The sequence below is a fragment of the Pseudoalteromonas sp. L23 genome, assembly GCF_021728455.1.
GTDB lineage: Bacteria > Pseudomonadota > Gammaproteobacteria > Enterobacterales > Alteromonadaceae > Pseudoalteromonas.
Genome location: NZ_JAKKCW010000020.1, coordinates 1 through 57,671, shown reverse-complemented (window position 1 = coordinate 57,671; position 57,671 = coordinate 1). Strand labels below are relative to the sequence as shown.

Here is a 57,671-nt window from a genome sequence, read left to right as displayed (position 1 = left end):
ACATTGAGCAATGATTGCCACGCACCTTGAAGGCGGTACTCTGTCGGAGTTTCAGGTTCACTATAGTGACTTTCTAGTACCGAGAAATCAGCCTTAGGCAACGCATTTTTGTCTACTTTTCCGTTGATATTAAATGTAAATGAAGTGACTTCGATAAATAAGCTTGGACACATGTAGTAAGGTAGCTTGGAAAGCAAAAATTCATTTAGCTCAGTTTGTGAAGGTGTTCTTCCCTTTACAGTAAAGTAAGCAATTAGCTTGCTATCTCCGTTGAATTCATCACATTTTACGGATGCCATATCTACGTCTGGATGCAATGCTAAGGTAGTCTCCACTTCACTTAGTTCAACTCGGAAGCCTCTCAGTTTCACCTGTTGGTCGCTTCTACCTAAATACTCTAAGTTGCCATTTGACGTCCAACGAACCAAATCTCCCGTACGATAAAATCGCTCACCCAAATGAGGATAATGAGGTAGCTCAGTAAACTTTTCCTTCGTCAGCTCAGGCTCTCCGAGATACTGATCGGCCAAGCATGCACCTGTGATATACAACTCCCCCATAGCGCCTACAGGTACTTGATAGCCAAACTCGTCAAGTACCAAGCAGCTCACATTCGCTATTGGCGACCCAATATTAGGTATATCAGCCCAAGTCTCTGGTACTTTTGAGAGATTTAATGCAGTCACAACGTGTGTCTCTGTAGGACCATAATGATTAACAAGTTGTATTCGATTATTGCGTGAAAAGAACTTTCTGATCGCTGGAGTTATTTTTAGTTGCTCAGCCGTAGATATCACACAATTCAGTTGCGCTGGATTGACGTGACTTTCTACCCAATAACTCAATAAAATGTGCAGCATTGAGTGTGGCAAATTTAAAACGCTGACATCATGATCCACAATCGTTTTACTAAGATAGTCTAGGTCACTCATACACTCTCGACGAGTTAGTACCAACTTACCATGGTTACTAAGTGCCATAAAAATATCAGTAAAGCTCATATCAAAACCGATTGATGCGTATTGCAACCAAGTAGGCTGTTTCGTTAAAAGAGGTTGAGCAACCCCAATGGTCACAATCAAATTCAACAGCGCTTTATGTGACATCTGTACCGCTTTTGGCTTACCTGTAGAGCCTGAGGTGTGTAAAACATAGCAGGGCGACTCTAGTAGCCCCACTTCGAGCACCGGATTAGTAACTGGGTAATTACTCAAAATTAGCGATGACAGTTGCCTTTTATTATTGTGCTCACTGATGCACGCCTGAGAGCAGGCTCCATATATCAACAAGCTATTTGGGTAATTTTGTAATATCTGATCAATACGCTCTAAAGGTAATGCTTCGTCGATTGGAATATAGCCTGCACCCGCTTTCAATATGGCCATCAACGTTATGATTTGATCTATGCCCCTCGGAACTAAAAATGCCACTAAATCACCAGGTTTAACATTCTCAGTCTCAATTAAGTAATGGGCTAATTTATTCGCTTGCGCGTTTAAACTGCCATAGCTAATTGTCTCTTCTTTATCAACTAACGCGATACTCTCTGGGTAATCTCTAGCCGTGCTCTCAAATGCTTCTTGCACAGAGGCACCAGCAAGAGGAACCGCTTCTTTCGTCTGTAATTTCTCTAGCTGTATTTGTTGCTTCTTATTAACTATCGAGAAATCTGAACAATTTATTTCGGGATTATTTAAAAAGGTATCAATGAGCAGTATGAAGCTGTCATGCAAACTCTTAATCGTTTCTTCTTTAAAAAGTGCTGTTGCATACATCCAACTAATATCGAGCTCATCATTAAGCTCCGTGATGTGAAGCTCTATATCAAATCGCACAGTATGGGCATCAAAGTTTTTCAGCTCCATTTTTGTGTCAGCGAATTCAAGCATCATCTCAGGCGTGTTTTGCATCACAAATAGCACCTGAAATAGATTTGAACCGCTTACCAAGCGCTCTCCCGCCCTCTCAGAAATAAGCACATCGATTGGCACTTCTTGATGCGAAAAGTCATTCAATAGATTAGTTTTATTCTGTCGAAGAATATCAATTAAGCTTTGTTTAGCATCAATTTGTACTCTTGTTGGTAAGGTATTAACAAAAAAGCCTATTAATGACTCCAGCTGAGGATTCAGCCTATTTGCAATGGGTGCACCTATAGTGTTGTCGTATTGACCACTCACTTTAGCGATTAGCACACCAAGCAGGCCATGTAACAGCATGAACAAGGTTGTCTCTTCTCGTGCAGCAAGTTTTTTCAGTTTAGCCAGCCTCAGGGAATCAAGCTTAAACTGCTGTGTCCTACCGCTATAATCCAACTGACGTGGGCGTGGAAAATCATATGGAAGTTGATTTACTTTTGGCGCACCCTCTAGCCTTTCAAGCCAATATTCAATCCCTTCATTTTGCATTTCCATCCATTCAGGGGAACGCTGCCAAAATGCATAATCTGCATACTGAATATCTAATGGAGCCAAACTCTCATCTGATTTCTCAACCGCATGAAGATACAATTGACATAGCTCTTTACTACAAACACCACCGGAAAATCCATCTGTTGCGATGTGGTGTATAACAAACAACACTAAATATCTTTCTTTCGTTCTAAATAATTTAACTCTGATAGGAGCATCACGTTCCAAATCAAAATAGATATTTATACTTGTTCTAATCTGCGCTTCTATTTCTTCATCGTTTTTATGAACCACGGAAACAAGCTCGCAGATTTTTGTCATGTCGATACTTTCCATTGGCATTACAAACTGAAACGGCATTCCTAAATTTTCGCCATAACAAGTCCGCAATATTTCATGCCGCTCTATCAACTTGCGCACAGCAAGTTGAAAGCAAGAAAAATCAATCTCACCACTAATATCGAATAAGAAGTGACTGTTGTAATACTCGTTGCCTGACGCAAACTTTTGCGCTAAGTACAAGCTTTGCTGTGAAAATGACAGTGGTATTTCACAAGCTTTATCGACCTTTTGAATCGTGTGGCGTTTCTTATTATCTTTATAAAGCTTATTTAAAAACGACTTCAACGCTTCTTTATTACTTATCAGTGTCGTCTTCAGGCTATCAGGAATTCCCGTTTTTGGTAATTCACAAACCAGCTTGTCACCTTTGATATTTAATTTAACGTGATGAGCCCGAAGCTCTTGTAAAAGTGCCTCAACATTCATAGTTCAAGCACCTCAACAGGTTCAGTCGTATCGGCCTCACTATTTTCTTGCTCAAGTAACCACATCCGAGTTTCAATTAATTCGGAAAGTGCAGAAATAGTTGGTAATTGCAATAATTCCTGAAGTGGTATCTCAAATTCAAACTGCTTGCGCATTTTGGTTACTAAGGCAGCCGCCATTAAGCTATGCCCACCCATTTCAAAGAAATTATCTTCTATTCCAACTGGGCTATACCCCAAAACTTCTTGCCATTGCTGCGCTAGTAGTGATTCAAGCTCCGTTCTTGGTTCAACATAATCAGGCGCAAAACTTGGACGGCTATGATTGGAAGCCAATGCAAGGTCATCACTACTACCATCAATTTGAGACTCTATATTTGCAAACTTTAACTCTAAGCCTTCACCTTTGACATCCATACTACTACCAAGAATAGTCGCAAGCTGCTCTGTAACACCTTGTTGCATCGCCTTGATAGCTGCCAATTGTGCGTCTGACAACGTCGTATGTTGTTCAACCGCTTTTAACTCCCAACGTAATGCCCCCTCTACAAGCGGTTTTGTGGTGCTGGGCATATCAGAATCTTTCGTTAAAATTAAATCAGGTTTAAATAACTGCTTACCTGTTGCTGCAGGTTCAATCCAATATCTTTTTGGCTCAAATGCATAGGTAGGAAGACGAACTCTGTGGCGCTTTTGCGTAGAATAATACTCTTCAAAAGGTAGTGTGATCCCCGCTGCCCATATTTCAGCACGCGTAAATGCGATACTTTCCAGTGTAAACTCTTGCTCTGCAGGTTTAGGTAATGTACTTGCAACATGAGCTTGGTTATTGCTCAACGTCTTTATAAATGATCGTAAGGTAGTCCCTGGGCCAACTTCAACGTACACACGGCTAGTATCCTCAGACCATAATGTCTCTAATCCATCGTTAAATTTCACAGTTTGACGCAGGTGTTTAGCCCAATATTCTGGGCTGCAAACTTCTTCCTCAGCCCAATCACCCGATACATTTGAGATAAACGGGATAGTTGGTTTATTCATCGGTATTGTGCTTGCAAACTCTATGAATGGCTGAAGTGCAGCAGCCATCATCCCGCTGTGAAACGCATGAGATGTATGTAGCAGAGAAGCTTCAATTCCTGCTGCATTTAGTTCAGCTAATAAAGCGTCAACTGCTTCAGGCTGCCCTCCCAAAACCTGTGAATGTTCGCTATTTTGAACGCAATGCCAAACTCCCTCTCTTACCCAGTTAGACACTTCACTTGCAGCGATTGGAATCGACAACATTTTGCCATGTGGCATACCCGCCATGAGCTCACCACGCTTTGCAACGAGTCTTATTGCATTTTCCAGAGTAAATACACCGGACAAACACGCTGCCACATACTCACCGATACTGTGACCAATCATGCTTTGTGGTTTTACATCCCAACTTATTAGCAGTTTAGCTAGTGCATAACTAACACTAAATAAACTTAATTGAGCATTCTGAGTTTGTTTAAGTTGTGTACTGGCAGCAGTTGAATTCTCACAAAACAAAAGTTCTTTTAAGGACAAAGAGCAATGCGTGTGTATTAATTCAAAGCACTGATCTAAATGCTTTTTGAACTCAGCTTCATTTTCATATAAAGCTTTCGCCATACCGACATACTGACTACCTTGACCGGGGAACATAAAACAAATATCTCGCTCTGTTTTGTTCTGGGCACTATGGATCGTGAATCGCTTGTCGTCTCCTGTCAGCTTATTCTTTAATTCATCTATTGAACTGACAACAGTGACAAACTTGTGTTTAAAATTTCTCCTACCGACTTGTAACGTGTAAGCAACGTCAGCAATATTTAGCTCTGGGCAGCACTTCAAGTGCTCAAGCAGGTTTTCTTTCGTTTTTACTAATGAGGATGCTGTTTTTGCAGACAACACGATTAGATGAAGTCCACTAGCTGAATCAGACTTAGGTAACTCAGGCGCTTCTTCTACGATTAAATGTGCATTCGTTCCACCAATGCCAAATGAACTAATACCAGCTCTTAACTTGTCACCTGCACTTGGTTCCCACGGGATCGTTTTATCAACAACGAAAAATGGGCTATTAGCAAAATCAATTTTTGGATTAGGTTGTTCAAAGTTTAGACTTGCAGGTATCTTGTGATGCTCCATCCCCTTCAACGTCTTTATCATACTGGCAACTCCCCCCGCTGATACGAGGTGCCCAATATTTGTTTTCACAGAACCAATGCCACAGAATTGCTTTTTATCCGTATAGCGTTGAAATGCTCTAGTCAAACCAGATACTTCTATCGGATCCCCCAAGTTAGTACCTGTTCCATGTGCTTCTATATAGCTAATCGTCGCAGGATCTATCTCTGCGCTTTCAAGAGCTTCTGTAATACACCTCGATTGCCCTTCAGGGCTTGGCGCGGTATAACTTGCTTTGTCCCCGCCATCGTTATTAATTGCACTGCTCTTTAGTACGCCAAGGATCTGATCGCCATCTTCTAGTGCATCTTCCATGCGTTTCAAAGCAACAAGCGCAATACCATTCCCAGCAACTGTACCGGCAGCCCTCGCATCGAAGGCTCTACAGTGACCATCAAAGGACCCTATGCCGCCCTCTTGGTAAAATAAAGCATCTTCTCTTGAGTTTGATATTGTAACTCCTCCAGCTACCGCAATGTCACATTGATATGCAAGCAACGCTTCCCTCGCATAGTGAACAGCAACAGCTGAAGACGAACATAAAGTATTAATATTGATACTAGGTCCAGATAAGCCAAGCTTGTAGCTTGCTCTTGTCGAGACAAAGTCTTGTCCCGTTGAGAGAGAGACTTTAAAGGTCCCAACGTCCCTTACATAGTCTTGGTGTGATAATAAGTTTCTCGACAGATAGGAACTAGCACCGGCTCCACTATAAACACCAATGATGTTGTCGCCTTCTTCAGCACCATAACCCGCTCTTTCTAACAGCTCCCAAATTACCTCAAGGAAGATCCGATGCTGTGGGTCTAACAATTCAGCTTCTCTAGGCGAGAAACCAAAGAATTCAGCATCAAAATTCTCTACGCCTTCAAGTACCCCCTCAGCACCAACAAAGTTCGGGTTTTCTAAAAGTGCAGGATCAACCCCTAAGTTCAATAGCTCTTCTTGACTAAAAAACCTGACTGACTCGACACCATTTTCAAGGTTATGCCAAAACTCTTCGACACTGTTTGCACCGGGGAAGCGACCAGCCATTGAAATAACGGCAATGTCATCCTGATAATATTCTTTTAATTCTTCTGTTGATTTCATTTTCTGTTAGTCCTTTTGTTGTTTTTTTCTGCGGCGAAGGGCTGCTGCTTTTTTCTTCTCAACTCGAGAAGAAACCTGAGATAAAGTATCGTCATCTTCGTTAGATGAAGAGTCTATATATTCGGCGAGTTTTTGAATTGTCGGATAGTTATACAGTTCAACAACCGCTATTTTTTCATCAAATGTTTGTTGTACTTTTTTATGGATCTGCATCAAAACGAGAGAGTCCCCACCAAGCTCAAAGAAGTCGTCTTGAATCCCTACTTTTTCTAATCCAAGCATTTGCTCCCAAATTGACACTAATGATTTTTGAGTGGGAGTTTTTGCTGCAACAAAATCCACTTCCAAATCAGGTCTAGGTCGTGTTTGTTGTGGTAACGCGTCATTCAGGTCGAATAAACCAGTGTCACCATCTGCGGAGTTTTCATAGCGCTTTATAAAATCCGATGCTGCATACAAAGTTACTGGCTGACGGTGAGCTAATGTCTGTTCGATAACACTCATTGCAGTACTATTATCAATGCCTGCTGGCATCGCTTTATGTTTATATACAAATTCACTAAGAGGTATATTGCTTACCTTACTTGAAGAGCTAGCTAAGTCTGTTTCAATTTTCTTCATCGTGAAATTTGAAATAGTTACTAGCTGCTCTCCTGTTAAGCTGAGTAAACAAATATCAAAGCTCATGACTCCCGATTTGCTGTCCTGACTCTGCAACTCGACAAAACTATAAAACTGACCTTCAAGCTTCGAATATTGGGTAAGCTTTGCATAGCTAATTGGTATATAGACGCCACCATCAATAAAAGCTCTCAGATAAGAGGTTGCGCAATCCAGTAAGGCAGGATGTAAACTGTAGTCATTAATATCAGTATCGAACTGTGCAGGTAAGTGCATTTTAGCTAGGCCTGAGCGCTCGCCGATCCACACCTTTTCAAAACAGTTCCATCTCTCACCATACTTCATCAACTGATCGTGCTGCTCTGCATTTCGGCTCACACCAAGAGCTTGAGCCCCAAGGTCTGCAGCACCAGAAACATTGTCGAATACTCTTCCTTGAATTGAATTAATTAGCTCATTAATCGACATGCTTTCTGGCTGCGCGCTCGAAACTCCACTTACCTGCCCTTTCGCATGAATTTGGTACAACTCATTACTCGGCTGATAACTCGTAATTTCGAATTGAGTACCATTGCCATCGACTGTTAGGTTGGTATATAAATCAGACCAATCTCCTGCAGATAGGGCTGCACCAGATAGAAAGTATACGTCTTTTAAAGTGATGTGCTTTGAAGGGGTTGAATGCTGAAATGCAGCTGCAGCCATCTCCAAATAGGTTGCACCAGGAATCGTTGGTAAACCCATAACCCAATGCTCAGCAAGCGGCCAATCCCTCTCTGTATGAAATTGCTTACAGTAGACCGTCTGGCCTGACTCATTGATAATTTGATCGCCCAACAGTGGATGAGTTTGATGTGCTGTAATCCGTCTTCTGCCATTTAATGCCTCTACAGCCATTCCAGCTTCTTTCCAAGCATCCCAGCGAATACTGAAAACTCTATCTATACCTCTACTATGGGCTGCTTCTGCTATACAATCCAAACCAGCATTGGCTGAGCTATAGTCACTTTGACCCATGCCACCTAAAATCCCCGTAACCGAAGAAAATAGTACGACGAACTCCATCTCTTCACGCTCGCAAATATCAACCCAAGCGTTGGCGGTTCCCAGCTTTGCAGCTAGTACCTTATGCACAATTTCATTTGTTTGGTTCATCACCATCGTTTCACCTGGCAGTCCCGCTAGGTGAAATACACCGCTAACTTGGCCAAACTCAGTGACGGCTTTGTCCCAAATTATTTGAGCTGATCGCGGTGTACTTACATCCGCCTCAAGGCAAGTTACATTGGCACCATAGGAGTTCAATTCAGCAATAAGAGGAGAAGATGAACGGTCTGTTCGACTCACTAACACTAAGTTAGCTTTATATGTTGACGCTAAATAACGAGCAAGTTCTTGTCCTGCACCTCCGAATCCACCTGTAATTACATAAGTCGCATTATCACGAATAACTACAGGTGAACTGCTCTTTTCTAGCTCCTTGCCAATTTTTAGAAACTCTGGTTGCCAAAGATTTCTGCCTCGCACCGCACTTACAGTGGACAATTTTTTAGAACGTATTATTGGAAGTAACTGAGACTGACTAAAACTTGAACTATCAAAGTCAATTTGATGCGCTGAGATGTTCTGATGCTCTTGAGAAATTACTTTCAGTGTGCCGTACACCAGCCCTTGTTCGGGTTTAAGCAACTCTATACCTGTAACGTTACAAGCTTCTGTTGTTATCGCAAACCAACTCATCTCATCTTGGTAAGAGACATTTGAGAATGCTCTTGCTAAATGGAGATATGTGAGGATGCTATGATAGTTGTCAATAGTGCTTAAACTTGGCCAAAATGAGATAATTTTTGTCGGTAATGTCACTAACCGCGTTAATTCCGCAACTAGCTTTTCATAATCTTCAAATATTTCCGCTCTCATAATGTAGCGGTTTTCATCCTCTCGCTTAAATACTTCTCCAACCCTAACAGTCGTTATTGTGCTTGCTGTTTCCAACTCTAACTGCTTGATAATATTTTGGGAAAAATGACTGTTATCATCGAGAACGAGTATATTACCTTTATTGTCACTATCCTGTGATAGGAGTGATAGCGCTTGTTTACTCCACTGTTGCTTATAAAATCCTTCAACATCCTCTTCTGCCGTTTCTCTAAAACCTGAAAACTGAGTTTTATAAACTTTGCTATCAAATTGATAAGGAGGAAGGTCGGCGATCTTGTTAAAACCTTGAAGTACCCTGCTCCAATCAGGTTCAATATCAAGCGTATAAAGCTGCCCTAAACACTTATTGAATGCTGTATGTTCATTCTTTTCGTTTCTTTTTGCGCGGGTGGTATGCAGGACTAAACTCTGACTTTCTAATTGCCCATGGCGTGACACAATGTTGGCTAGCGTATTACCTGGACCAACTTCAACAAAAGCTCGACTTGGTCCTGACAACAGCGTGCTGATACCTTTGTGAAATTGAACCGTATGACGCAAGTGCTTAACCCAATAAGAGACATCACATAGTTCCTGCTCACCTGCCCAATCACCTGTCACATTTGAGATAATCGGCATATTGGGAGTATTCAGTTGAATCCCTTTGAACTCAGCTTCAAAGTCACTTAACAGTGGATCCATTAATGAAGAGTGAAATGCACTTGATGTATTGAGCTCTGTAGTTTCTAATCCATTGCTTCGTGCATCTGAAATAAATATCTCAATATCCTGGACTGCTCCAGCAACAACATAGTTCTTTTCAGAATTAATAGTCGCAATTGATACATTCGACCACTTTGACGTGTCAAACTGAGTCCAACTGCCATTCACTGCAATCATTTTCCCCGGCGTAGCACGAGACATAATTTGGGCTCTAGCGCTAATAACCTTTATCGCGTCTTGAAGGCTGAATACCCCAGCAACTGTCGCAGCAACATACTCACCAAGACTATGCCCAATTAACGCACTAGGCCGATACCCTTTATCAATTAGACTTTGAGCAATTGCAAACTCAACGGTGAACAGTGTAAGTTGCGCAAGTTTTGTTGCTCGTAACTGTTCGTCACTTGCTATCTGCTCAGTATTTCCCCAAAGTAATTCGCATACATTAACACCTGTGAGCTCATCTATGTGTGTAGAGCATAACTCTGCTACTTCTCTAAATTTTGTATCATTCTTATATAGCCATTGTGCCATCTTAGAGTATTGAGAGCCTTGACCACTAAACATGAATACCAGTGATTCAGGGTGCAGCTCCTTATTAAACGCTGTCGCTATGTATTGATTGTCGGCATCATGAACAAGTGCAGACTTAATACTCTGCTTTGAACGCTTAAATAACATAGTATAAGCAGCAGATAGTGAATCGTTAGTATTTGACCGCAACCAGCTCTGCATTGCGGCTAAGTTACGTTGTAGACTCTCTTTAGAATGACCAGTAACAGGAATAAAGGCAGCACTTTGTTGCACTGATTCCATTGCGGGTTTTCGATACTCTTCTAAAATAATATGCGCGTTTGTTCCACCAATCCCAAACGAGCTGACGCCGGCACGTTTTACCCCTGCTGATGGCCATTGCTGGAAGTGATCCGATACCATTAGCCCAGATTCAGAAAACTGGCACTTCTGATTTGCATCCTTGTAATGCAAGCTTGCTGGAATCCCGCCATGCTTTATAGCGAGTACCGCCTTAATAAACCCAGCGATACCTGCTGCGGTATCTAAATGGCCAAAGTTGCTTTTTACTGAGCCAATTAAACAAGGCGTTGATCTATTAACGCCATATACTTGGTTCAAAGCCTGCACCTCTATAGGGTCTCCCAGCTTTGTTCCTGTTCCATGAGTTTCAATGTAACCGATGCCTTGTGGCTCAACACCAGCAATCTGTAGTGCTGTACTTAACACATCTCGCTGGCCTGCAACACTTGGTGCGGTATATCCTACTTTATTATTACCATCGTTATTAATTGCTGAACCTTTAATAACAGCATGAATTTGATCACCATCGGTAATTGCATCATGTAGTCGCTTTAAAACGACAAACCCGACTCCATCACTCAAGACCGTCCCCTGAGCACTTTCATCGAATGGCCTACATTGACCATCAGGAGCGAGGATCATTCCCTCTTGATAAACATATCCTTGTATATCTGGTTCAACTAAAGCTGGGTTGGTAGATAATGAAACAGCTCCAGCTAACGCAATATCACTATCCCCACTTAACAGACTTTGACAAGCTTGGTGAATTGCAACTAAGCCTGTTGAACAAGCTGACTGTACAGTCACAGCTGGACCATTTAGATTGAACTTGTATGCCAAACGAGTATTAAAAAAGTCTCGACTAACGAGATTAATTATCTCGTAAGCTTGTGCACCACCTTCAGAAGCGGCTTGGCTAAATTGAGCTGTCCATAATGGGTTTGCTGAAGCTCCACCAAAAACGCCCAGCAACCTCTCATTTAACGTCTCTCTCCCACAACCAGCATCTTCAAGAGCTTGCCAAGCAGTCTCATGATAGAGCCTCAATTGAGGATCCATTAAAATAGCTTCACGCTCACTATATCCAAAAAACTCTGCGTCGAAGGCCATCGCATTTTCCACAACCCCCTTAACTGGAACATAAGAGTCTTGCGATATCAGCTCACTATCCACACCTGCACGCTCTAACTCTTCAGAAGAGAATGTTGACAATCCACACCGGCCTTCTCGCAACAATTGCCAAAACTCTTGTGTCGAGTTCACTTTGGGGAATCGCGAAGACATACCTATGACTGCGATTTCAGCACCATGATAATTTTGATTAGTACTCATTGACTTGTTTCCTTGTATTCAATCTTCTTTGAAGCCTTGATTTGCCTGATTGAAGTTGCTCTGTTCGGCTTTTTGCCTCGGAGTTGCGGGTCGCAGAGGCATCAATGACTTGAGCCAGCGCGTTAAGTGAGGGATAACTAAACATATCGACAACAGTTAGTGACAAACTCAATGCTTCATTCAACTTTGGCACAAGCTCAACCATTTCTTGGGATCTTGCTCCTGCATCAAAAAAGTTTGTCTCTGCATCAAGGTGAGGTATCTGAAGGTGATGGCAAATAACGGCTGCCAGCTCCTGTATCAAACGATCTTCATTTTCAGTTGTGCTTACTTGTGCAAAACTCGAAGGTAGTGAAAGTGACTTACTATCTAGTTTGCCACTTGGTGTTAAAGGAAACGCTTTAAGTGCTTGCCAATGGCTTGGAAGCATATGTAATGGAAGGTATTCAGAAGCGGCGGCTCTCAAATGTTCAGAGGATAACTCATCATTTTCAGAGATATAGTAAGCACATAAACACTGATGACCAGAGTCAGATGTCTTGATTAGAACAACTGCGTCAGAGATATTCGGTAACTTTTTCAGTATTGACTCTATTTCACCTAGTTCTATTCTGTACCCTTGGAATTTAACTTGAGTATCTATTCGTCCTACAAATTCAACACTACCATCTGCCTGTATTTTCGCTAAATCTCCCGTATTATACCAACGCTCTCCATTACAACTAATGAAGCGACTAGCAGTTAGCTCAGGTTGATTAAAGTAGCCTTTTGCCAACCCCTTACCACTGATGTATAACTCACCCGTCCAACCCACAGGCATGAAGCTATGCTGGCTATCTAGAATTGCCATCTGTGTATTAGCGATTGGATGGCCTATTGAATTTACACTCCAACTCTCTTCCACTCGGATACAGCTTGACCAAATTGTTGTTTCAGTTGGCCCATACATATTCCAAAGCGCATCAACCTTGCTTGTTAGCTCAGTTGCTAAATGCTGTGGCAGAGCTTCTCCTCCCACAAGCGCCTTTAAGCTAGGTTTACCTTGCCAGCTAGAAGCTAATACCAACTTCCATGCGCTAGGAGTCATCTGTACGATGCTGGTATCAGGTTTGTTAATTTCATCAACCAAACCTTGCAGATCATGGGTTATACGTGAAGGAAATACTTTGACCGTCGCTCCACTTATTAACGGAAGTAATAGTTCTAAAATAGATATATCAAAACTAAATGGAGTGACGGCTAATAATCTATCTCCATGGCTGATTCCTGGTTTTTTCCTCATTGAGAGCAAAAAGTTAGCTAAAGATAGATTCGAAATTTCAACGCCTTTTGGCGTACCTGTAGAGCCCGAGGTATATATAACATAAGCAGTGCTATCGTTTTTGGCTACGGTAGTCGAACCAATTTCAACAGCGGTATTTTCACAAAGTGACTCTACAATATAAATCTTATCTGTTAGCTCAAATGCTAACTCAGAGAAATCACTATCGATGACAAGCAATGAAATATTACTGTCATGTGCCATATGCTTTAGGCGGCTAACTGGATAGCTCGGATCCATCGGCACAAAACCAGCTCCAATTTTACTCAGCGCTACAATCGCTTCCACCATTCTTTCTGAGCGATGAAGCATTAGCCCTACGAGATCACCGGCTTTGACCCCGATTTCCTTGAATCTCAATGCAAGCCGCGTTGAAGAAAGATCTAAGGCTTCATAAGTAAGTTCTCTGTTTTGACACGACACAGCTACGGTATTCGGAGATTTCCGCACTTGCTCCAAAAATAAGGTAATAAATGGTTGTATTTCCTCATCAAGTCCAGTGTCGGACAGAGATAACGATTTATTTTTCTCAGATGTAAGCATTAATTCAGAGAGTTTTACCTCTGGATTATTTGAAACTTGTTCTAGAAGAGAAAAAAGTATTTCTAAAAGCTGTGCAATTTCCTCTTTTGAAAAGTACCCCATGTGATAATCCACCTGTAGTTCAACAGGCTGCACTTCTCCATTGTCCCAAATGGTTAAGTTAAAAGGAGTAGTTTGGAAAGGGTTTTCGATATAATGGTAAGATGCATGCGCTTTAGCAAAGCGACAACTATTATTTAATTTTAAGAAGTTCACACACACATCATAGAGACCACTTCTTGCTTCAGGGCCCATATCAGAAACAATATGACCAATTGGGTATTTCTGATGTCGATATATTTTTTTTTGCTCAGAAGCTACATAGCTAAGAAACTGATCAAATGAGGTGTCTGATGTATAAGCTAGCGATATAGGGCTAACACTTGTATATAGAGCTATATCATTCTTTTGTTTCGCTGATTTTCGATTGTGAGCTGGTAACCCTACATTAAAATTACGCTCTCTATATAGTCTAGAGAACATTATAAAAACAAGAGACAAAAATACAGTACCAGGGGACTTAGCTAGAAACCCTTTGTTTGAAAATAAGCTTTCATACTTATCTCGCGCTACTGAAAAAACAACTCTCTCACTTGAGCTTTTCGATTCCAATTTCCTATTTGGAACAAGTATATTCCTTTTAGAACAATGCAAGTAAGACTTCCAAAATTCCTTATCTTTCTGATACCGTTCTGACTCCAAGTATACTGAGTCTTGTTCAAAATAGTTTTGCTGCGCGTGCTCATTAACCTGATATTCTTTTGATTCATAAGCTTTTGAAAGTGCCTCAGCCCATAGCGCAAACCCCCAGCCATCAATCAGCAAATGATGCGCTACACCTACAAACCAGATCCTTTGATCTGTCAGTTGAATGATATAAGTTTTGTAGAGGCATCTTCCCTTAAGATCAAAGGGCTGAGAAAATATTTCTTTCACAAGCTCCTGCGCTGACTTAATCGGTTCAATAGCGTCTCTATAATCAACCACCGTAGACTTAATATGTAAAGCGTTATCAAATCTTGCTTTGGGACCATCATGCTCATGCTCAATAGTCAAACTAAACATAGGGTTACTTGCTATAACCTGATCACTTGCTTCTAATAAAGATGTGACATTTGCCGAGCTTATATCAACATATCCACCAATATTATATTTAGCATTACCAATACAATGTAGCTGATCGAAGTAAACATCCTTCTGCGCTAGAGAAAAATCAAACCTCATATGCGTTATCCTTATTATTTTCTGAGTTTTTAAAATTTGATTTTTCAGCCTTAGCCTCGCCATAATTTAACCTTGAAGCACTTAGCTGAACCTCTCCTTTATCTAAATGAACGAGCTGATCTGATAAGTTATAATATCTATCATCATGAGTTATAACTATAATCAACTTATTTCTTGACTTTAAAATAGGTAGGATTTCTTTGTAAAAAATCTCTCTGAATTGAGGATCTTGATCTGCAGCCCATTCATCAAATAAATAAAAATCTTTATCTTCTACAATACTAGCTATTAATGCTAACCTTCTTTTTTGACCATCTGAAAGTTCTAAAGTAGAGAATCCATCTCCTTCTAAAAACACCTTCTCATCGAGGTTAAGCTTCACTAACCAATAATTAATTTCATCTATAACATCACTATTTTCTAAATCAATTCCATGCAGCTTTTCAAATAAGTGATAATCACTATAGATAACACTTATTGACTGGCGATAACTATCAATATTGCTTTCATCAACTTTCACATCATCAAAGATAATATTTCCTGATGTTGCCCTATAATGAAGTGTAGCGACCTTACAGAAGGTTGATTTACCGGAGCCATTCCCTCCAACAATAAAAGTTATTTCTCCGCGTCTACAACTAAAAGAAATTGGGCCAACTTCAAAATTAGATTTTTTATAAGAAAAGCAAGTATTATCGAAAGTTACTTTTTCCCAGTTACTAACCGGGGTTAATTCACTCTCTACCTCCTTAGACAAAGATGCAAGAATCAGATCTACTTTATTATATGACGCATTAGCTCTATAAATTGGAGCTATTGATTGCAATATCCATCGAATTGGGCCGGATATATATAGCAGAACCATAACTATACCCAGTAATTCACCATGACCAATCGAGTAGTAATTAACAAAAGAGAAAACCAAAACGGCGATAATTAGATAGGTTAATAGCATCCCATAGTTTTCAGCAAAGATTGTATAGTTATACGTTTTAGTAAGTGTTTCACGCATTTCATTTTCAGCTTTAAGTAACTCATTTTTAATAAATGACTCTCGCTTAACATTATTAACTTTCAACTCTTTCGCTCCCATTAGTAAAGAGCGAAATGATTTTTGAAGTTCATCTGTTTCTTGTCTTGATTTATTAAAAAACCTCATGGAATAGATGATAGGAATTTGATAGGTAATAACTGAAACAACTAAACAAACCAATAAAAATAGAAATGCCCCCATACTTAAAAAGTAGATATATAAAAATACACCTAACAAAATAACTGAACTGACTAACAGACCAGGAACTGCTTGCGCCCCCATCATAATTCGACTGATATCTGTACTTAATACAACGAGTAATTTAGAAGTTCCAACTGACTCAAGGTTCTCGATTGGAGCCCCTAGAATCTTTTCAAACAATCTTTTTCGGATATTACTCGCAAGCATTAATGCTGACTTTTGTAATGCAATCATTGACACTGATTGCAAAATAAAAATCGCAGCGCAAATACCTAAAAATAACAGCGCTAAATTTGGATGTGCTATTTGCACGCCCAGCACCTCAACAAAATCTGCGGTGCCGTCTAATACATAGCTAAACTCTTCAATTGCGATTAGAATAACTGGAACTAGCGACGCGTAGATAAGGCCTGCGATCGCGCCGCTCAACAGTGAAATAAAGACAGAGTTAGGCGCCGTCTTTCCTAATTCGGAGAGTAACCTCATTACAATTCCTTTTTATTAATTATTATATTTATTGCGGTGTTTCAGTAACTAATTGATTACTTTCATATAAGTCGATCATGTCATCATAGTGTGGGCTCATGATATTGCCGGACTGACCCGTTGAATTGATGTACCAAGACTTAAACCCTTCCTGCTTACTCGACACCATAATTTGGCGAAACCCAGCACCAAATATCTGCTCATATCCATCAGCACTATCAAACCGATAACCGGCGGCATTCACTGTATCTAATGAACCAGCTCCAGTGATCTGCCGCTCAAAAATTCGTCTCGAAAAGTCCGCTTCACTAAAGGGTTGATGCGCGAAAGTTCTCGGCGCAAGCTCTCCCCATGACCACGGCCTAGCGCCAAACTTACGCTCAAGTTCAACTAAAGTCGCTTGATAGGAATCCCTAATTTCATCTGTACATTTTTCTGAAGTGTCAGAACACCATAATTCATGGTCTTGTAAGGCGAGCAATAACTGTTTGTCGGTTAGACTAGATGCGGTTAGCCCGCCACCAAATTGTGTAGCAAGACTTTGTGAATGGAATAATTTGACTTTTAAATTTCTGATCATGACTTGGTATATAGCACCAACGTCAGGGTCAGATTTATAATCTCCGTCCCAATGTAGTAGCTCACCAAGTAAAGGCTTCAGATTTGGATAGTCATTTCTAAGAAGGTTGAGTAGATCTATCGCTCCTAAGTCAAGTACATCACCTTGAATACTCCGGAAAGTATCGATGGAAAGTTTGTGTCCTCGCTTTAACTCACCTTCTATAAGAGATGCTATACGTTCCGCTCTATATGAAGGAGCCCAGTCCATAGAAATGAAGTAAGGATAATCCTCAGAGACATGTTTTTGGTTGGCATTAATGATATAGCCTTTTTTAGGGTTGAATTCCGTTGGCATACTTTCCCAAGGAATGTACCCAGTCCATTCAAACTCATACTGATTAACAGGTATGGCTCCAGAATGTTTTTTGCGAAGCGGAACTTTACCCGCGCTATTGAGGCCTATATTGCCTAGGCGATCTGCGTAAACAAAATTGATTGTCGGCGTGATAAGAAGCTGGAGCGCATTCCTGAACTCTTCCCAATTAGAAGCATAATTCAGGTCGATCAAGGCAGAAATAGAAGTATCACTGTCATTTAAAGCTGTCCATCTCAGTGCATACCCATGAGACGCGCCAGCACTATAATCTAGAATAGGCCCATATTTTGATTGTGCAACCGTATGTTTTATAGTCTCTGGGGCTTTTCTAAATTGAGCTGGGAAGTCAGCCTTAACCGCGATCTCCTCTACCCTTTGAACAATTTTCTCTCCTGCAGAATTCCCTCCTCGATTAAGGTCCACTATGACCAAATCTTGCGTATCCGCGGGCATGTTAGTACCGCCCCAAGCAATATGAGCATTATGTCCAAATACAATTACAGGCAATCCTGGAATGGTCATACCTGATGCGTTTACTTCGCCGCCTAACAAAGACGCTCGATACCATAATGAAGGCATTTGGAAAGAGAGATGAGGATCATTCGCCAACATCGCATCGCCCGAAGCACTTAACTCCCCAGAAATTGCCCAAGCGTTACTCCCGGCAAATTTGCCTCCAATCCCATGCTCTAGCAATAAAGCTTCTTCGATACTCGCTAACTGGCTTAACGTCTCATCCAATTTAGCGACACGTGATATATCCTCTGATAAAGATTGCTGATCATTAAGCTCTGGATAGATTGAGTGTAAATAGTCCACTGGTAATTTAGCGGCAGCTTGTACTCTGGCGCGTTCATAATTAGCAGCAAAACTCAGAGAGTAAGAAAGTAGCTTACCTACCATTAATGAATCTTCAGGAGACCAATTTGAAGCAACGACACCAAAAACCCTAAACTCAATTGGTAGGTTTTCAGAATCTCTGATATACGCATTCACTCCTTCAGAGAAGGCAACTAAGATGCCTTTTTCCCGCTTCCCTAAACTTTTTAGCGCCTCTTTTGCAGCATCAGCCAGCCCCAAAGTACGCATATATTTATCACGCTCAATTGTTGATGCTCCAAAGACCTCACTCAAAGTACCTTTAATTAGTCGGCGCTGTAACTCCATTTGCCAAAGCCGATCTTGAGCTTGAACATATCCCATAGCGAAAAAAGCATCATGATCACTTTTCGCGCTTATATTTGGAACTCCGTACTTATCTCTAGAGATACTCACTTTGTTACTCAAAGCGCTATCGCTTAATGTGATATTATCCAGAGGTAAAGTTTCTCTCTCGTCTAAGTAAAAATAAGAGATGATTATAAGGAGGGGAATAAATACTAAAATAACAAATCTTAATGCTAATGACTCTCGAGAAAACACCTTACTTCTTCCTTGCATATCAACAGTAACAAACGAAAATTTAGCCTATTAGAGTGCATCAAGTAGCCCCTTTAACATTAGACTCAACTTATTAATATCAGGTACATAGTACCCAAAAAATGAAACCGATCAACACAAAAAACAAAACAAAAATTAACTCGATTAACACAATTAACACGCAGGACACAATTGAGAAATACAAAATTGCATAATGTACATACAACTTCCTCACATGCAGTATCATTCACCTAAATACAGACAAATAAATGGTGAACAAAAAGTCGCCTATAAAATGCGGGCTCTTTGGTGTTAGCGTATATAAACAAAAGATGTAAAAATTAATCTAAGAAGCAGTTAATGAGCAAAGAAAAGTTTCGATTAAATACCTAAAGAAAGGTGCTTTATATGCAATATTTAGAATGTATTTTTTCTATAAATTTAGAAATTAATTTCAATTTTCTGCTCAATACCAGACCACCATTAGTGCAGACAACTGAATATACTCGAGCAATTTTTAGCTATTCGATATCTTGATACCTTGAGCATTTAATCAATATCAACTACAACAGAAATGGAAAGTGTCGTTGTCAGGAAAAATATTACGCACCACCATGGAACACTTACGCACCAATTTAGTGCAAAACATCCGTTCACAGATCAGTGAATTTAAATAAATTACTAAAAATCAAACAGTTAAACAATTGGCACGATTAACGCTTATCAAGGTGCAATTGCAGTACATTGCAGCAAAAAATAACCCAACGAGTCGGAGGACACATGTCACAATCGGTTTTAGATTTTATTAAAGAGCACGACGTAAAATTTGTTGACTTACGTTTCACAGATACAAAAGGTAAAGAACAACACGTATCGATCCCACATCATCAAGCCGATGAAGACTTCTTTGAAGACGGCAAAATGTTTGACGGCTCATCTATCGCTGGTTGGAAAGGCATCAACGAATCTGACATGGTACTTATGCCTGATGCAGAAAGTGCTAAGCTAGACCCATTCGCAGAAGAAACAACGCTTATCGTCCGTTGTGACGTGGTTGAACCAAACACACACCAGGGTTACGAGCGTGACCCACGTTCAGTAGCTAAACGCGCTGAAGAGTTCATGCGTTCAACGGGTATTGCAGACACCGTATTATTCGGTCCAGAGCCAGAGTTCTTCTTGTTTGACGATGTTAAATTTAAAACTGACATGTCTGGCTCAATGTACAAAATTGATGCTGAAGAAGCGGCTTGGAACTCAGACAAAGACTACGAAGGTGGTAACACAGGTCACCGTCCTGGCGTAAAAGGTGGTTACTTCCCAGTAGCACCGGTAGATTCGTCTAATGATTGGCGTGCAGCTACTTGTTTAGTACTTGAAGAGATGGGCCACGTTGTTGAAGCGCACCACCACGAAGTAGCAACTGCTGGTCAAAATGAGATTGCGACTCGCTTTAATACTATGGTAACTAAAGCAGACGAAATCCAAGAGATGAAGTACGTTATCCACAACATGGCTCACCTATACGGTAAGACAGCAACCTTTATGCCTAAGCCAATCGTTGGTGATAACGGTTCAGGCATGCATTGCCACCAATCACTTGCTAAAGACGGCAAGAACATCTTCGCAGGCGACAAGTACGGCGGTCTATCTGAAGAAGCGCTTTACTACATTGGTGGTATCATTAAGCATGCTAAAGCAATCAATGCATTCACTAACCCAGCAACAAACTCTTATAAGCGTCTAGTACCTGGGTTTGAAGCGCCAGTTATGCTTGCATACTCAGCACGTAACCGCTCAGCATCAATCCGTATCCCGGTGATCCCATCAGAAAAGGGTCGTCGTATCGAAGTACGCTTCCCAGATCCTGCGGCGAACCCATACCTAGCTTTCGCAGCGCAGTTGATGGCTGGTCTTGACGGTATCCGCAACAAGATCCACCCTGGCGATGCAATGGACAAAGATTTGTACGACCTACCAGCGGAAGAAGCAGCAGAAATCCCAACAGTTGCAGCATCACTTGACGAAGCGCTTGCTTCTCTAGATGCTGACCGTGAGTTCTTAACTCAAGGTGGCGTATTCACTGACGACCTAATCGATGCGTACATCACACTTAAGTCGAAAGAAGTTGAAAAATTAAACATGACAACTCACCCAGTTGAGTTCGAAATGTACTACAGCGTTTAATCGCTAACAGACTACTACGCTCAGTACCGCGGTATTGAGCTTGTAGAGCCAAAACTCATTATGCGTTTCTGGCACTCTTAATCATATGTGTTCTCAAGCCCGTAATTACGGGCTTTTTTAATTTAATTCAAAAGGTTAAATTAAATATCTCGAATAAATTTATTATCGGAGTTACTCATTTGTAACTCGCAATTCCAACAACACTATACTAAAGTATGAACAGTAGTTTACTGTGGAGAGTTGTGGTGCGTCAGTGGTTTCTTATAATGTCGGTTAGCATGACGCTAACCCTAACAAGCATTGATGCTGCAGCAGAGTCCAATCCAAAAATCTATCGCTGGAAAGACAAAAACGGCCATTGGGTCTATTCGGATGTACCGCAACCTGGTTCAAAAGAAGTCAAACTCAACGCCAGCGCTTTAACCATGCCAAGTGTTGATACTAAAATTCTCGAACAAACGGATACAACACCAACGATTCAATATACAGCTAAAATCACTTCTCCTGAGCATGAGCAAACAATCCGTGATAATAGTGGCAGTGTATACGTAACTGGCACCATAGAACCAAGATTTACCCAAGGTTTAAGCGTGCAACTCTTTCTCAACGGAACAGCCACAGGGCCAAAACAAAGTAATACTCAGTTTTCTTTGCGTGGTATCAATCGTGGCGAGCACTCTTTGGTTATGAAAGTGTTTAATCAAAAAGGTATGTTAGTCGCCCAAAGCGATGCTCATAAGTTCTTTTTGCACCGCAATACCGTGAATAATTAGAGCGATATTGCTTACCTACACTGACTTTTAACCAGTAGTTGCAAACACACCATACTCATCCCTCCTGCTATTGAGGAGGCCAAACTCGACATTTCATTGTGTTCAATCCACAACCTTTGCTCACCCACCTGGATTTGATAGTAGACTTCAGCCTTTGTTTGCAGTAGATATTTATCTCGCCAGTTAGGTTGAACGACCCGTATTACGCCTGTAAGGGTGGTTTTCTCGCCATTCGTAGCCCGATGTAAATTAGCGGTGTGAGGAGGAAAGCAACCCGTATACTCGGTAACATTCCTAGCGCCTTGAAAGTCACAACCACTCATGCAGAACGTGACAAAAAGGCTCCCCCCGCAAGCACAAGCTAGATGTATTTTTTGACACAAAGCATTAATAATGTGGGCACCTTAAAGTTGGCATGCTTTATTAATACCAAGTTTAGGATACGAGTTCGAAAACCCCTAGTTTCTGAGCTCAGGTAATAATTTAATCCAATGGATGCAAAGCTATGCTATTCTCATTGCACCACATTGGTGCACGGTGAACATATATGGATCAACATAACTCGATTGACTTGGATAAAGTTTGGCAATCTCTCTCAACCGCGATTTTAGTGCTCGATCAAAATTTAATGATCCACTATGCCAATTACAGCAGTAGTGAACTACTGGGACTCAGCACTAAACGGCTTGTTGGACTGGCGATTGATAGTGTGTTTAATCATCATCATATAGACTTGCCACGGCTCTCTAAATACGTGCTACAAGATGGTGTAGACTGCCAGCAACACAGGGTAGACGTGGTATTTGTAGATAATCGTGTTGCGACACTAAGTCTGCATGCCAGACGAGTTTACCTTGCAGAAGAGGCGTTCATTTTAGTGGAATGTCGCCGTGTTGATGATGCCCTGCGTTATGACCAAGCATCCAATCAAATGCACCAATTTCAAGCAGCTCGAAATCTCATTCGTGGTCTTGCTCATGAAATAAAAAATCCACTTGGTGGGATCCGCGGTGCGGCGCAATTATTGCAGTACGAAACTGATCAACAAGAACGGGAAGAATGTGCCACGCTCATTATTGAGCAAGCAGATAGATTGCGCGAGTTGGTAGATAGATTGCTTGGACCCAATCAGTTACCACAAAAAGAGCCGTGTAATATTCATCAGGCGTTAGAATCGGTGATAAAGTTAACCACCTTGGAGCGCGATGCCGATATCACCTTGGTAAAAGATTATGATCCCAGTATTCCGGCTATCGTGATAGATCAAGCCAAAATTCAGCAGGTTCTGCTGAATATGCTACGCAATGCTCAACAAGCGCTACAGCATGACGGTACGATCACCATAACAACGCGCATTAAACACCGTCTTCATCATGGTGAGCGACTATTGAAAAAAGCATTACTCATCCGTATCAGCGACAACGGTCCAGGGATCGCCGATGAGGTAAAAGAGACATTGTTCTTTCCGATGATCACGAATAAAGAAGGAGGTTCTGGACTTGGGCTCTCTATCGCGCAAACTTTGGTAGAGCAACACCAAGGATTTATCGAATGCGATAGTTGGCCAGGACACACTGAGTTCAGTATCTACCTTCCCTTTGACAACACCGAAACAGGAAACGTGCAATGAAATCAGTTTGGTTAGTCGATGATGACGCTTCAATCCGATTTGTTTTAGAAAAGGCATTAAAGCGAGCTGAGTTTGAAACCGAGAGCTTCGCCAGTGGTCAAGATGTATTGACCGCGCTTGAATATGAGCAACCCGCGGTGCTGATCTCAGATGTACGTATGCCAGGTATCGATGGCATGGCCTTGTTAGATAAAATTGCAGGGCTCTACCCAAACTTACCGGTGATCATTATGACCGCGCACTCGGACTTGGACTCTGCGGTCAACGCATTTAAAAAAGGGGCGTTTGAATATCTCGCCAAACCTTTCGACTTAAACGAGGCCGTTTCCCTGGTGCAACGTGCATTTCGTGCAGGCCAGCAAACTAAAAAGCAAAAGCGCCAAAGTGAAAAAGCCAATAGCCCCGACATTATTGGTGAAGCCCCAGCGATGCAGGAAGTGTTCCGCGCCATCGGTAAACTTTCCGCTTCAAGCATGAGTGTATTGATTAACGGCGAATCTGGTACGGGTAAAGAGCTTGTGGCAGGCGCACTGCACAATCACAGCCCGCGCAAAGAGGCTTCTTTTATCGCGCTCAATATGGCCGCCATCCCCAAAGATCTCGTCGAGTCTGAGTTGTTCGGCCATGAAAAAGGCGCTTTTACTGGCGCTGACAGCATGCGCCGTGGCCGCTTTGAGCAAGCCGATGGCGGCACCCTATTTTTAGATGAAATCGGTGATATGCCACTGGACGTGCAGACTCGGCTATTGCGCGTACTCGCCGATGGTGAGTTTTATCGGGTTGGTGGCCACAACAGTGTGAAAGTCGATGTCCGTATCGTCGCGGCTACCCATCAAGACTTAGAGACACTGGTCAAGCAAGGTAAATTCCGTGAAGACTTATTTCACCGCCTCAATGTCGTCAGGTTAAAACTACCAGCCTTACGTGAACGCCCTGAAGATATCGCCGCCCTGTGCGATCACTTTCTTGCAAAAAGCGCAAAGGAGCTAAAAGCCGAGCCAAAAATCATCTCCAAACATGCTCTGCAAAAAATGCAGGCGTATCATTGGCCTGGCAACGTTAGGCAATTGGAAAACACCTGCCGTTGGTTAACGGTAATGGCCCCGGGTGAACTTGTCACCCCTGCGGATCTGCCCGAAGAGCTAGAAAAGCCACAACAGATTGACGCCTTAGAGCATGGCAATTGGCTGGACGCATTCCAAACTTGGTTAGACTCAGAGTTACGTAAAGGAAAAGACCATATTTGGCCCGATGTACAGGCACAATTAGAAACACGACTGATCAAATCCGCACTCAATGCCTGTCATGGTCATAAGCAAGATGCGGCGTTAAAGATAGGCTGGGGACGCAATACATTGACCAGAAAACTAAAAGAGAGAAATATTCAGGACTGACTCGATTGCTTGAGTCACATAGTTCCGCTACGTGGGCAGCAATCAAGTCAGAAAAATAACTTAACCTAATGATATATAAGTGACTTTAAAAATCCATCAGAACAGTCTACACTCTCTAAGTTAGGTCCAGTTAAATAGTGCTAGTGTGTCATCTTTTATAGTCGCTTTAATAATAATCTCAAGTGCTTTAGGTGCAGGAGAAGCTAAGGTAGAGCATACCTATGAATATGATAGAGCCGAGTATTTTCTCAACAAAGACCCTGCTCGTGCTTTACAAATCATTCAGCAGGTTGAGCCAGACAGGCAAACGAATAAAGCTCAATATATCAAAAGACAGCTTTTAGAAGCTACAGCACTAATGCTGCTGCGAAACAATGATGTTGCGCAACAGCCTGTGGCACGGCTTTTTGAGCTTTCTCAGACTGCTGAGTTTCGAGGCGAGCTTTTCCAAATCACCTTTTTATCCGCAACTTTGCTTAGACGTGCAAATCGCCTGGAAGACGCCACACAAGCCTATACTTGCGCACTTAAATACACAACTAATTTGAAGCAACAGCTGAGGGTATTAAATGGACAAGCAAATACACTCAGAGAACAAGGACGATACCCAAAAGCAAGCGCCATTTACGCTCAAGCAATCAAGGTCGCAGAGCAACTCCCTGATAATATAGCCATGGCTTCTATCTACAACAACTTAGGGGTGCTGCATCTAGATGCCAATAGCTTAACAGATGCAAAATCAGCCCTTCAGCATGCTTTTGAACTTTTCCAGCTAGCCACAGTCAAGTCAGCCGTTTTAAATTCCGGTCTCAATCTTCTACTCGTCGCGGTGTTAAGCAAAGATGAAGCCCTTTATCAACGCCTCCAGCCTAGATTACAAGCACTAACAGAGGATTACTTAAATGAGTCTCGATCGGCTTATCTTGACTGGATAAAAGCAGGACAGGCGTTTTCCCAAGGAAGCCACCTCAACGGATCAGAAAAAGCCAAGTTAGCGGCATCTTTTTTGAAAATAGATGACTTAGGCTTGAAGCGATTATTAAAAACACACTTAGCTATACCAATGAATGTGCGTCTAGATGCATCAGCATTTAAGCAAAACGCGTTTTCACTGAGTAGTTCAAAAGCAGATCCTGTGTGGGTCAAAAAGTTACTCAACTGCAACTGGTGAGTTGATTTATTCACAGCAGCTTGTATTCATACCTCAGAATCAACCTGCAAATGGGGGGTAATCATTGACGAGAAAGTCAAAAGCACGCAATATTCATGAATAAATTTGATTACCGAATGGGTTGCATGAAGTTACTTGAAAATGTCCCACTGTTTAAACAACTAGAGATCATCAATCGCTTAGCTTTTTTTAAAGAGTTTACGCTTGCCGAGCGCCAGGTGTTGCTTGAGTCTTTTGGTCACTTATATCTGGTGCAACAAGAGCGTCATGCTTTCAAACGCTTTGAAAAAGACAATCGCCTGTATATTGTATTAAGCGGTGAGTTTTTGATTTTTAAACAAGATGCGGCCCATGATTTAGGTAAAGTTGGTCCTGGAGAGTTTTTAGGTGAAGGTGCATTTATCACTAACCGAGAACGCAGCACTAGCGCACAAGCGTTAAAAGACAGCATCATATTGGCGATAACCCCAGATGCATTAACACGCTTGCCCAATGTGATCCGGGAAAAAATCAAAGATAAACTCATTGAAGGTATGAGCCATCGCATTGCTAAGCTCAATGCATTTATTGAAGGGCAAGAAACCTAAATGAGCGGTGGGAGCCGTAGCTCCCACTTTGTATTATGCTAACAACTCACTGAATGCATCAAACAAGCTATCTAGTTCTTCTATGGTGTTGTAATGCATACAACCGATGCGAACAACCCCACCTTTATCCATCACCCCTAGCTGCTCGCAAAGCCCTTGGGCGTAGAAATTACCATCCCATACGCACATGTGCTTTTTACCTAAGAATTCCGACACGGTACGTGGCTCGATGCCATCAAATGTCAAAGCAAACGTTGGTGTACGCTCAGCGAGTCGCTCACGTGACTCGATACCAAAAAGTTTAATCTTTTTAAATTCGGCTAAACGCGTTAAGAAGTGCTGGCTAAGCTGCATCTCATGCGCTTTTGTGCGTGCAAACGCCTCAACCAGTTTCTCACGGCGTGGTGCATCTACACTCATCTCGCTAAGTGAAGCAATGTAGTCAATCGCCGCAACAACACCCGCTAGTCCTTCGAAACTCTGCGTACCAGTTTCCCAGCGGCCTGGGATAATGTCTTTTGCCGGCTCCACCTTATACGGAGTAAAACCTTCTAAATGCTCACGCTTACCATAAACAATGCCCACATGCGGACCAAAGAACTTATAAGCAGAGCACGCAAGGAAGTCGCAATCCAAACCTTGTACATCGATTAGCTCATGAGGTGCATAATGCACAGCATCAACATATACCAATGCACCAACTTGGTGCGCAATCTCCACAATGCGTTTGATATCGTTGATTGAGCCTGTTGTATTCGATGCATACGTCACCGCAACTAACTTAGTCTTGGCATTTAGTAGTGATTCAAAATGCGCAAGATCAAGCGTGCAATCGGTTTCATTAATACGCACCGCATGTACCGTCGCACCTTTATCTTCGGCAGCTTGACGCCATGAAGAAACGTTTGAATAGTGATCGGCATTGGTCACAATAACTTCATCACCTGCTTGCCATTCGCGAGATAGCGCACGGCTAAAGCTAAAGGTTAAGCTAGTCATGTTGGCACCAAATACAATTTGATCTGCACTTGGCGCATTGAGTAAGTCCGCAACCGCTTGGCGCGCTTCACTCATCAAACTGACGGTCTTATCGCTCGAGAAAAATGCACCACCTAAGTTAGAGTTAAAATAACCAAGGTAAGCAGACATCGCGCTCAATACGGATTGCGGTACTTGAGAGCCACCCGGACCATCAAGGAAAATTGGCGCGGCTCCACCAATACTTTGCATAAGCGCAGGGAACTGACGACGCACTTGATTTAAATCCATACTACCCTCTTAGGCTGTAAATACGAAGCAGTCTAGGTAACCGACTTGCTCGGCATCTAGCTTGTTCATCGGTGTTGCGTTATGCCACACTTCACGGTCATTCACCAGTGCAAATAAACCATCTTTGATTTCCATTTTGAAACAGGGCTCAGCTTCTTTGTGCTCATAAACCAATAGCTCGCCACCAGCAATATTTTCGTGAGAAACACCGCAGACACAGACATGGTCAAAGCCATCTTGGTGCACACCTTCTGGCGCAGGAGGGGTATCGCTTTCAATCGCTAACATGCGAAACTGATGCACTTCTATGCTGGTATCGTCTGCAATTCCCGTCATGGCTTTAAATTCAGCAAGCATATGCTTAAAGCCATCGGTGTTTAACATGTCCTGCTCAAGGTTTTCGTAAACACGCTCAATATTACCTTGGAAAGTATTAATTGAGTCGTCTTGCACGAAAGCTTTCGTCGGCTGCAATGTTACTTCACCGTCAGTGAATTTAACCACAGAGTAACGGCGCTTTCTGAATGCACCATCGGCATAAGGGTTATCTGGAAGTTGATTGAAAAAAGGCTTAACTGCGTCGATATGTGACTGCGGTAAAAAGCGTAGTTGTAATAAATTCTGGTTGTTTACTGTTGTCATGATCCTCTCGCCCATTGATGAGAATTTGCCGACAATTCTAATAAAACCAGAGAAAATTACTGTTTAAAAAAACGGGATTTTAACAACCAAAACGCAATAAAAACCCACTTATAGCCATTTTAATAGATTACTTATCTAGGTTTAAAATAATGTTTGATAACACCATTTAACTTGAGTGATTTATGTGCATAAAAAAAGCCAGCATGCGCTGGCTTTTTTCTTTCAATGTATTCTAGAGCGAGTAATTAAACCGCTTGTTGAATAATCACTGAGTCTGCCTTTTTAGTGTACTGAGGCATCTTATGGAAGTTCAAGTAACGGTATGTGTCCGCAGCCGTTGCATTGATCTTCTCTGCATACTCTTGATATTCAGCAGGTGTTGGTAGTTTACCAAGAATAGCAGCTACCGCTGCAAGCTCTGCTGATGCAAGGAATACGTTTGCACCTGTACCTAAACGGTTAGGGAAGTTACGAGTCGAGGTAGAAACAACCGTTGCTTTATCAGCAACACGTGCCTGGTTACCCATACATAGTGAACATCCAGGAGTTTCGATACGTGCACCTACACGACCGTAAATACCGTAGTAACCTTCGTCAGTTAACTGATCGCGGTCCATCTTCGTTGGTGGAGCAACCCATAGTTGCGTTGGTAGACGACCACCGAAATTATCCAGTAGTTTACCAGCTGCACGGAAGTGACCGATGTTAGTCATACAAGAGCCGATGAATACTTCGTCGATCTTCTCACCAGTTACCGCTGAAAGTAGACGAGCGTCATCAGGGTCATTTGGTGCACAAAGGATTGGCTCTTTGATATCAGCAAGATCAATCTCAATGGTGTGCGCGTATTCTGCATCCGCGTCAGCAGTCATTAGCTCAGGATTCGCTAGCCACTCTTCCATCTTAGTGATACGACGCTCAATGGTGCGTACATCACCATAGCCTTCAGAGATCATCCACTTAAGCATCACGATATTAGAGTTTAGGTACTCTTCGATAGACGCTTGTGAAAGCTTAACAGTACAACCTGCCGCACTACGCTCTGCAGATGCGTCAGATAGCTCGAACGCTTGCTCAACCGTTAAATGCTCAACACCTTCGATTTCAAGGATGCGACCAGAGAATTCGTTGATCTTACCTTTTTTCTCAACCGTCAATAGACCTTGCTGGATTGCATAGTAAGGGATAGCGTGTACTAGGTCACGTAATGTGATACCCGGCTGCATTTCACCTTTAAAACGAACAAGGATTGACTCAGGCATATCCAACGGCATTACGCCCGTTGCTGCTGCAAACGCTACTGCACCTGAACCGGCTGGGAATGAAATACCTAACGGGAAACGAGTATGTGAGTCACCACCTGTACCTACTGTATCTGGAAGTAGCATACGGTTTAGCCATGAGTGGATAACACCGTCACCAGGGCGTAGTGATACACCGCCACGGTTCATGATGAAATCAGGAAGTGTGTGGTGTGTGTTTACATCGATTGGCTTAGGATAAGCTGAGGTATGACAGAATGACTGCATTGTAAGGTCAGCAGAGAAGCCAAGACAAGCAAGATCTTTAAGCTCATCACGCGTCATTGGACCCGTAGTATCCTGAGAACCTACTGTTGTCATTGTTGGCTCACAGTATTGACCTGGGCGTACACCTGCCATGTTACATGCTTTACCAACCATCTTCTGTGCAAGCGTAAAGCCTTTACCAGAATCAGCCACTAACTTAGGCTTACGGAAGATATCTTCAGCTTCTAGGCCAAGTGAAGCACGAGCTTTATCAGTTAGACCACGACCGATGATCAGTGGAATACGGCCACCAGCACGTACTTCATCAAGAATTACGTCTGATTTCAGTGAAAACGTTGAGATAACTTCGTCAGTACCGTGACGCTTAACCACACCTTCGTATGGGAAGATGTCGATTTGGTCGCCCATGTTTAGTTCGTCAACTGGAAGCTCAATCGGTAGTGCACCTGAATCTTCCATGGTATTGAAGAAGATTGGCGCGATTTTACCACCTAGACACACACCGCCAACGCGCTTGTTTGGTACGAATGGAATGTCATCACCCATGAACCAAAGTACGGAGTTAGTTGCTGATTTACGAGATGAGCCTGTACCAACAACGTCACCTACGTACGCTAGCGGTAAACCTTTACCATTAAGCGCTTCCAGTTGTGCAATTGGACCTACTTCACCTGGCTTATCAGGGTTGATACCGTCACGCTCGTTTTTAAGCATAGCCAGTGCGTGTAATGGGATATCTGGACGAGACCAAGCATCTGGTGCTGGAGACAAGTCATCTGTATTTGTCTCACCCGTTACTTTGAATACAGTCACTGAAATCTTGTCTGCAACGGCTGGCTTCTCAAGAAACCATTCTGCATTTGCCCATGACTCAATCACTTGCTTAGCAAACTCATTGCCTGCTTTTGCTTTTTCTTCTACATCGTAGAATGCGTCAAACATCAGTAGTGTATGAGATAAACCCTTAGCAACGATAGGTGCAAGTGCTGCGTCGTCTAGTAGGTCGATCATAGGCGCGATGTTGTAACCACCAAGCATAGTGCCAAGTAGTTCAGCTGCATACTCTTTTGAAATGAGTGGTGATTCAGCTTCGCCTTTCGCTACTGCAGCCAAAAAGCCTGCTTTTACGTAAGCGGCATCATCTACACCTGGCGGTACACGGTTGATAAATAGATCAACGATGAACTCTTCTTCACCTGCAGGTGGAGTTTTTAGTAATTCGATAAGGTCAGCAGTTTGCTGCGCGTCTAACGGCTTAGGCACGATACCTTGCGCGGCACGCTCTTCTACGTGTTTACGATATTCTTGAAGCACAATATTGCCCTCTTGGTGACGTGGACAGACAAGTAAATGATCTGGCTGCGATTATTGATGCAATCGGCTGAACCATTCCCTTGACCATAAAATATAATGAACAATTATAAGGTCTTTGAGTATAGATGAAAATCTTGCATGCGATACCTCGCCTTATAGTCACTATAAATACAATGAATAAGCATACCGAAACAAGTATATTTTGATGAATATTAGTCAAACGAGAATCATTTTAATTTTGCGAAAAGGTATGCTTGGTGGGATCAAAAAAGGCTCCTGAAGGAGCCTTTTTGCATAAGTTAAGTAAAAATTAACGCTTAACTTTTACTTTCTCTTTAGAAGAAACGTGCGCTTCTACGCGACGGTTTTCAGCATGCGCTTCAAGCGTATTAGCTAGGTTTTTCAAACGCTCTTCACCGTAGCCTACTGTGGTAATACGCATTGAATCAATACCCATATCTACGAGTTTCTCAGCAACGTTTTTCGCGCGGCGCTCAGAAAGCTTTTGGTTATAATCTGCATCACCTACTGCTGATGCGTGACCTTCAATCACTACATCTGCATTTTTATGTTCTTTTAAGAACTTAGCAACCGCGTTGATATCATCAACATATTGCTGTGAGAAAGAAGCATCATCGTGCGGGAAACGAACAAGTAGATTTACTTTGTCTTCATTCGTTTCATATAGAGTACAACCTGACGCATCAACAGCATCGGTCATTGGTGTATTGGCACATTTATCTTCGCTGTCCACTACACCGTCTTTATCACTGTCTTGTGGTGCTTCTGCAACTACAGGTGCCGGAGCAGGTGCAACTTCTTCCGTTTTAGCCGTGCTACCGAATGAGTAGTTGATACCAATTTTACCGCCAACATCAGTAAAACCTGCTTCTAAGCCTTGGTAAACTGCCGCTTCTGCATTCACGAACAAGTGATCGGTGAAGTAGTGACGAACACCAGCACCAACGTTAGCAAAAGTGTTGTCTGAAATGACGTCCAGATTCATCTTTTTGATACCCACTAGACCATAGAATGGGCCACCATCAAAGTGATATAAACCATCGATACCATAACGCTCTGCGTCTAGTGAACCATTGCTGATCCCACCAAGATCAAAATCCATGTCTGCATACTCAAGACGACCACTCCAATATTTATCAAAACGGTAGCCGATTTCAGCACCCCAACCAGTAGACTCTTCTACGTCTAAGCCAGCCATATCACGGTGATTTTGCCAGTCAGCATCATAGTAATCACCGAATACACCAAGATATACACCTTCAGTAGGTTCAGTGGTGTTTGCATTTGCATTGGCTGTTACTGCCATCGCAACTAGTAAGCTCAAAGTTTTAATTTTCATCATTCCTTCCCATCTCTGTTAGTTAACGCATTGAGTATTGACTCGGATAGTCTACCAGAAAATGCGTCTACTGATTACGTTGCATAGATAATATTAGCTCGTCCATTAATGTTTACTTAACGTTACATAAGGAATTTTTGCTATTTATGAATTAATTTTGATGACCAAATAGGATTTGATACAGACCTTGTTCCTTTAACAAATCCTTATGTTCTCCATACTGGGACACTTCACCATCATCTAAAACATAAATTAAGTCGGCTTGTTTTATTGCGCTCAGTCGATGTGCAATAATCAAAGTCGTTCTATCAGCCAAAAACGCTTGCAAATTGCGATGAATTTTTGCCTCAGTCTCAATATCAAGTGCCGAGGTTGCTTCATCCAGCACCACCACTTTAGGATCGGCAACAACCATTCTAGCAATGGCTAACCTTTGCTTCTGTCCTCCGGACAATTTAATCCCATTGCGACCAACTTGCGCATCTAATTTGTCAGCCAGAGCAAGTACGGTATCAGCTAGCTCTGCAACTCGGAGTGCCTGCCACAGCACTTGGTCAGATACCTCTCGTCCCATTGCTAGATTTTCACGGATGCTGGTATTAAAGAGTATCGGCTGCTGCAATACGGTCACTATATTATCTCGCACTGCTTCGTAACCAATTTGCTCTACTGGCGTGTCATTTATATGAATCTCGCCACTTTGCTTTTCATACAATCCCAAAAGCAATTGCACCAAAGTAGATTTACCACCTCCAGACACCGCTACTAACGCTACTTTCTTCCCTGCAGGAATATGCAAAGATACCTGCTTGAGCACGGGTTGCTCTGCAACGTAAGCGAAGTCTATATTGGCAAATTTGATATCAACCTGAGATGAATCAAAGACGGTTTTTGTAGCGGGATATTGTGCTTCTGTCGCAAAATTAAAAACCTGATTTAACCTACTAAGTGCCGCCGAAGCACCATAGTACGCATATTGAATACCAAGAATTTCCTGTACAGGCCCCATCATGAACCAAAGGTAACCAAATACTGCAAATATCTGGCCGACTGTTAAGTCAGAAAACACCACCATAAACATAGCGACAGCACGGAAAAACTCAAACCCCACCAAAAACACAGTAAAACTTAAGCGGTTAACGGCATCCGTTTTCCATTGTGACTGCACCGCGTAATGTTTGAGATCTTTGGCGGCTACTTTAACTTGTGCAAAGTAGTTAATCTCTCGACGAACGGCTTTTAGTTGAGAAATAGCATCTAGCGTCTCGACTAATGAAGTTTGCAATGCTTCAAATGCAGCATTCTCTTCCTTTTTCAGCTCTTTAACATGTTTGCCAAACTGCCGAGAAAAATAGATGACCGCCGGATTGAGCAACAGGATCACCAGCCCCAACATCCAATCAATCCAAAGCAAAATCGCCGCAGTGCCAATGATTGTGAGTAAACCGATTAAAAAGCGTGACAAGGTTTGGCTGATAAATTTATCTAAGGTTTCTACATCGGTAATACAACGAGAGCTAATTGCTGCACCACCTTGACTTTCGTACTCCTTAAGTTGAACTTTAGGTAAATGCGTAAGTAAGCGCTCACGGATTTGATAACTAATGTCCTTGCCAATAATAGTAAACTGGCGTGACTGCATCACCCCTAGCACCAAGCTGGCCAAGCGCATGGTTATTACAGCCAACAAAATAACCACGATATAGCCACTGGGGCCATGCCATTGCTCGGGCAATACCGAGTTCATCCAAGCCACTGCTCTACCTGGTGTGTCTAGTAAGACTTCATCGACCAGCAACGGCATCATCAAAGGGATAGGGACACTCACCAACGCGGCAAACAAGGCGATGATATGTGCCTTAATAAGCGGCCGTTTGTGCTCAAGGACTTTACGTTTAATTTCTTGCCAAGAAAGCTGCTGTTCTGCCATTTAGGTTCCACAAAAAGTTTGATAGTGGGCCGGTGTAGACGCGCTGATCCACGATTCAGGATAGTCTTTGTAATCATAGGGCGACGTCAACGCAGTTAGCCAATCCTCTAGCGTTTGACTCATGCCTTGCTGATTAAACAGCGCAATCTCAGCCTCCACCAACGCATTACGGGGGATAAGTATCGGGTTAGCTTGACTCATCAAGTTAGTCGCAATGTCATCGTGAGCACGCCTTTGCGCCCATTGTCGCTGCCAGCTCTCCAACTCCGTTGGCACGGATAAAGCTTTGTTTGGATGACCAAGCAAGCTATTAGTTAGTGCCGCAAAGGTATTGGTAAAGTCTAGTTCGTGCTCCGTCATCAACTTGAGTAAGTCACTAAGCAGAATGTCGTCTGCGTCGCTCCATTCATCAATACCAAGCTTAGCCGCCCACATATCTTTGTATTTGCGATTAAACGATTCAGAAAACTCCGCCAAAATTTGACTAAACGCTTCAATTCCCACTTGCTCATCCTGCCATAACACCAATAAGGCCTCGGCAAGTCGCGCACAGTTCCAATTCATGATGTTTGGCTGATTACCAAACGCATAGCGGCCTTGGCGATCGATAGAGCTAAACACGGCGTTAAAATCAAACTTTTCCATCATTGCACAAGGGCCAAAGTCTATCGTTTCACCACTGAGTAAAATATTGTCGGTATTCATCACGCCATGAATAAAGCCAACCCGCATCCACTCGACAACTAAGTCAACCAACTGCTCACACACTTCACGGAACAATTCGAGTACATCCTGTTCGGTCTCAACTTTAAATCCCTCAAATAATTGCTCGCCCAGCAAGTTAAGTAGGCTCCATAGCTCATCTTTATCTTGCTGTGTAGCCAGATATTGCAAGGTACCGATGCGGATATGACTTTTTGCCACACGACATACAACTGCGCCAGGTACTTCACCTTGACGATAAACATGGTGCCCAGTGGTTACAACAGCTAGGCATTCCGTAGTTGGAACACCCAAGCCAACCATAGCTTGGCTCATTATAAACTCACGTACAGCAGGTCCTAGCGCACAAAAGCCATCACCACCTCGAGAAAATCGCGTCGCTCCAGAGCCTTTCAAGTGCAGGTCGTATTGACGTCCGTCATCGAGCTTCACCCCGCCAATTAAATGTGCTCGGCCATCACCAAGTAACGGGTTAAATTGCCCAAACTGATGACCACTGTAGGCTAAGCTCGTAGGTTCAATATTGCCTAAAGGGCGCTGACCACTTAACAGCTCAGCAAGCGCTGTGGTGTCGTATTCCTTTAGCTCAAGCTTAACTAGCAACGGCGTATTAGATAGTAGTAATGTGGGCTGATTAAATCTTGCTGGTTGCTCCTTAAAGAGCAGAGCAGAACCCTGATAGGGCTGAAAAAATACCATGCGATCATCTCTATTTTTAGCGCCTAGCGAATATTATCACCAACACTCATTGACACAATTTGGCTTAACTCTTGTAAGCTAAGCCCGCTATATTGACGCATTTCATTGAAAAACTGCTGCGCCGATTGCAGTGACTTCTGACTTTGTAAGCCTCCGCCTATGATCTCCTCGGCACGTAGCACCGTTTCGACGTCTTTACTCAGTAAAAACGTATCTTTACCTAACACACGAAGTGCGTAAGGCCCGGTATTCCCACCGAGTCTCGAACCATGCTTTTTCAAGTACATCCACAGACCTACGATATTGTCTTCAGGCCAGTGTGCGACGAAATCACTAAAGCGACCATACTGTTGTTGCACTTCAAAAATCATATGGCAATTGTCAGCGATACTTTTTACCTTTTTAGCATTACGAATGATCCGTTCATCCTGACTACGTTGCTCATACATTTCAGGTGACATCATAAGCAACTTCTCAATTGAGAATTGCCAAAATACTTCTCTAAAGCCATCCCACTTATTATCAACCACCGCCCAATAAAACCCGCTCTGGAAAATCTTGCGAGTAAATTCTTCTAGCCATTGATCATCACTTAATGCCAATAGTGATTCGGCACTCAATGGTTGGTTAAGCTTAGCTTTTAGCGCCGCCTCAGAGCCTTTGCGCTCGGCAGCTCTATGATAAATTTTTTCGAATACTTTCATGCTCATGACCGAGTTTGATTGTTATCAAATACAGGGTAACTTATCTGACTTTTCGGTGTGAGTTAATTTTAATAAAAGTAGATTGCTCAGGTTGCTCTTATACAAGACAGATATCCCTTTAACATCATACCAACACCATCAATATTAAGAGCAGCTCAAAGCCGACTCTTTTTTCCAAGCACCCAACAAAACACATTGTGATTACCGCCCCCCAACGAACAGTCACAGTTAGCTTTCATTTTGTTAACTTAACCATTTCCATTGTTAGAGAGCACCAAGCTCACCTTGCAGAGATAAAGCCCATGTTGACCGTAATCTGCTAGCAACTTTCTCAGTAATTGTAATGACAATAGAATGTTAATATATGGTGCAAAAAATTGCGTAAAAGTATTAATTTAACTTGACATGAACCCATAACAGAAAATAAGATCGCACAGTAAATGATAAGTGTTTTCATTTGCAATGGTAAAATATAATTAACATAGGAGTGTGATCTGTGTCCAAGTTTGCTATCAAGTGGGCTAACGTTATTTCAGACAACAAAGGGAAGGTACTCGCGTATCTCAACAGTATCTTAAAATGCCCCTATCTTGCCGAAGATGCGTTACAGGACACTTTTATCCGTCTTAGCAGCATGTCACATACACAAAATGCGCAAATCAATAACACAACGAGTTTCTGCTTCCAAGTGGCTAGGAATATTGCAATCGATATGCTTAGAAAGCAAAGTCGAGAAAGCTTAGTTGCCCTTGAGGCAACGCATGTAGAGTACATGTCAGACACAGATTCAGATATCGAAAACAAAGTCGAGTCGGCGCAACTGGATAGACGCATGGACTCAACAATCCAAAAACTGTCAACTCGCCATCAAAATATCATTAGCTTTTATCGTACTGGTCGATTCAAACAAAAAGAAATTGCGAAGCTTTATAAAATCTCACCAACCTTGGTTAACTTTATGATAAAAGAGGCTGTACACAGCTGCCAAAAGGAGTTTTTAGCTCACTAGAATAGAGGATTATACACTAGCTGATTGTTGTACTCGTAGCTTCGCAGCAATGAAATCAGGGTGGGCAACATAAAACAGCCCGGCTATTTTCCGAATGATATGGTCTTCATGGCTGTCGAGTTCACCATCTGCATAAGCAACGTGCCACAATAGTTCAATGACCTCGATGCGCTCAATGTCGCTGGTGTGGTTATTCACTTGCTTGGCAAAAGAATACATATCTACCGCCTGTTCCACCAATTGCTGTGCTTGCGTTATCAGTGCACTGACTTGTGGTTCAGGCAATTCACAACGTGTTTTGAGTAGCTCCGCAATTTTATCGAACTCCGACTGTTGTAGTTTGCCGTCCGCTCGCATCACTTCAACCAGTAATGCAGCAAGCGCGGTATTAAAGTCGATTTCTTGTTTCGGTGACGACTCCTGCAAGCTTTGAAATAGTTTTTTAAGTTGGTTAAGCAAGTGGCTAATCTCCCATGTGATATACTGTAAATGTAGCAGACTAAAAGGACGGTTATGCGTAAGTTATCATTGAGACTAAATTCATTAAAGCTAAGTTCCCTAGTCGTAGGTGCAACATTGCTCTCGGCATGCCAATATACACCGGTTCCACGAGGCGAACCTGAAAAGCTCTATGACTTTGACCACAAAGTACATTATGAGCAAACCACGTATAACGATGACCACTTTCGACTGGCAATTAAGCCAGATAGTTATGCGCATTTTAGGCAACAAAGCGTATTTTTGCTGCGCCATGCCAAACGCTTATGCCAAGGCAGTAACCCACAATTGACATTACTTGGTGGCGTCCAAGGCTTTGATAAGATGCCATTAGAGCCAAGACCTTACCAGAATGACTTAACAGTAGACGTAAAATGTGTGGCCAAATAGCCACACATTTTTGTTAGCGCTATAAATCTTTTTCAGTAACCCGCTCTGGGTTTAGTCTTTATACCAGTTGTATTAAGTAAATGATCTATTTTGAAGCGGGAAAATAGTTTTAGTAGCTAGGCAAAAATTTTGCTATTTAGTTGTTCTAAATGAGAAATTTTTAACGAAGCTAATATGATATTTCACCCTTCAAATTGATTAGAGAATTAATTCAATTGGTATTATATCCCCAAGGCGCTTTTGGTGCGGTTACCGGTTTTGTTAAATCAAAGTCCACTCGGAACTCTCGCCCTTCACGCACTAAACGATAGGTAAACTGCTCCGGATAGATATACATCTGCCATGTATTTCCGACTGACTGTGGGATCCCTTGCTGGACAAATAACTGTTTTGAGTATTCATCAGCAGGGAACGACTGCACGGTATTAAATCCCGCATCTAGGGTATGACCACCATACATAGTAGAAACATCGTCACTGCCATCTTCATGGCGGTGATCGTGCTTTAAGCTCAAACCACTCCCTGTTTTGGTGATGATCCAAGTTCTTGAAGCATCTTTTCCTACATGAAATGGGACTTGAAGCTCAGCGTCGCCACATTTACGAACGTGCATCACAAGACGCGCATCGCTAAAGCTGCTTGGGCCTTGATTATCCACCGTTACTTTGCCTTCGTAGGCTTTACCACAATGCGCTTTAATAGCGTCAAAAAATGCATCATGGCTTGGGATGGAAACCAGCGGGGCAGGACGCGCGAAGGCTGCACAGCTCAAGGTTACGAGTAGCGCTAAAGTTAATTTTTTCATTAGAGACACCTAAAACAAATAAAGCCAGAGCTTAATCAGCTTCTGGCTTTGTGGCAAAATTATTCGACTAAATTGAGTAAACAGCTATTATTGCCAAGGTCTTGTCGTAGCAAGCTGCTGCTCAAAGGCATCAATTTGGGCATTTAATAATTCGGTCTCACCGATAAAGTCAAGGCCACTCAAGAGGCGTGCTTTGATGTCTTCTCGCACCTCAAAGTCAATTGGTGCAATACCCGCTCCGCTTATCTGCTGCGCTTCTAGGTCAATACTCAAATGCACTTGTGATTGTTGCTCACATGCATCGAAGAGCGTATCTAACGTGCTGGCTGGTAACGCAATGCAAAGCATTTGGTTATTACCACAATTGTTAAAAAAGATATCGGCAAAACTCTCGGCTAGGATCACGGTAAAACCATATTGTTTTAGTGCCCAAGGAGCATGCTCACGAGACGAGCCACAACCAAAGTTGTCACGCGTTAACAAGATTGACGCGCCCCGATATTGTCGATAGTTAAGTACAAAATTCGGATCTGGCTGGCCATCGTCAAGATAGCGCCAATCATAAAACAGCGCTTTATCAAACCCATCGCGGCTGGTTGAAGTTAAAAACTGCTTGGGAATAATTTGGTCTGTATCAACATTGTTTTTGTCTAATGGCGCAACTAGGCCCTGATGAAACACGCTCATGACGCCTCTCCTCGAATATCAGTAAAGTGACCTGCAATTGCCGCTGCGGCAGCCATTGCTGGACTCACCAAATGCGTACGACCGCCTCGCCCTTGACGCCCTTCAAAGTTACGGTTTGAGGTCGATGCACAGCGTTTTTCTGCGCCAAGCCGATCATCGTTCATCGCCAAGCACATAGAGCAGCCCGGTTCTCGCCACTCAAACCCCGCAGCTTTAAAAATATCGGCTAAGCCCTCTTGTTCGGCTTGCTGCTTTACTAATCCAGATCCTGGGACGATTAGCGCTTCAACGCCTGCCGCTACGTGCTTGCCTGCCACCACTTGTGCCGCCGCACGCAAATCTTCAATACGACTATTGGTGCAAGAGCCAATAAATACGGTGTCGACTTTGGCATCGCTTAGCCTTTGTCCTGCTGCGAGGCCCATATATTTCAGCGCGCTGCGCATCGCATCCGCTTTGACTAAATTAGGTTCATCGTCAGGGTTCGGTACTAAGTCATTAATACCAATGACTTGCTCTGGACTGGTCCCCCAGGTTACTTGAGGTTGTACACTGTCAGCATCCAGCTCCACGACACGATCAAATTCAGCATCCGGGTCGCTATGCAAGGTTTGCCAATAGCGCACCGCAGCATCAAAGTCTTCGCCTTGAGGTGCAAATGGGCGACCACGTAAATACGCAAAGGTTTTCTCGTCAGGTGCGATCAAGCCAGCTTTCGCCCCCATTTCAATACTCATATTACAGAGCGTCATCCGCGCTTCCATCGACAGCGCTTCGATCCCCGTCCCACAAAACTCAGCCACATAACCAGTGCCACCAGCTGTGCCTAATTGCCCAATCACAGCGAGGATCAAGTCTTTTGCAGTCACGGTCGGGCGCAATACGCCATTCACTTGAATTTTTAACGATTTGGCTTTTTTCTGTTGTAATGTTTGCGTGGCCAGCACGTGTTCAACCTCTGATGTACCAATACCGTGAGCCAGCGCACCAAATGCACCATGCGTTGAGGTATGGCTATCGCCACATACAATCGTTGTACCCGGCAAAGTGATCCCTTGCTCAGGTCCCATTACGTGCACTATACCTTGGTTAATCGAATTTAAATCGTAAAGTACAATGCCGAACTCTTCACAGTTTTGTGCCAACGCTTGTAGCTGGTTTTTGCTCACCTCACTGGCAGCATCAATCGAACGGCTCTTGGTCGAGACATTATGATCCATTGTCGCAAAGGTTTTTTCTGGACACCTTACCGGACGATTCTGCTCTCTTAAGCCCGCAAATGCCTGCGGTGAAGTGACTTCGTGTACTAGATGACGGTCAATGTACAAGAGATCGGTTTGCTCGTTTAATTTAGCAACCACATGGGATTGCCAAATTTTATCGTATAATGTTTTTGCCACTTGCTCTTACCTTTATTAAACCCTGTCGACGATCGCTTGCGCGACATCCATAGTAGTAAATCCTGCTTGAGGATAGATATCCGGTGTACCTACACCATCTTTCACCGCCTCTGCTACTGCCTTTTCAATTGCGCGTGCCGCTTCGTCTTGCCCCAATGAATAACGTAGCATCAGCGCGGCACTTAAGATTTGTGCGATTGGGTTTGCCACTCCTTTACCGGCGATATCTGGTGCTGAGCCGCCCGCTGGCTCATATAAGCCAAAACCCGATTGATTTAGACTTGCCGATGGTAATAACCCCATGGAACCCGTGATCATTGCACATTCATCAGAAAGGATGTCACCAAACAGGTTGTCGCACAGTAGCACATCAAACTGGCTTGGTTGCTTTACCAACTGCATCGCAGCGTTGTCGATATAGATGTGATCAAGCGCCACATCTGGGTATTCTTTCGCGACTTCATTGACCACTTCACGCCACAGTACACTGGTTGCCAGCACGTTGGCTTTGTCTACAGAAGTCACATGATTGCTTCTAAGTCTCGCTGCATCAAAAGCAAAACGGGCGATGCGTTCGATTTCTTTGCGCGAATAGGTTTGCGTATCAAACGCCGACTCGCTTTCGCCCTCACCTTGGCGACCTTTTTCGCCAAAATAAATTCCGCCAGTAAGCTCACGGACGCATAAAATATCAAAACCTTGCTGGCTAATGTCACTGCGTAGTGGAGAGGCAGCGCTTAATGCGGGTAATAGCTGCGCAGGACGCAGATTACAAAATAGCTGAAAGTGCTTTCTAAGCGGTAATAAGGATGCCCGCTCTGGTTGCTCATTTGGTGGTAAATGCTCCCACTTAGGCCCACCCACAGAGCCAAATAAAATCGCATCAGCGGCTTCACATGCGGCCAATGTCGCCGCGGGTAAGGCTTCACCAAATTGGTCTATGGCCGCACCACCAATCGCTTGTGGTGATTTTTCTAAAGCAAAGTTGAACTTAGTCGCCACTTTATCTAATACCAGCTCAGCGGCTTGCATCACTTCTGGACCAATTCCATCTCCAGCTAATACTGCGATTTTGTAGTTTGTTTGACTCATCCTGCTTTCCTTTGTTGTTTTAGGCTAGACACTTTTTGTGCTCTATCAATTAGGTTATATACTCGGATCATGGCTCTCACTGACGCTTCGACGATGTCGGCCGCAAGTCCCACACCGTGATATTGCTTACCATCAAACTTGGCAATAATATCGACTTGGCCCAGTGAACTTGCCCCTTTACCCGTCGCATCAAGGTTATATTCCACCACTTCCACCGCCATGCCAGTGATACGCTCGATAGCTACAAACGCCGCTTCCACAGGACCGTTGCCGGTTGCCGCTTCTTGCTTAAGCTCACCATTCAAGGCAATCCCCACAGTCGCGCTCGCGATAGATTGAGAGTTAGAAGATGCATTGACGAACTGTAATTGGTAGCGCTCGTCTTTATCTTTGATTTGGTTGAAATAAATCATCGCTTCAAGGTCATAGTCGTAAACCGTGCCCTTTTGATCGGCTAACGCCAAGAAGCTTTCATACAGGCTATCCATATCGTAATCCGATTTCTGATAGCCAAGCTCGGTAAGACGATGCTCGATAACATGTCGGCCAGAGCGTGAAGTCATATTTAACTGATTACTCGGCACACCAACGGTTTCTGGTGCCATGATTTCATAGGTGTTTTGTGCTTTTAAGACGCCGTCTTGGTGAATACCCGAGCTATGTGCAAAGGCATTTTCGCCTACAATTGCCTTGTTTGGCTGCACCGGCATATTGCAGATTTTAGCAACTTGACGTGACGCGCGATAAATCTCTTCGCTACGAATATCGGTGTGCACTTTTAGGTGGTCTTGACGCATCTTCATGATCATCGCCACTTCTTCTAGTGAGCAGTTACCTGCACGCTCACCAATACCATTGATGGTACATTCGATTTGTCTTGCACCGGCTTGTACCGCCGCGATTGAGTTTGCCACCGCAAGTCCTAAATCGTTGTGACAATGGACACTTAGTCTGGCTTTGTCGATGTTAGGCACATTATTACGAATATGGTAAATCATCGCTGCATACTCGTCTGGTGTGACATAACCTACGGTATCAGGCAAGTTAATCGTAGATGCACCGGCATTAATCGCCGCTTCAACAATACGACACAGGTCTGAGTGTGGCGTACGGCCGGCGTCTTCACATGAAAACTCAACATCATCAGTGTACTTTCTGGCTTGAGAAATGGCCTTAATCGCCATGCTAGTCGCATCATCTAGACTCATTCTTAACTTATGTTCTAGGTGCAGAGGGCTGGTTGCGATAAAGGTGTGAATGCGGCGCTGCTCAGCGCCTTTAAGGGCTTCGCCACATGCGTCGATATCTTTACTAACCGCACGCGCAAGGCCACAAATCGCTGGACCTTTTACCTCGGCAGCAATGCGTTGTACCGCACGAAAATCAGCCGGACTTGATACTGGAAAACCCACTTCCATAACATCCACATTGAGACGACTAATGGTATGCGCCAGCTGTATTTTATCTTCTTCTGTTAAGCTGGCTTTTAACGCCTGCTCACCGTCCCTTAATGTTGTATCGAAAATCCAGACTTTATCTTGCATACCCTTATCCTCAGCCAAAAAAAACCCCGCAAGTGCGGGGTGTCTACAGTAAATGTCGCTCAATTCGCGCAATTACACCCCACCCCTCTGGTTTACCAGTAGGAGGTTAAGAAGGAGTGAAATACGCGCAGTCATTTTCATTGAGCTAAGTGTTCCTGTTGATGAATTGGTTATGTTTTAACATGCTTCAAAAGCGACAATCAAGCATAAATTATCCCAAAAATAGAGTTTAAATCTCGATTTATTGGCAAATAAAATCACAATAACGCCAAATTTAGAAAATACATTTCAAGATCAGAAGTGAACACAGATAGGATATGAAGTGAGCAGGGTATTTTTGAATTTTAATTACCAATAAAAAAATAGCCAATTTAGGCTATTTTTTTATTGGTTCTGGATGTTTTGCATAACCAGAGGCACCTTTTGCGATATACCGCAACTGCCACTTCAAACGCTCGGTCAGTTCAGCGCGTTGTGGGGGGTCTTGATCCAAAGCCTCAGCACCAGAGCTAAATACTAAGGTGACCATTGCTTCAGCCTGCATGTGGGCGTGATGGGTATCTACTCCCGTTTCTGTTTCAAGGTAATGAGCAAGCTCTAAGATAAAATGTTTGATTTCTCTAGCCACGGCGGCACGAAACGCAGGTGACGTACCCGAACGTTCACGCAGTAATAAACGAAATTGGTTGCTCGACTGCTCAATAAATTCCATGAAGGTGTGCACAGAAGTATTGATCACGCTACCACCTTTAGCGATGCGACGTCTTGCTTGGCGCATTAATTGTCGCAAGGTTAAACCCGCTTCATCTACCATAGTCAGCCCGAGCTCGTTCATATCCTTAAAATGTCGATAAAAAGAAGTAGGTGCGATACCCGCCTCTCGCGCGACTTCACGCAGGCTTAAATTCGAGAAACTATGCTCAGCACTTAGTTGATTAAATGCCGCTTCGATAAGCGCTTGACGGGTCTTCTGTTTTTGTTGGGCGCGTACACCAGCCATGGACTTTCCCCAATTCGCTTCGAAAAATAAGAACAATAAACCGCAGTCTAAACCTTGACGCAGCAAGAATGAAATACTATTTTAGCGTACAGTTGTACGCTGAAATTAGATTTTGAGATTAATTGATGAAAAAACCACCCATTTTATGGACCAATGTGCTGTTCTTTAGCTTATCGTTTTTAGCTGCGATCACTTTGGTGCCTTGGTATGGCTTTGAATACGGCTATACCACCAGCCACTGGGTAGCTTTTGTTGCCTGTATGTTTTACGCCGGTCTGTCGATCACCGCAGGGTATCACCGTTTATGGGCGCATAAAGCCTATGACGCCCATCCTGTGATTCAAGTTATTTTTGCGTTGGGTGGCGCATTCGCGTTACAAAACAGTATATTACATTGGAGTAGCGATCACCGTGTACACCACGGCCAAGTCGACGACCCAGTAAAAGATCCGTACGCCGCAACACGAGGCTTCTGGTATAGCCATATCGGTTGGATGCTGAGAGATTATCAAGGCGAGACTTACGGTGATTATAATAACGCCAGAGACTTACAACGTAACCCTATCGTGATGTGGCAACACAAGCACTATATGAAATTGGTGTTACTTACGAATATCGGCATCCCGTTAGTGCTAGGTTTATTACTCGGAAATGTGTTTGGCATGTTGTTACTTGCGGGCGTACTCAGACTCGTACTCAGTCAACACTTTACCTTCTTTATCAATTCACTGGCGCACATTTGGGGTAGTCGTCCTTACACCGAAAAAAATACCGCGCGAGACAATGGTTTGCTAGCCCTATTCACTTACGGTGAAGGCTACCATAACTTTCATCATATTTTTGCCAGCGACTACCGTAATGGTATTCGCTGGTATCACTATGACCCAACTAAATGGCTGATCCGCACTTTTGCAGCACTAGGCCTTGCCAGTAAGCTAAAACGCACTCCGGTTGAGCGCATTGAAAAAGCCAAAGCGGAGACCTTGTTGAATAAGACTAAAGTCAGTCTCGCAAAATTGCCTTTGGCGCAAGATAAGCTTACATTGTTACAACAAGAGTATGATTTACTTCTTAAAAAGCTTCAAAACTACTGTACTGTGCAAAAGCAGGTACTCGAAGCGAAGAAAGAGGCAGTACTTGCACAGTGCGAACATTCCGCACTGATGCAACAATATAAAGAGCTAGAACAAGCTTGGGAAAGCCAAAAACAAGCTTGGATTGCACTAAATTCGAGGCTACTGAAAACGGCATAACGTTCAGCGGCCTCAATAACTAAAGGGGTGAGGCCGTGAGCAAAAAAGCTGCAGAAAAAACCGAAACTGTTCCACAATCCTATCAATACGATGCCATTATTATAGGCACCGGACCTGGCGGCGAAGGCGCCGCCATGAACCTCTCTAAAAGTGGTAAGAAAGTCGCGGTTATCGAACGCCAGCATGCGGTTGGCGGTGGCTGCGTTCACTGGGGCACCATTCCCTCAAAGGCGCTTCGCCACTCTGTCAGTCGTTTAATTGAATACAAAGCGAACCCACTTTATCGTTTCACCGAGCGCCCGCAGCGCCATACCTTTCAAGATATTTTGCACCATGCCAGTGATGTGATCTCAAAACAGTCAACATTGCGTTCTAGCTTTTATGGTCGTAACCGCATCCACTTGTTTCAAGGCGATGCCAGCTTTGTTGACGCGCATACAGTACAAGTCATTCATCAAGATGGTTCGCAAGAGTTACTCACCGCTAAAACCATTGTAATAGCCACAGGCTCGCGCCCATACCGCCCACCAGGCGTTGATTTTAACCACCCTCGCGTCTACGACAGTGACACTATTTTAAGCCTTGAGCATAATCCTCAGCGCGTATTGATATACGGCGCAGGGGTCATAGGCTGTGAATATGCATCAATCTTTAAAGGACTGGGCGCAAAGGTAGATCTTATCAATACCCGCGACCGCTTACTGGCCTTCATGGATGCCGAGATCTCTGACGCACTCAGTTACCATTTTTGGAATAATGGTATTGTTATTCGCCATAACGAAGAGTTTGCGAAAGTAGAGACCCATGACAAAGGGGTTATTGTGCATCTACAGTCTGGCAAGAAAGTACGCGCAGACTGCATTTTATGGGCCAATGGCCGCTCCGGTAATACCGAAACACTCAACCTTGCAAGCGTAGGTCTAAAGGCTGATAGCCGTGGCCAGCTTAAAGTCAACGAACACTATCAAACTGAAGTGGATAATATTTTCGCAGTAGGAGATGTGATTGGCTATCCCAGCCTAGCCAGTGCGGCGTTCGATCAAGGGCGTATTGCGGCCAATGCGATTGTGCATGGTGCCTGTGATGATCGTTTGATCACCGATATCCCAACCGGCATTTACACCATTCCAGAAATGAGCTCTGTTGGTAAAACTGAGCAAGAACTCACCGCTGCGCGCATTCCCTATGAAGTGGGTCGCGCCCAGTTTAAACATTTGGCTCGTGCACAGATCACAGGCACTGAAGTCGGCAGCTTGAAAATTTTGTTCCATGCAGAAACCAAAGAGATATTAGGTATTCACTGCTTTGGTGAACGTGCATCCGAGATCATCCATATCGGCCAAGCCATTATGGAACAAAAAGGAACGGGTAATAATATCGAGTACTTTATCAATACTACCTTTAACTACCCAACAATGGCCGAAGCCTATCGCGTTGCAGCCTTAAACGGCATTAATCGTCTACTGGACTAACGTATCGTATGGCATGAATAAGCGTGACACCTTGGGCGTCACGTTTATTGTTATAAATTAAAACGATACTCCGCACTGAGTCGCCACACATTATCGCTTTGCTTAGGTTTACCGTTAAAAGCCTCGCGGTTTGCAACTGTGGTTGTCAGCCTCAAAAACTCACCGCCCACCAGCCAATTGCTATTAATTCGATACTTCACTGTAGCGGTCAGTGCATGGCCATCACTTTGGTTTGGGTCGAACTGCCAATCATCTTTATCGATGACTTTGAACTGCTCCCCCCGTATGGAAAAGCGCCACTCATCGCGCTGATGTGTGAGTAGCAAAAACCAACTATTAAAGTCATTATCGACGCCGCGATTGACACCCATGGCGGTATTACCCAACATGCCTTGTACGAGTATATGCGTCTGCGGGGTTAACTTGTAACGCCAAGCTGCACTAATAAATTTAGTGTCCCACGCATACTGCCCAGTTCGGTAGTTAATCTTACTTGGATCGCCATTATTATCGTACCAATAGACATTGATCTCACTGCGGTTTGAAAATTCGCGATGATATCCAAGATAATAACCAAATCGGCCATCTACTTCCGAAAACGGTTCAACATGCTGTGCTTGATGTTGTAGCTGCGGTGTGTTCAACGACTCTACCGCGGCAAAGGGGAGACTTTCGTTAAACACCGACTGCCTATCATGCACGGTAAAACCTCGCCATGCGAGTAAAGTGCCAGCCGGATCATTCCCCTTAAAAACACCAAACACACCTTTGAATCCCTGACCGCGGCTACGACGCGTCTGCGGCTGCTCAATCGCGACTTCACCTCCAAATACTCGCACTTCCTCACCTATCCAAGCGTTGATGGCCGAATACTGATATGTATAGGGTGATGACCAGCCAATATCTGGGTTCTCAATAGAAAACTTCGGATAAAAGCCACCCGCTCGAACAATAAAGCGGCGACCATTTTTAGGCAGTGTTCGATACTGCAAATACAGTTCTGTAAAGCCGAGCTTGTCATCTGGGTCTGGCACATACTGTGTTACCCCGTGCAAAGACCAAGCGCTAGCAAAATCTACACGCCAATCAATAGCGCCTCGACTAAGCGTAATGTCTGACTCCCCTTTCCCAAAACGCGTAACGCCCCATCCAGGCTGATACCAAGCTTTACGATTATCATCATGCTGCCAGGTCGTTTGCAGTTGCCCTTGTCCAGAAATCTCAACGGCACCTGCTTGCCCTATGGCGAATAATGCCAAAGCGGCGCTTAGCTTAGTAATCATCGAAGCCATCGGAGAAATCCTGAAGTGGAGCAACCAGTGTTTGCTTAATTTGATAGGTAATTGCTTGAGTGTTATTCACGATGGAGAGCGGATGCTGTTCTATTTTGTCTATATTTTCGAATCTTTCATGCCATACATTCAGCTTTAGTGCGCTGGCTTGCTGAGCACCTAGGTCGATTGATACTTTGCCGCTGCTATCCGTTACCGCAAATAATGGGCTATCTACAACCACGATATAACCCAGCATCCAATCGTGAATATTGCAGCCAAGCTCAACCACACCAGTTTGATCAAATAATACTTGTTTCGGGTCATCGCGATACAACTTAAGCTCGAACGGCTTTGCAGCAGAGAACGAATAGACGTGGTGCAGAATAGGATCTAAATTCGGAAACGAGACTTGGGTGCCAGCTTGCACCATCAAGATATGGGGCACAAACGCTTTATCCTTTTGCTCCATTTTATAATCTAGCGTTGTTCTTTTGTTATCAAAGCCATTTCCTTGCAACCACACCGCGGCATTCGCGAGTGGCTGTTTATCAGCATCGACAATTTGCACTTCAAGGGCATTGACTAGACCGGCTTGTAGCATTGCCATCACAACAGCAATACGCCCAAAAATTGTTAGGTTTAGCATAAGCAGTTCAACCTATCCTTATTATTTTTCTTAGCTTGTCTACACTAGACCGAGCGGAATAATTATTACATTCATCGCATTTACAGCATGAATACGTATGCAACTTTTACGTGAACGTTAGCATACAACAGTAAGCTTAGCTTATGTGCAAAAGAACACGAATTTTCGTGCCGACAACAAGAAGGAAAAACTATGCGCCCCATGTCACTTTCCCTGATCGGATTAAGCTTGTTTACGACTACGAGCTTTGCCGCATCTTTAGCTGTGAGTTCGCCAGATGGCAAAATCACTTTTACCTTGAGTGATGATAATAGCCAGCCGACCTATCAAGTCAGCTTTAACGACAAAACCATTATTCAACCGTCTAAACTTGGTTTTGATTTCGCAACAGCTGCATCGATGCGCGATGGCTTAAGTATCACCACACATCAGCGTAATAGCGTCGATAGCAGTTGGCAACAGCCTTGGGGCGAAGCCCGAGTGATCCAAGATAAGCACAATGAGCTTGCTGTCACCTTTGCTAAGCAGGCAGACAAATCGCCGCAATATACTGTGCGTGTAAAAGTATTTGATGACGGTGTCGGCTTTCGCTATGAGGTTGCTCAAAATCAAGCGCTTAATATCACCAGAGAATTGACCGAATTCGCCTTTGCACAAAGTGATAAAAGTACAGCGTGGTGGATCCCTGCTCGTGGCTGGAATCGCTATGAATATGTATACAACACCACACCACTGCACGATGCCCCACATGTGCACACCCCATTTACTTTAAAGAATCAAGACGGGGTTCATATCAGTGTGCATGAAGCGGCCCTAATTGACTATGCGGGCATGACCTTAAACCAGCGTCGCCCAGGAACATTTGTTGCCGATCTAACACCTTGGTCAGACGGCGTTGCTGTCAAAACCAATGGTAAGTTCAATACACCTTGGCGCACCCTGCAAATAGGCGATGAAGCCACCGACTTGTTGAACTCTCACCTTATTTTAAACCTCAACGAACCAAATAAGCTCGGCGATGTATCTTGGGTTGAGCCGGGTAAATACATCGGCATTTGGTGGGGCATGCACATCAACAAAAATACCTGGGGCAGTGGCGATAAACATGGAGCGACTACGGCGCGTACTAAAGAATATTTGAGCTTTGCCGCTGACCATAGCTTTGATGGCGTGTTGGTTGAAGGGTGGAACATAGGCTGGGATGGCGACTGGTTCTTCAACGGTGATGTCTTTAGCTTTACCGACGCCTATGCTGACTTTAATATTGATGAAATAGCCAAGCACGGAGAAAAAGTAGGTGCACGCCTAATAGGTCATCACGAGACTTCAGGTAACGTCAGCAACTATCGCAATCAAATGGAGGCGGCTTTCGCACTCTACGAAAAAGCAGGCGTTCGCCAAGTTAAAACCGGTTACGTAGCCGATGGTGGCAACATCAAACGCATTGATGCCAAGGGCAATGCCAGATTCGAATGGCACGACGGTCAATTTATGGCAAATGAGTACTTAGACAACGTCAAACTTGCGGCCAAGCACAAGATCAGTATCAATACACATGAACCAATCAAAGATACCGGCCTGCGTCGTACCTATCCAAACTGGATCGCGAGAGAGGGTGCAAGAGGGCAAGAGTTCAACGCATGGGGCACGCCACCAAACCCACCAGAGCATGTGCCAATGCTTGCCTTTACCCGCATGTTAGCAGGCCCTATGGACTTTACTCCGGGTATTTTTGACATGGGCTTCAACAGCCTTGGCGATAAAACCAACCGCCCACAAACCACCCTCGCCAAACAATTAGCGCTTTATGTTGTGCTTTATAGTCCAATTCAAATGGCGGCCGATTTGCCAGAAAATTACCTCGCTAAGCCAGACGCCTTCCAATTTATCAAAGATGTACCCACCGACTGGGAACACAGTATCGCACTTGCAGGAGAAGTGGGTGATTATGTTGTCTTTGCCAGAAAGGAGCGCAAGCATAAACAATATAGTGGTAACGATTGGTTCTTGGGCGCAGTGACTGATGAAGAAGCGAGAGAAATTCCTATTACTTTAGATTTCCTTGAGTCAGGTAAAACCTTTGAGGCGCAAATCTACGCGGACGGTAATAAAGCCGAATGGAAACAAAACCCGTATGAAATGAATATTTACCGCAAAAAGGTAACAAGTGCCGACAAGCTGACATTAAAACTGGCTGCCGGCGGCGGCGTTGCTATTCGTTTTAAAGCGCTTTAAACATAAGGTGACTACCCAGCAGCTGGGTAGTCACCGCTTTGGGCTGTACATTTAGTAAACTATACAGTAGGGTAAAATAGTCTATTAAGACATTCTTATTTCAAAGGAAAATAATATGAAACTTACCCTAGCAAAGAAAAAACTAAAACAATTAGACTATCAACAAAATCAACTTGCCGCAAAGCTCACACCGCAAGCAGCCGGTGGTAGAGGACCAGAAACCGGCGTTATGTGTGAAACGACTAATAACGATTACTGGTGTCAACGTCCAAGTTCGCCAGCTGTTACCTGCAGCGTGATGGAGCGCTGTTTATAATCATTTCCCACCATATATAGGCTAGATATTATAAAAATATGTAGTTAGCCTATTTCTCAGTCAAACTCTCTATATGCTCAACGGCCAGCTCTCACTCGCCGCCGAGCTGAGTTATAAGTAATAATTTACTGACATTGATAGCTTGGTGTTACACCATTAGCAACTTCCCATTTCGCTGTTAATAGCGACGCAGGGCCATTACTGTCATGGGATAGCTCCCAATTCATAATGCCACCGGCATTGAGCTTAGCGTACTGCGTTTTTGCGCGGATCGTCGGGATACCATTGTAGTAGCTGCTACCATCACTATCGCGACAGGCATTGGCAGGGTTCTCCTGCAGTAAGGTGCGATACGCTTTCCAAGTAGGTCTTGCATAAAATGGTACGCCTAATACCGTTTTTTCTTTACTAAGCCCACGACCTTGCCAGTAAGCTATTGAGTCTTTGGCGTATTGCATAGAAGCATGATCAGTATTGTTCGCGTCGTACGCCATCAAATTTAAAAAGTCGATATCTTGGAATACAGATTCCAACACGCCACCACCAGTATAACCAAGCGCCACCACAGCTGCCGTCAAGAATTTACCTCTGGCGCGTAACTCAACGCTTAGTTCCTTCATCAGTAATGCATAGTTATTTGCTGAAGCACCGGGATCTGGATATTCCCAATCCATATCAACACCATCTAGATTATGCTGCTCTACAAACGCAATGACCTCTTGCACGAAACGGGCTCTACCTTGCTGTGAACTGGCGAATGTCTCGAATGCACTATCGTCCCCCCCGTTCCAGCCACCAATGGCAATTCCCACTTTCACATTGTTGGCATGAGCCGAATTTACTAGCGCTGTCATTTTGCTCAAATTTTCAAGTGGTCTCAGTGTGCCATCTGCATTGGGTAGTAAAAATGAGTAATTGATATGGGTGAGTTTATCAAACTGAATATCACTCACGGCACCCTGCCAACTTGGAAAGTAGCCGACAATTTTAAAATTAGGGTCGCCAGGAGGAACCTCGTCAGACACGACACTGAAGTTCACCGCACTCGATTCACCTCGTGCCCCAGACACATCAGTTGCAGAGACAGTTAATGCGCGATTACCTAGCCCCTGCGCTTGCCACATCACCTCATAAGGTGCACTGTTGTCAGAGGCGACCAGCGTGCCATCGAGATAGAATTCAACACCGTCGATAGCCGTGTTTTGCGGATGGCTTACCGCCGCAGCTAGGCTAACTGATGAACCCACTAACACTCGTGCGTTACTGCTTGGAGAGGTGACCGAAACCTGGGGCAATGGCGTTACAGGATCACAACTACCGTTTGCTTGCCAGACATCATAAGTATTAGAATTTTGCGCTGGGTTTTGGTTTTGTGTCCACCATTTCGCGGTGTATTTAGCTGACTGATAGGTGACAGCATCACCACCTGTATATACCTGCTGTGATTGCCATTGCGTTAAGTTGCTACAGTCAACCGCCAGTGCAACTTCCATCGCGCCCAAGAGCGGAAGTGCAATTAATAAATTTGTATATTTCATTACCTTTTTCCATGTTGTATGTCGGCTAAAGCAAGTCGTGCCGAGTTTAAATAAATGTTAACTTGCGATTCTAGCCTACCAGCATGGACAAATTTCGTACAACCCAACTCACTACGACCTTAGTCTAATGAAATAACCCCTCTCTTTAGGCCATTATTCGTCCTTGATTATGCTCGTTTATAAAATGTCCAACTAGTGCAGCGAGACTGTACAGATAAGGCTTAGCTCAGTATGCTTGCGGGTTTAGGCGCTATAAAGAGAATAATTAAGAGATGAGTACGGCATTTTCAAGACGATTTGTAACCTTAGTCGAGCAATTTGCAGGCGGCAATAAGCGCCAATTTGCCCAGTTAACAGGTAAATCCCCTTCCCATATTTACCGTATTTGTCGCGGCTTAAGTCGCCCTTCAATGATATATCTTGAGCACCTTTATAGCCTATTTGCCGTTGATCTGAACTGGTTACTTACCGGTGAACAACCCTTAGATAAACCACAAGGTCAGCTTAAAGATGAACTTACCCTCATACCTAAACTTGATATTGAGGCCAGTGCAGGTATGGGCAGTGTAATTGGTCATGAAGAAGTTACCGAGCAGTTTGCACTCAACCGTCGTTGGCTAAACTCCCATCTTGGCGTGTATTCAGAGAAGCTCGCCTTTGTCTCTATCCGTGGTGATAGTATGCAGCCCACGTTGCTAGACGGCGACATGGTACTCGTTGACCTTTCACAGAATCAACCCAGTAAAGATGCGGTTTATATCATTCAAACAGAAGAGGGTCTCATGGCTAAGCGAGTGCAACAAAAGCACTCTCAGCTCAAAGTGATCAGTGATAACCCTGATTACCCGAGCTGGGAGATCACCGCTGATAATGCCGACAGTCACGGCATTGCAGGGCGTGTTGTTTGGTGTGGTCGCAGTATCTAAACTGCAATGTCACTATTCGTGTGATGCTGGAGCATCACACGGATTTAGCCAGCTTTTCCTGCACATTGGCTGTATTCACAAATTGACTCAACACCAATGAGCACACCGCAAGTGCAGCACCAAAGTAAAACACTAAGGATTGATCGTATAACCATACTAAGCCAAAGCTTGCTGGGATCACTACTGCTGCAATATGGTTAATGGTAAAGCTAACCCCTGCCGTTGCTGCGATGTCTTCTGGCCGAGCAATTTTTTGAAAATAAGTTTTGAGTGCAATGGCCATCGCAAAAAACAGATGGTCGATGACATAAAGCGCTGCAGCAAAGCTTGCTGACTCTACCAATGCATAACCAATAAATACAAAAATTAGTCCCACATATTCGATTGTCAGTGTTTTACGCTCACCAATATGCCCAATCATTTGACCAATCTTGGGGGCGATAAATATGTTTATCAAATGATTCAACATATAAAGCGCGGTGATCTGTGCAACATCAAAACCAAATTTTTCCACCATTAAGAAACCCGCAAACACCATAAATATTTGTCTTCTCGCGCCCGAGAAGAAAATCAAGGCGTAATATAGGCTGTACTCTTTTCTCAAAATGAGCTTTTTATGCTGCGTAGTATGCATTTCAAAGGTTGGAAAGCCGATAAACATAAATAGCGTAATGATAAAGCCAACCCCTCCAATAAGCAGATACATCCACTTATAGTCTGCAGAGAAGTAGCTAAAACCCAGCCATATCACCGCATAGGCGATCAGAGAGGCAATGGATTTAATAGAGAGCAAGATACCCAGTTTGGCCGGTGCCTCATCTTTATTGAACCATTGTAAACTGAGTGATTGATTCAGTGTCTCAAAATAGTGAAAACCTATCGACATTAACACTGTGGTTGCATACAAACCATAAATAGTAGGCAACAAGCCCGTAATCGCGACGCCAAGCGACAGCAAACATAAACTGATCAGTGCGAAGGTCTGCTCCTTTAACACCAATAAAACAAACACCGCTGTAAACGCTAAAAATCCGGGGATCTCACGCAGAGATTGCAACATTCCCATATTAGCGCCATTGAAGTTTGCGGCTTCAATCGCAAAGTTATTGAGCATGGCCATCCAGCCTGCGAATGTAACTGCCATAACAATGGTAGCGAGCACTAAGAAATTAAAAGGACTTTGCCATCCTTGAGAGGCATTCTTCATGATTATCTCCACATAAAGCACAACTATTAAAAAGTTATGGCTATAATATGGCCACACGTCAATTTCAGATATACACAATTATGCCAAGTTCTTTATCAAAACAGACAACTTCTCCTTGGCGTATTCAACCCAAATATAAGCGCTTCTTAAAGCCAACACTTGGCCGGCCAATCCTGCCAAGAGCGGTAAAAAAAGCAGAGTGGGAGCATGTTCAACGGCACCAACATGAGTGGGGACAGCTTGCATATACAAGCAATGGAGTCATTACAATTGTGACTCCTGAAGGCACTTTCGTGATCCCTCCCGACCAAGCTTTGTGGCTACCTCCAGGCCTTCCACATGAGACGTATTGTCGCTACGGTGGAGATTTTCGTAGTGTCTATATCGACAATAAATACACCGAGTTGCTAGGGAATAAAGCGAAGCTAATTGCGGTAGATGAACTACTGAAGCAATTTATACTGGAGATCTGTACTTGGCAGGAAGAGTACCACCTAGATGAAAAAACAGAGCGATTTATTACGGTCTTTATTGATAGGCTAACGTCAGCTGCAACGTGCCACTTTTTTATTCCAAGTGCACAGGATGCTCGGATCTTACCCATTGTGACCGAGCTACATACAAATCCAGGATGCAAAATAAGCTTGGAGGCCTGGAGTGATCAAGTCGGCGCATCAACCCGGACACTCAACCGCTTATTCCACAAATGTTTTATGATGGGCTTCAGTGATTGGCGCCAAAAACTAAGAGCTATCAAAGCAATTGAGCTTTTGAAAGATGGATATTCTCAGCAACAAGCAGCCGAATATTTGGGTTTTGAATCTACCGCCGCATTTAGCAATGCGTTTAAAAAAGTCTTTGGCAAACCACCGGGACAGTACATTAAAAAGTAATGGTAATTTGGGATCAATAAATACTTTCCCACAGAATATTATGAATTCACAAATCGGCGGGTAAACCGTCTCCCACGATACATGTTTATACTGTGGTGGGAGCGAGTCTATGGTAGGAGCGAGTTTACCTCGCGAGATTTTTAAATCTCAAATCTCTATACCCCAAGCAGAAAAAAACCCGTCGCATTACTGCAACGGGTTTTTCTTATAAGGCCCTGACGATGTTCTACTTTCACATGGGAAGCCCACACTATCATCGACGCTGTTTTGTTTCACTTCTGAGTTCGGCATGGGGTCAGGTGGGTCCAAAACGCTATGGTCATCAGGAAATTCTGTTCATTAATGAAGTATCCTTCATTAATATAAATCCGGAAAAAGCTATTAAATTCTTTGTCTACTTTAGTCTATTAACTTCTGTCGCTTATAAACCACTTTGGCGTTGTATGGTTAAGCCTCACGGGTAATTAGTACGAGTTAGCTTAATGCCTCA

Annotated in this window: 38 protein-coding genes and 1 rRNA gene (1 of these 39 running past the window's edge); 14 read left to right on the top strand and 25 right to left on the bottom strand. The window is 43.4% G+C overall.

Going from position 1 to position 57,671, the window contains the following annotated elements; translation table 11 throughout:
• The 6 genes in view from L3V43_RS21560 to L3V43_RS21535 are tightly spaced (at most 28 nt apart) and all read right to left on the bottom strand, a layout consistent with a single transcriptional unit that may run on beyond the window.
• Window positions 1-3,179: the 5' portion of an amino acid adenylation domain-containing protein gene (locus L3V43_RS21560; protein WP_237117376.1), read on the bottom strand. Its footprint begins 232 nt before the window's first position; only the first 3,179 of its 3,411 coding nucleotides appear in the window; it begins with the start codon at window positions 3,177-3,179; its stop codon lies off the left edge, out of view.
• The gene (locus L3V43_RS21555; protein ID WP_237117375.1) at window positions 3,176-6,469 is read right to left on the bottom strand and encodes a type I polyketide synthase; all 3,294 of its coding nucleotides are present in this window, start codon (window positions 6,467-6,469) and stop codon (window positions 3,176-3,178) included. The genes L3V43_RS21560 and L3V43_RS21555 overlap by 4 nt, the downstream gene beginning before the upstream one ends.
• A 6-nt stretch (window positions 6,470-6,475) precedes the next feature.
• Entirely contained in the window at window positions 6,476-11,881 is a 5,406-nt protein-coding gene (locus L3V43_RS21550) for a type I polyketide synthase (protein WP_237117374.1), read from the bottom strand.
• On the bottom strand, window positions 11,871-15,071 hold the full coding sequence (locus L3V43_RS21545; RefSeq protein WP_237117373.1) for an amino acid adenylation domain-containing protein: 3,201 nt from the start codon (window positions 15,069-15,071) through the stop codon (window positions 11,871-11,873). The genes L3V43_RS21550 and L3V43_RS21545 overlap by 11 nt, the downstream gene beginning before the upstream one ends.
• Window positions 14,998-16,728, bottom strand: coding sequence for a cyclic peptide export ABC transporter (locus L3V43_RS21540; RefSeq protein WP_010604331.1), 1,731 nt, complete (start codon window positions 16,726-16,728; stop codon window positions 14,998-15,000). Before L3V43_RS21540 ends, L3V43_RS21545 begins: the two co-directional genes overlap by 74 nt.
• 28 nt (window positions 16,729-16,756) lie before the next feature.
• Complete coding sequence (locus L3V43_RS21535; RefSeq protein WP_158299088.1) at window positions 16,757-18,940, bottom strand: penicillin acylase family protein; 2,184 nt, start codon at window positions 18,938-18,940, stop codon at window positions 16,757-16,759.
• Window positions 18,941-19,864: 924 nt separating this feature from the next.
• Between L3V43_RS21535 and glnA the strand changes: the two genes are divergently transcribed.
• The 6 genes from glnA to L3V43_RS21505 all read left to right on the top strand — a co-directional run bounded on the left by glnA (window position 19,865) and on the right by L3V43_RS21505 (window position 26,826).
• On the top strand, window positions 19,865-21,271 hold the full coding sequence (gene glnA, locus L3V43_RS21530) for a glutamate--ammonia ligase (protein WP_010604329.1): 1,407 nt from the start codon (window positions 19,865-19,867) through the stop codon (window positions 21,269-21,271).
• Between the two features lie 266 nt (window positions 21,272-21,537).
• Window positions 21,538-22,044, top strand: a complete 507-nt coding sequence (locus L3V43_RS21525; protein WP_010604328.1) for a DUF4124 domain-containing protein — start codon at window positions 21,538-21,540, stop codon at window positions 22,042-22,044.
• A gap of 547 nt (window positions 22,045-22,591) precedes the next feature.
• A complete protein-coding gene (glnL, locus tag L3V43_RS21520) occupies window positions 22,592-23,674 on the top strand; it encodes a nitrogen regulation protein NR(II) (protein WP_102055862.1) in 1,083 nt (360 codons plus the stop codon).
• Window positions 23,671-25,068, top strand: a complete 1,398-nt coding sequence (gene ntrC / locus L3V43_RS21515) for a nitrogen regulation protein NR(I) (RefSeq protein ID WP_010374447.1) — start codon at window positions 23,671-23,673, stop codon at window positions 25,066-25,068. The genes glnL and ntrC overlap by 4 nt, the downstream gene beginning before the upstream one ends.
• 145 nt (window positions 25,069-25,213) lie before the next feature.
• Window positions 25,214-26,239: a tetratricopeptide repeat protein gene (locus L3V43_RS21510; protein ID WP_102055860.1), complete on the top strand. Its 1,026-nt coding sequence runs from the start codon at window positions 25,214-25,216 to the stop codon at window positions 26,237-26,239.
• Window positions 26,240-26,364: 125 nt separating this feature from the next.
• Entirely contained in the window at window positions 26,365-26,826 is a 462-nt protein-coding gene (locus L3V43_RS21505; RefSeq protein WP_010374445.1) for a cyclic nucleotide-binding domain-containing protein, read from the top strand.
• A gap of 33 nt (window positions 26,827-26,859) precedes the next feature.
• Here the strand turns inward: L3V43_RS21505 and L3V43_RS21500 are convergent, their stop codons facing one another.
• The 7 genes from L3V43_RS21500 to L3V43_RS21470 form a co-directional block, all read right to left on the bottom strand.
• Entirely contained in the window at window positions 26,860-28,095 is a 1,236-nt protein-coding gene (locus L3V43_RS21500) for a cysteine desulfurase-like protein (protein ID WP_237117372.1), read from the bottom strand.
• A 9-nt stretch (window positions 28,096-28,104) separates the two neighbouring features.
• Window positions 28,105-28,737: a 2OG-Fe dioxygenase family protein gene (locus tag L3V43_RS21495; protein ID WP_010604322.1), complete on the bottom strand. Its 633-nt coding sequence runs from the start codon at window positions 28,735-28,737 to the stop codon at window positions 28,105-28,107.
• A gap of 245 nt (window positions 28,738-28,982) precedes the next feature.
• Window positions 28,983-31,580: a bifunctional aconitate hydratase 2/2-methylisocitrate dehydratase gene (gene acnB, locus L3V43_RS21490; RefSeq protein ID WP_045989411.1), complete on the bottom strand. Its 2,598-nt coding sequence runs from the start codon at window positions 31,578-31,580 to the stop codon at window positions 28,983-28,985.
• Window positions 31,581-31,890: 310 nt separating this feature from the next.
• Window positions 31,891-32,940, bottom strand: a complete 1,050-nt coding sequence (locus L3V43_RS21485) for an OmpA family protein (RefSeq protein WP_237117379.1) — start codon at window positions 32,938-32,940, stop codon at window positions 31,891-31,893.
• Window positions 32,941-33,091: 151 nt separating this feature from the next.
• On the bottom strand, window positions 33,092-34,870 hold the full coding sequence (locus tag L3V43_RS21480; RefSeq protein ID WP_102055858.1) for an ABC transporter ATP-binding protein: 1,779 nt from the start codon (window positions 34,868-34,870) through the stop codon (window positions 33,092-33,094).
• The gene (locus L3V43_RS21475) at window positions 34,871-36,292 is read right to left on the bottom strand and encodes a protein adenylyltransferase SelO family protein (RefSeq protein ID WP_235368807.1); all 1,422 of its coding nucleotides are present in this window, start codon (window positions 36,290-36,292) and stop codon (window positions 34,871-34,873) included.
• 23 nt (window positions 36,293-36,315) lie between these two features.
• On the bottom strand, window positions 36,316-36,996 hold the full coding sequence (locus tag L3V43_RS21470; protein ID WP_235368806.1) for a DNA-3-methyladenine glycosylase I: 681 nt from the start codon (window positions 36,994-36,996) through the stop codon (window positions 36,316-36,318).
• A gap of 496 nt (window positions 36,997-37,492) precedes the next feature.
• Between L3V43_RS21470 and L3V43_RS21465 the strand changes: the two genes are divergently transcribed.
• Window positions 37,493-38,005, top strand: coding sequence for a sigma-70 family RNA polymerase sigma factor (locus L3V43_RS21465; protein ID WP_010604316.1), 513 nt, complete (start codon window positions 37,493-37,495; stop codon window positions 38,003-38,005).
• 9 nt (window positions 38,006-38,014) lie between these two features.
• On the opposite strand, the gene L3V43_RS21460 is transcribed toward L3V43_RS21465, so the two are convergent.
• Window positions 38,015-38,464: a TerB family tellurite resistance protein gene (locus L3V43_RS21460; protein WP_102055856.1), complete on the bottom strand. Its 450-nt coding sequence runs from the start codon at window positions 38,462-38,464 to the stop codon at window positions 38,015-38,017.
• A 54-nt stretch (window positions 38,465-38,518) separates the two neighbouring features.
• Here L3V43_RS21460 and L3V43_RS21455 point away from each other — a divergent pair, with 54 nt between their 5' ends.
• On the top strand, window positions 38,519-38,893 hold the full coding sequence (locus L3V43_RS21455) for a hypothetical protein (protein ID WP_039494777.1): 375 nt from the start codon (window positions 38,519-38,521) through the stop codon (window positions 38,891-38,893).
• A gap of 211 nt (window positions 38,894-39,104) precedes the next feature.
• Here the strand turns inward: L3V43_RS21455 and L3V43_RS21450 are convergent, their stop codons facing one another.
• From L3V43_RS21450 to fabR, 6 genes are all read right to left on the bottom strand, one after another.
• On the bottom strand, window positions 39,105-39,698 hold the full coding sequence (locus L3V43_RS21450) for a hypothetical protein (RefSeq protein WP_237117371.1): 594 nt from the start codon (window positions 39,696-39,698) through the stop codon (window positions 39,105-39,107).
• A gap of 87 nt (window positions 39,699-39,785) precedes the next feature.
• The gene (gene leuD, locus L3V43_RS21445; protein WP_010604312.1) at window positions 39,786-40,385 is read right to left on the bottom strand and encodes a 3-isopropylmalate dehydratase small subunit; all 600 of its coding nucleotides are present in this window, start codon (window positions 40,383-40,385) and stop codon (window positions 39,786-39,788) included.
• Window positions 40,382-41,785, bottom strand: coding sequence for a 3-isopropylmalate dehydratase large subunit (leuC, locus tag L3V43_RS21440; RefSeq protein ID WP_102055854.1), 1,404 nt, complete (start codon window positions 41,783-41,785; stop codon window positions 40,382-40,384). The genes leuD and leuC overlap by 4 nt, the downstream gene beginning before the upstream one ends.
• Before the next feature lie 15 nt (window positions 41,786-41,800).
• The gene (leuB, locus tag L3V43_RS21435) at window positions 41,801-42,877 is read right to left on the bottom strand and encodes a 3-isopropylmalate dehydrogenase (protein WP_045989497.1); all 1,077 of its coding nucleotides are present in this window, start codon (window positions 42,875-42,877) and stop codon (window positions 41,801-41,803) included.
• On the bottom strand, window positions 42,874-44,421 hold the full coding sequence (gene leuA / locus L3V43_RS21430; RefSeq protein ID WP_102055853.1) for a 2-isopropylmalate synthase: 1,548 nt from the start codon (window positions 44,419-44,421) through the stop codon (window positions 42,874-42,876). The genes leuB and leuA overlap by 4 nt, the downstream gene beginning before the upstream one ends.
• 376 nt (window positions 44,422-44,797) lie before the next feature.
• A complete protein-coding gene (fabR, locus tag L3V43_RS21425) occupies window positions 44,798-45,421 on the bottom strand; it encodes an HTH-type transcriptional repressor FabR (RefSeq protein ID WP_010374371.1) in 624 nt (207 codons plus the stop codon).
• Between the two features lie 125 nt (window positions 45,422-45,546).
• Here fabR and L3V43_RS21420 point away from each other — a divergent pair, with 125 nt between their 5' ends.
• Together L3V43_RS21420 and sthA are read left to right on the top strand one after the other, a co-directional pair.
• Complete coding sequence (locus tag L3V43_RS21420) at window positions 45,547-46,674, top strand: fatty acid desaturase (protein ID WP_010374369.1); 1,128 nt, start codon at window positions 45,547-45,549, stop codon at window positions 46,672-46,674.
• Between the two features lie 35 nt (window positions 46,675-46,709).
• Window positions 46,710-48,146: a Si-specific NAD(P)(+) transhydrogenase gene (gene sthA / locus L3V43_RS21415; RefSeq protein ID WP_102055852.1), complete on the top strand. Its 1,437-nt coding sequence runs from the start codon at window positions 46,710-46,712 to the stop codon at window positions 48,144-48,146.
• A gap of 50 nt (window positions 48,147-48,196) precedes the next feature.
• Here the strand turns inward: sthA and L3V43_RS21410 are convergent, their stop codons facing one another.
• A complete protein-coding gene (locus L3V43_RS21410; RefSeq protein WP_237117370.1) occupies window positions 48,197-49,438 on the bottom strand; it encodes a hypothetical protein in 1,242 nt (413 codons plus the stop codon).
• The gene (locus L3V43_RS21405; protein WP_237117369.1) at window positions 49,419-50,066 is read right to left on the bottom strand and encodes a methylamine utilization protein; all 648 of its coding nucleotides are present in this window, start codon (window positions 50,064-50,066) and stop codon (window positions 49,419-49,421) included. Before L3V43_RS21405 ends, L3V43_RS21410 begins: the two co-directional genes overlap by 20 nt.
• 201 nt (window positions 50,067-50,267) lie before the next feature.
• Between L3V43_RS21405 and L3V43_RS21400 the strand changes: the two genes are divergently transcribed.
• Window positions 50,268-52,301 (top strand): glycoside hydrolase family 97 protein, encoded by a 2,034-nt coding sequence (locus L3V43_RS21400; protein WP_237117378.1) that lies wholly within the window; start codon window positions 50,268-50,270, stop codon window positions 52,299-52,301.
• A 115-nt stretch (window positions 52,302-52,416) separates the two neighbouring features.
• Complete coding sequence (locus tag L3V43_RS21395; RefSeq protein ID WP_237117368.1) at window positions 52,417-52,617, top strand: hypothetical protein; 201 nt, start codon at window positions 52,417-52,419, stop codon at window positions 52,615-52,617.
• Window positions 52,618-52,742: 125 nt separating this feature from the next.
• Here the strand turns inward: L3V43_RS21395 and L3V43_RS21390 are convergent, their stop codons facing one another.
• Window positions 52,743-54,155: a glycosyl hydrolase family 18 protein gene (locus tag L3V43_RS21390; protein ID WP_237117367.1), complete on the bottom strand. Its 1,413-nt coding sequence runs from the start codon at window positions 54,153-54,155 to the stop codon at window positions 52,743-52,745.
• 272 nt (window positions 54,156-54,427) lie between these two features.
• On the opposite strand from L3V43_RS21390, the gene L3V43_RS21385 reads away from it, so the two are divergent.
• Window positions 54,428-55,081: a S24 family peptidase gene (locus tag L3V43_RS21385; protein WP_010604302.1), complete on the top strand. Its 654-nt coding sequence runs from the start codon at window positions 54,428-54,430 to the stop codon at window positions 55,079-55,081.
• A gap of 34 nt (window positions 55,082-55,115) precedes the next feature.
• Here the strand turns inward: L3V43_RS21385 and L3V43_RS21380 are convergent, their stop codons facing one another.
• On the bottom strand, window positions 55,116-56,288 hold the full coding sequence (locus tag L3V43_RS21380; RefSeq protein WP_235368804.1) for an MFS transporter: 1,173 nt from the start codon (window positions 56,286-56,288) through the stop codon (window positions 55,116-55,118).
• A gap of 47 nt (window positions 56,289-56,335) precedes the next feature.
• Between L3V43_RS21380 and L3V43_RS21375 the strand changes: the two genes are divergently transcribed.
• Window positions 56,336-57,181 carry a helix-turn-helix transcriptional regulator gene (locus L3V43_RS21375; RefSeq protein WP_237117366.1) on the top strand — a complete coding sequence of 282 codons (846 nt, stop codon included), beginning with the start codon at window positions 56,336-56,338 and terminating at the stop codon, window positions 57,179-57,181.
• Window positions 57,182-57,394: 213 nt separating this feature from the next.
• On the opposite strand, the gene rrf is transcribed toward L3V43_RS21375, so the two are convergent.
• Window positions 57,395-57,508, bottom strand: a 5S ribosomal RNA gene (gene rrf, locus L3V43_RS21370).
• Window positions 57,509-57,671: the final 163 nt, after the last annotated feature.

Coding starts and splice junctions, on each gene's coding strand:
- ntrC (WP_010374447.1), top strand. CDS start 23,671: ATGAAATCAGTTTGGTTAGTCGATGATGACGCTTCAATCCGATTTGTT.
- leuB (WP_045989497.1), bottom strand. CDS start 42,877: ATGAGTCAAACAAACTACAAAATCGCAGTATTAGCTGGAGATGGAATT.
- L3V43_RS21500 (WP_237117372.1), bottom strand. CDS start 28,095: ATGGATTTAAATCAAGTGCGTCGTCAGTTCCCTGCGCTTATGCAAAGT.
- L3V43_RS21475 (WP_235368807.1), bottom strand. CDS start 36,292: ATGGTATTTTTTCAGCCCTATCAGGGTTCTGCTCTGCTCTTTAAGGAG.
- L3V43_RS21540 (WP_010604331.1), bottom strand. CDS start 16,728: ATGAGGTTACTCTCCGAATTAGGAAAGACGGCGCCTAACTCTGTCTTT.
- L3V43_RS21420 (WP_010374369.1), top strand. CDS start 45,547: ATGAAAAAACCACCCATTTTATGGACCAATGTGCTGTTCTTTAGCTTA.
- L3V43_RS21480 (WP_102055858.1), bottom strand. CDS start 34,870: ATGGCAGAACAGCAGCTTTCTTGGCAAGAAATTAAACGTAAAGTCCTT.
- L3V43_RS21450 (WP_237117371.1), bottom strand. CDS start 39,698: ATGAAAAAATTAACTTTAGCGCTACTCGTAACCTTGAGCTGTGCAGCC.
- L3V43_RS21550 (WP_237117374.1), bottom strand. CDS start 11,881: ATGAGTACTAATCAAAATTATCATGGTGCTGAAATCGCAGTCATAGGT.
- L3V43_RS21555 (WP_237117375.1), bottom strand. CDS start 6,469: ATGAAATCAACAGAAGAATTAAAAGAATATTATCAGGATGACATTGCC.
- L3V43_RS21395 (WP_237117368.1), top strand. CDS start 52,417: ATGAAACTTACCCTAGCAAAGAAAAAACTAAAACAATTAGACTATCAA.
- L3V43_RS21545 (WP_237117373.1), bottom strand. CDS start 15,071: ATGGCGAGGCTAAGGCTGAAAAATCAAATTTTAAAAACTCAGAAAATA.
- leuD (WP_010604312.1), bottom strand. CDS start 40,385: ATGAGCGTGTTTCATCAGGGCCTAGTTGCGCCATTAGACAAAAACAAT.
- L3V43_RS21385 (WP_010604302.1), top strand. CDS start 54,428: ATGAGTACGGCATTTTCAAGACGATTTGTAACCTTAGTCGAGCAATTT.
- L3V43_RS21455 (WP_039494777.1), top strand. CDS start 38,519: ATGCGTAAGTTATCATTGAGACTAAATTCATTAAAGCTAAGTTCCCTA.
- L3V43_RS21485 (WP_237117379.1), bottom strand. CDS start 32,940: ATGAAAATTAAAACTTTGAGCTTACTAGTTGCGATGGCAGTAACAGCC.
- glnA (WP_010604329.1), top strand. CDS start 19,865: ATGTCACAATCGGTTTTAGATTTTATTAAAGAGCACGACGTAAAATTT.
- L3V43_RS21410 (WP_237117370.1), bottom strand. CDS start 49,438: ATGGCTTCGATGATTACTAAGCTAAGCGCCGCTTTGGCATTATTCGCC.
- L3V43_RS21470 (WP_235368806.1), bottom strand. CDS start 36,996: ATGAAAGTATTCGAAAAAATTTATCATAGAGCTGCCGAGCGCAAAGGC.
- leuA (WP_102055853.1), bottom strand. CDS start 44,421: ATGCAAGATAAAGTCTGGATTTTCGATACAACATTAAGGGACGGTGAG.
- glnL (WP_102055862.1), top strand. CDS start 22,592: ATGGATCAACATAACTCGATTGACTTGGATAAAGTTTGGCAATCTCTC.
- L3V43_RS21380 (WP_235368804.1), bottom strand. CDS start 56,288: ATGAAGAATGCCTCTCAAGGATGGCAAAGTCCTTTTAATTTCTTAGTG.
- fabR (WP_010374371.1), bottom strand. CDS start 45,421: ATGGCTGGTGTACGCGCCCAACAAAAACAGAAGACCCGTCAAGCGCTT.
- L3V43_RS21525 (WP_010604328.1), top strand. CDS start 21,538: ATGTCGGTTAGCATGACGCTAACCCTAACAAGCATTGATGCTGCAGCA.
- L3V43_RS21400 (WP_237117378.1), top strand. CDS start 50,268: ATGTCACTTTCCCTGATCGGATTAAGCTTGTTTACGACTACGAGCTTT.
- L3V43_RS21495 (WP_010604322.1), bottom strand. CDS start 28,737: ATGACAACAGTAAACAACCAGAATTTATTACAACTACGCTTTTTACCG.
- L3V43_RS21375 (WP_237117366.1), top strand. CDS start 56,336: ATGGCCACACGTCAATTTCAGATATACACAATTATGCCAAGTTCTTTA.
- L3V43_RS21390 (WP_237117367.1), bottom strand. CDS start 54,155: ATGAAATATACAAATTTATTAATTGCACTTCCGCTCTTGGGCGCGATG.
- L3V43_RS21505 (WP_010374445.1), top strand. CDS start 26,365: ATGAAGTTACTTGAAAATGTCCCACTGTTTAAACAACTAGAGATCATC.
- L3V43_RS21405 (WP_237117369.1), bottom strand. CDS start 50,066: ATGCTAAACCTAACAATTTTTGGGCGTATTGCTGTTGTGATGGCAATG.